At 40.2% G+C, this 57,671-nt stretch carries 51 protein-coding genes, 8 tRNA genes, 3 rRNA genes and 3 pseudogenes (1 of these 65 only partly in view); 53 read left to right on the top strand and 12 right to left on the bottom strand.

Features of this window, described 5'->3' with window-relative positions; genetic code table 11:
• The 14 genes and pseudogenes from RCG17_RS13995 to RCG17_RS14060 all read left to right on the top strand — a co-directional run.
• Nucleotides 1-156, top strand: the final stretch of a protein-coding gene (locus tag RCG17_RS13995) for an adenylate kinase (RefSeq protein ID WP_308175683.1). Its footprint begins 498 nt before the window's first position; only the last 156 of its 654 coding nucleotides appear in the window; its start codon lies beyond the left edge, outside the window; the stop codon is at nucleotides 154-156.
• A gap of 553 nt (nucleotides 157-709) precedes the next feature.
• Nucleotides 710-928: a translation initiation factor IF-1 gene (infA, locus tag RCG17_RS14000; RefSeq protein WP_007085268.1), complete on the top strand. Its 219-nt coding sequence runs from the start codon at nucleotides 710-712 to the stop codon at nucleotides 926-928.
• Between the two features lie 37 nt (nucleotides 929-965).
• Entirely contained in the window at nucleotides 966-1,079 is a 114-nt protein-coding gene (gene rpmJ / locus RCG17_RS14005; protein WP_000868344.1) for a 50S ribosomal protein L36, read from the top strand.
• A gap of 23 nt (nucleotides 1,080-1,102) precedes the next feature.
• Nucleotides 1,103-1,467 (top strand): annotated as a pseudogene (gene rpsM, locus RCG17_RS14010) (30S ribosomal protein S13).
• A gap of 24 nt (nucleotides 1,468-1,491) precedes the next feature.
• Entirely contained in the window at nucleotides 1,492-1,881 is a 390-nt protein-coding gene (gene rpsK / locus RCG17_RS14015) for a 30S ribosomal protein S11 (RefSeq protein WP_308175684.1), read from the top strand.
• A gap of 169 nt (nucleotides 1,882-2,050) precedes the next feature.
• On the top strand, nucleotides 2,051-2,995 hold the full coding sequence (locus RCG17_RS14020; protein WP_308175685.1) for a DNA-directed RNA polymerase subunit alpha: 945 nt from the start codon (nucleotides 2,051-2,053) through the stop codon (nucleotides 2,993-2,995).
• Nucleotides 2,996-3,071: 76 nt separating this feature from the next.
• Nucleotides 3,072-3,434 (top strand): 50S ribosomal protein L17, encoded by a 363-nt coding sequence (rplQ, locus tag RCG17_RS14025; RefSeq protein WP_308175686.1) that lies wholly within the window; start codon nucleotides 3,072-3,074, stop codon nucleotides 3,432-3,434.
• A gap of 356 nt (nucleotides 3,435-3,790) precedes the next feature.
• Nucleotides 3,791-4,630, top strand: coding sequence for an energy-coupling factor ABC transporter ATP-binding protein (locus RCG17_RS14030; protein WP_308175687.1), 840 nt, complete (start codon nucleotides 3,791-3,793; stop codon nucleotides 4,628-4,630).
• The gene (locus RCG17_RS14035; protein WP_308175688.1) at nucleotides 4,606-5,475 is read left to right on the top strand and encodes an energy-coupling factor ABC transporter ATP-binding protein; all 870 of its coding nucleotides are present in this window, start codon (nucleotides 4,606-4,608) and stop codon (nucleotides 5,473-5,475) included. The genes RCG17_RS14030 and RCG17_RS14035 overlap by 25 nt, the downstream gene beginning before the upstream one ends.
• The gene (locus RCG17_RS14040) at nucleotides 5,472-6,269 is read left to right on the top strand and encodes an energy-coupling factor transporter transmembrane component T family protein (protein ID WP_308175689.1); all 798 of its coding nucleotides are present in this window, start codon (nucleotides 5,472-5,474) and stop codon (nucleotides 6,267-6,269) included. The genes RCG17_RS14035 and RCG17_RS14040 overlap by 4 nt, the downstream gene beginning before the upstream one ends.
• Nucleotides 6,270-6,281: 12 nt before the next feature.
• Complete coding sequence (gene truA, locus RCG17_RS14045; protein ID WP_308175690.1) at nucleotides 6,282-7,022, top strand: tRNA pseudouridine(38-40) synthase TruA; 741 nt, start codon at nucleotides 6,282-6,284, stop codon at nucleotides 7,020-7,022.
• Nucleotides 7,023-7,273: 251 nt separating this feature from the next.
• Nucleotides 7,274-7,711 carry a 50S ribosomal protein L13 gene (gene rplM, locus RCG17_RS14050; RefSeq protein WP_308175691.1) on the top strand — a complete coding sequence of 146 codons (438 nt, stop codon included), beginning with the start codon at nucleotides 7,274-7,276 and terminating at the stop codon, nucleotides 7,709-7,711.
• Nucleotides 7,712-7,731: 20 nt separating this feature from the next.
• Nucleotides 7,732-8,124, top strand: coding sequence for a 30S ribosomal protein S9 (rpsI, locus tag RCG17_RS14055; RefSeq protein ID WP_308175692.1), 393 nt, complete (start codon nucleotides 7,732-7,734; stop codon nucleotides 8,122-8,124).
• Nucleotides 8,125-8,209: 85 nt separating this feature from the next.
• Complete coding sequence (locus RCG17_RS14060) at nucleotides 8,210-8,716, top strand: DUF5667 domain-containing protein (RefSeq protein WP_308175693.1); 507 nt, start codon at nucleotides 8,210-8,212, stop codon at nucleotides 8,714-8,716.
• Nucleotides 8,717-8,740: 24 nt separating this feature from the next.
• Here RCG17_RS14060 and RCG17_RS14065 read toward each other — a convergent pair whose 3' ends face one another.
• Nucleotides 8,741-8,974: a hypothetical protein gene (locus RCG17_RS14065; RefSeq protein ID WP_308175694.1), complete on the bottom strand. Its 234-nt coding sequence runs from the start codon at nucleotides 8,972-8,974 to the stop codon at nucleotides 8,741-8,743.
• 218 nt (nucleotides 8,975-9,192) lie between these two features.
• Entirely contained in the window at nucleotides 9,193-10,584 is a 1,392-nt protein-coding gene (locus RCG17_RS14070) for an amino acid permease (protein WP_308175695.1), read from the bottom strand.
• 165 nt (nucleotides 10,585-10,749) lie between these two features.
• On the opposite strand from RCG17_RS14070, the gene RCG17_RS14075 reads away from it, so the two are divergent.
• The 3 genes from RCG17_RS14075 (at nucleotide 10,750) to RCG17_RS14085 (ending at nucleotide 13,241) form a co-directional block, all read left to right on the top strand.
• Nucleotides 10,750-11,193 carry a YbaK family protein gene (locus RCG17_RS14075; RefSeq protein ID WP_308175696.1) on the top strand — a complete coding sequence of 148 codons (444 nt, stop codon included), beginning with the start codon at nucleotides 10,750-10,752 and terminating at the stop codon, nucleotides 11,191-11,193.
• 86 nt (nucleotides 11,194-11,279) lie between these two features.
• A complete protein-coding gene (gene cwlD, locus RCG17_RS14080; protein WP_308175697.1) occupies nucleotides 11,280-12,005 on the top strand; it encodes an N-acetylmuramoyl-L-alanine amidase CwlD in 726 nt (241 codons plus the stop codon).
• Between the two features lie 180 nt (nucleotides 12,006-12,185).
• The gene (locus RCG17_RS14085) at nucleotides 12,186-13,241 is read left to right on the top strand and encodes a P-loop NTPase (RefSeq protein WP_308175698.1); all 1,056 of its coding nucleotides are present in this window, start codon (nucleotides 12,186-12,188) and stop codon (nucleotides 13,239-13,241) included.
• Nucleotides 13,242-13,306: 65 nt separating this feature from the next.
• Here RCG17_RS14085 and gerD read toward each other — a convergent pair whose 3' ends face one another.
• Entirely contained in the window at nucleotides 13,307-13,933 is a 627-nt protein-coding gene (gene gerD / locus RCG17_RS14090) for a spore germination lipoprotein GerD (RefSeq protein ID WP_308175699.1), read from the bottom strand.
• A gap of 149 nt (nucleotides 13,934-14,082) precedes the next feature.
• Here gerD and RCG17_RS14095 point away from each other — a divergent pair, with 149 nt between their 5' ends.
• Nucleotides 14,083-14,757 (top strand): KinB-signaling pathway activation protein, encoded by a 675-nt coding sequence (locus RCG17_RS14095; protein WP_308175700.1) that lies wholly within the window; start codon nucleotides 14,083-14,085, stop codon nucleotides 14,755-14,757.
• Nucleotides 14,758-14,776: 19 nt separating this feature from the next.
• Here the strand turns inward: RCG17_RS14095 and pdaB are convergent, their stop codons facing one another.
• A complete protein-coding gene (gene pdaB / locus RCG17_RS14100) occupies nucleotides 14,777-15,526 on the bottom strand; it encodes a polysaccharide deacetylase family sporulation protein PdaB (RefSeq protein ID WP_308175701.1) in 750 nt (249 codons plus the stop codon).
• Between the two features lie 133 nt (nucleotides 15,527-15,659).
• Here pdaB and RCG17_RS14105 point away from each other — a divergent pair, with 133 nt between their 5' ends.
• The 19 genes and pseudogenes from RCG17_RS14105 to glmS all read left to right on the top strand — a co-directional run bounded on the left by RCG17_RS14105 (nucleotide 15,660) and on the right by glmS (nucleotide 30,253).
• Nucleotides 15,660-15,887, top strand: coding sequence for a hypothetical protein (locus tag RCG17_RS14105; RefSeq protein ID WP_308175702.1), 228 nt, complete (start codon nucleotides 15,660-15,662; stop codon nucleotides 15,885-15,887).
• A gap of 255 nt (nucleotides 15,888-16,142) precedes the next feature.
• Nucleotides 16,143-17,691 (top strand): 16S ribosomal RNA (locus tag RCG17_RS14110).
• A 196-nt stretch (nucleotides 17,692-17,887) separates the two neighbouring features.
• Nucleotides 17,888-20,823, top strand: a 23S ribosomal RNA gene (locus RCG17_RS14115).
• 127 nt (nucleotides 20,824-20,950) lie between these two features.
• A 5S ribosomal RNA gene (gene rrf / locus RCG17_RS14120) occupies nucleotides 20,951-21,067 on the top strand.
• The 16S, 23S and 5S rRNA genes sit together here with 8 tRNA genes alongside, the layout of an rRNA operon.
• Nucleotides 21,068-21,076: 9 nt before the next feature.
• A tRNA-Asn gene (locus tag RCG17_RS14125) sits at nucleotides 21,077-21,151 on the top strand.
• 47 nt (nucleotides 21,152-21,198) lie between these two features.
• A tRNA-Thr gene (locus RCG17_RS14130) sits at nucleotides 21,199-21,271 on the top strand.
• Between the two features lie 14 nt (nucleotides 21,272-21,285).
• Nucleotides 21,286-21,360: transfer RNA gene (locus RCG17_RS14135), tRNA-Glu, on the top strand.
• A gap of 3 nt (nucleotides 21,361-21,363) precedes the next feature.
• Nucleotides 21,364-21,439, top strand: a tRNA-Val gene (locus RCG17_RS14140).
• 16 nt (nucleotides 21,440-21,455) lie between these two features.
• Nucleotides 21,456-21,531, top strand: a tRNA-Thr gene (locus RCG17_RS14145).
• 9 nt (nucleotides 21,532-21,540) lie between these two features.
• Nucleotides 21,541-21,622: transfer RNA gene (locus RCG17_RS14150), tRNA-Tyr, on the top strand.
• Nucleotides 21,623-21,675: 53 nt separating this feature from the next.
• Nucleotides 21,676-21,750 (top strand) — tRNA-Gln (locus RCG17_RS14155).
• A gap of 1 nt (nucleotide 21,751) precedes the next feature.
• Nucleotides 21,752-21,824, top strand: a tRNA-Lys gene (locus RCG17_RS14160).
• Between the two features lie 383 nt (nucleotides 21,825-22,207).
• A pseudogene (gene rocF, locus RCG17_RS14165) lies at nucleotides 22,208-23,104 on the top strand (arginase).
• A 167-nt stretch (nucleotides 23,105-23,271) separates the two neighbouring features.
• Nucleotides 23,272-23,835, top strand: a complete 564-nt coding sequence (sigW, locus tag RCG17_RS14170) for an RNA polymerase sigma factor SigW (protein ID WP_308175703.1) — start codon at nucleotides 23,272-23,274, stop codon at nucleotides 23,833-23,835.
• A 15-nt stretch (nucleotides 23,836-23,850) separates the two neighbouring features.
• Nucleotides 23,851-24,543 carry an anti-sigma factor family protein gene (locus RCG17_RS14175; protein ID WP_308175704.1) on the top strand — a complete coding sequence of 231 codons (693 nt, stop codon included), beginning with the start codon at nucleotides 23,851-23,853 and terminating at the stop codon, nucleotides 24,541-24,543.
• 38 nt (nucleotides 24,544-24,581) lie between these two features.
• Nucleotides 24,582-25,403 (top strand): diadenylate cyclase CdaA, encoded by an 822-nt coding sequence (gene cdaA / locus RCG17_RS14180; RefSeq protein ID WP_308175705.1) that lies wholly within the window; start codon nucleotides 24,582-24,584, stop codon nucleotides 25,401-25,403.
• Nucleotides 25,396-26,622 (top strand): CdaR family protein, encoded by a 1,227-nt coding sequence (locus RCG17_RS14185; protein WP_308175706.1) that lies wholly within the window; start codon nucleotides 25,396-25,398, stop codon nucleotides 26,620-26,622. Before cdaA ends, RCG17_RS14185 begins: the two co-directional genes overlap by 8 nt.
• 37 nt (nucleotides 26,623-26,659) lie before the next feature.
• A complete protein-coding gene (gene glmM, locus RCG17_RS14190; protein ID WP_308175707.1) occupies nucleotides 26,660-28,009 on the top strand; it encodes a phosphoglucosamine mutase in 1,350 nt (449 codons plus the stop codon).
• Between the two features lie 441 nt (nucleotides 28,010-28,450).
• Nucleotides 28,451-30,253 carry a glutamine--fructose-6-phosphate transaminase (isomerizing) gene (gene glmS, locus RCG17_RS14195; RefSeq protein WP_308175708.1) on the top strand — a complete coding sequence of 601 codons (1,803 nt, stop codon included), beginning with the start codon at nucleotides 28,451-28,453 and terminating at the stop codon, nucleotides 30,251-30,253.
• A gap of 213 nt (nucleotides 30,254-30,466) precedes the next feature.
• Here the strand turns inward: glmS and RCG17_RS14200 are convergent, their stop codons facing one another.
• The 3 genes from RCG17_RS14200 to gabT form a co-directional block, all read right to left on the bottom strand.
• On the bottom strand, nucleotides 30,467-31,750 hold the full coding sequence (locus RCG17_RS14200; protein WP_308175709.1) for a Glu/Leu/Phe/Val family dehydrogenase: 1,284 nt from the start codon (nucleotides 31,748-31,750) through the stop codon (nucleotides 30,467-30,469).
• Between the two features lie 81 nt (nucleotides 31,751-31,831).
• Complete coding sequence (locus tag RCG17_RS14205; protein WP_308175710.1) at nucleotides 31,832-33,223, bottom strand: NAD-dependent succinate-semialdehyde dehydrogenase; 1,392 nt, start codon at nucleotides 33,221-33,223, stop codon at nucleotides 31,832-31,834.
• A gap of 15 nt (nucleotides 33,224-33,238) precedes the next feature.
• Nucleotides 33,239-34,549, bottom strand: coding sequence for a 4-aminobutyrate--2-oxoglutarate transaminase (gene gabT / locus RCG17_RS14210; RefSeq protein ID WP_308175711.1), 1,311 nt, complete (start codon nucleotides 34,547-34,549; stop codon nucleotides 33,239-33,241).
• A 111-nt stretch (nucleotides 34,550-34,660) separates the two neighbouring features.
• Here gabT and RCG17_RS14215 point away from each other — a divergent pair, with 111 nt between their 5' ends.
• From RCG17_RS14215 to RCG17_RS14230, 4 genes are all read left to right on the top strand, one after another.
• The gene (locus RCG17_RS14215) at nucleotides 34,661-36,070 is read left to right on the top strand and encodes a MocR-like transcriptional regulator GabR (protein WP_308175712.1); all 1,410 of its coding nucleotides are present in this window, start codon (nucleotides 34,661-34,663) and stop codon (nucleotides 36,068-36,070) included.
• Between the two features lie 278 nt (nucleotides 36,071-36,348).
• On the top strand, nucleotides 36,349-38,088 hold the full coding sequence (locus RCG17_RS14220) for a sigma-54 interaction domain-containing protein (protein WP_308175713.1): 1,740 nt from the start codon (nucleotides 36,349-36,351) through the stop codon (nucleotides 38,086-38,088).
• A gap of 451 nt (nucleotides 38,089-38,539) precedes the next feature.
• Nucleotides 38,540-39,892, top strand: a complete 1,353-nt coding sequence (locus RCG17_RS14225) for an APC family permease (RefSeq protein ID WP_308175714.1) — start codon at nucleotides 38,540-38,542, stop codon at nucleotides 39,890-39,892.
• A 67-nt stretch (nucleotides 39,893-39,959) separates the two neighbouring features.
• On the top strand, nucleotides 39,960-40,757 hold the full coding sequence (locus RCG17_RS14230) for a carbon-nitrogen hydrolase family protein (protein ID WP_308175715.1): 798 nt from the start codon (nucleotides 39,960-39,962) through the stop codon (nucleotides 40,755-40,757).
• A gap of 76 nt (nucleotides 40,758-40,833) precedes the next feature.
• Here the strand turns inward: RCG17_RS14230 and RCG17_RS14235 are convergent, their stop codons facing one another.
• Together RCG17_RS14235 and RCG17_RS14240 are read right to left on the bottom strand one after the other, a co-directional pair.
• Nucleotides 40,834-40,989: a hypothetical protein gene (locus RCG17_RS14235; protein ID WP_308175716.1), complete on the bottom strand. Its 156-nt coding sequence runs from the start codon at nucleotides 40,987-40,989 to the stop codon at nucleotides 40,834-40,836.
• A gap of 25 nt (nucleotides 40,990-41,014) precedes the next feature.
• Nucleotides 41,015-41,644 carry a histidine phosphatase family protein gene (locus RCG17_RS14240; protein ID WP_308175717.1) on the bottom strand — a complete coding sequence of 210 codons (630 nt, stop codon included), beginning with the start codon at nucleotides 41,642-41,644 and terminating at the stop codon, nucleotides 41,015-41,017.
• 134 nt (nucleotides 41,645-41,778) lie between these two features.
• On the opposite strand from RCG17_RS14240, the gene RCG17_RS14245 reads away from it, so the two are divergent.
• Together RCG17_RS14245 and RCG17_RS14250 are read left to right on the top strand one after the other, a co-directional pair.
• Nucleotides 41,779-42,468 (top strand): YjjG family noncanonical pyrimidine nucleotidase, encoded by a 690-nt coding sequence (locus RCG17_RS14245; RefSeq protein WP_308175718.1) that lies wholly within the window; start codon nucleotides 41,779-41,781, stop codon nucleotides 42,466-42,468.
• Nucleotides 42,469-42,515: 47 nt separating this feature from the next.
• Complete coding sequence (locus RCG17_RS14250; protein ID WP_308175719.1) at nucleotides 42,516-43,004, top strand: GNAT family N-acetyltransferase; 489 nt, start codon at nucleotides 42,516-42,518, stop codon at nucleotides 43,002-43,004.
• An 89-nt stretch (nucleotides 43,005-43,093) separates the two neighbouring features.
• Here RCG17_RS14250 and RCG17_RS14255 read toward each other — a convergent pair whose 3' ends face one another.
• Nucleotides 43,094-44,146 carry a pyruvate kinase gene (locus RCG17_RS14255; RefSeq protein WP_308175720.1) on the bottom strand — a complete coding sequence of 351 codons (1,053 nt, stop codon included), beginning with the start codon at nucleotides 44,144-44,146 and terminating at the stop codon, nucleotides 43,094-43,096.
• Nucleotides 44,147-44,336: 190 nt separating this feature from the next.
• Here RCG17_RS14255 and RCG17_RS28350 point away from each other — a divergent pair.
• The 3 genes and pseudogenes from RCG17_RS28350 to RCG17_RS14275 all read left to right on the top strand — a co-directional run bounded on the left by RCG17_RS28350 (nucleotide 44,337) and on the right by RCG17_RS14275 (nucleotide 47,840).
• Nucleotides 44,337-44,878, top strand: a pseudogene (locus RCG17_RS28350) (NADPH-dependent FMN reductase).
• Between the two features lie 158 nt (nucleotides 44,879-45,036).
• Nucleotides 45,037-45,588, top strand: coding sequence for a TetR/AcrR family transcriptional regulator (locus RCG17_RS14270; protein WP_308175847.1), 552 nt, complete (start codon nucleotides 45,037-45,039; stop codon nucleotides 45,586-45,588).
• Nucleotides 45,589-45,674: 86 nt separating this feature from the next.
• Nucleotides 45,675-47,840, top strand: a complete 2,166-nt coding sequence (locus RCG17_RS14275; RefSeq protein ID WP_308175723.1) for a YhgE/Pip domain-containing protein — start codon at nucleotides 45,675-45,677, stop codon at nucleotides 47,838-47,840.
• Between the two features lie 42 nt (nucleotides 47,841-47,882).
• On the opposite strand, the gene RCG17_RS14280 is transcribed toward RCG17_RS14275, so the two are convergent.
• Together RCG17_RS14280 and RCG17_RS14285 are read right to left on the bottom strand one after the other, a co-directional pair.
• Nucleotides 47,883-48,176, bottom strand: coding sequence for a hypothetical protein (locus tag RCG17_RS14280; RefSeq protein WP_308175724.1), 294 nt, complete (start codon nucleotides 48,174-48,176; stop codon nucleotides 47,883-47,885).
• A gap of 328 nt (nucleotides 48,177-48,504) precedes the next feature.
• The gene (locus RCG17_RS14285) at nucleotides 48,505-48,768 is read right to left on the bottom strand and encodes an alpha/beta-type small acid-soluble spore protein (protein ID WP_308175725.1); all 264 of its coding nucleotides are present in this window, start codon (nucleotides 48,766-48,768) and stop codon (nucleotides 48,505-48,507) included.
• Between the two features lie 131 nt (nucleotides 48,769-48,899).
• Between RCG17_RS14285 and RCG17_RS14290 the strand changes: the two genes are divergently transcribed.
• The 7 genes from RCG17_RS14290 (at nucleotide 48,900) to gntK (ending at nucleotide 57,279) form a co-directional block, all read left to right on the top strand.
• Nucleotides 48,900-49,355, top strand: coding sequence for a DinB family protein (locus RCG17_RS14290; RefSeq protein ID WP_308175726.1), 456 nt, complete (start codon nucleotides 48,900-48,902; stop codon nucleotides 49,353-49,355).
• A 373-nt stretch (nucleotides 49,356-49,728) separates the two neighbouring features.
• Nucleotides 49,729-51,651: a BglG family transcription antiterminator gene (locus RCG17_RS14295; RefSeq protein WP_308175727.1), complete on the top strand. Its 1,923-nt coding sequence runs from the start codon at nucleotides 49,729-49,731 to the stop codon at nucleotides 51,649-51,651.
• 260 nt (nucleotides 51,652-51,911) lie between these two features.
• Nucleotides 51,912-52,220, top strand: coding sequence for a PTS sugar transporter subunit IIB (locus tag RCG17_RS14300; protein ID WP_308170883.1), 309 nt, complete (start codon nucleotides 51,912-51,914; stop codon nucleotides 52,218-52,220).
• Nucleotides 52,221-52,238: 18 nt separating this feature from the next.
• A complete protein-coding gene (gene celB, locus RCG17_RS14305) occupies nucleotides 52,239-53,579 on the top strand; it encodes a PTS cellobiose transporter subunit IIC (RefSeq protein ID WP_308170884.1) in 1,341 nt (446 codons plus the stop codon).
• Nucleotides 53,580-53,655: 76 nt separating this feature from the next.
• Nucleotides 53,656-53,976, top strand: coding sequence for a PTS lactose/cellobiose transporter subunit IIA (locus RCG17_RS14310; RefSeq protein ID WP_308170885.1), 321 nt, complete (start codon nucleotides 53,656-53,658; stop codon nucleotides 53,974-53,976).
• Between the two features lie 216 nt (nucleotides 53,977-54,192).
• Nucleotides 54,193-55,686, top strand: coding sequence for a family 1 glycosylhydrolase (locus RCG17_RS14315; RefSeq protein WP_308170886.1), 1,494 nt, complete (start codon nucleotides 54,193-54,195; stop codon nucleotides 55,684-55,686).
• Between the two features lie 51 nt (nucleotides 55,687-55,737).
• Nucleotides 55,738-57,279, top strand: a complete 1,542-nt coding sequence (gntK, locus tag RCG17_RS14320) for a gluconokinase (protein WP_308170887.1) — start codon at nucleotides 55,738-55,740, stop codon at nucleotides 57,277-57,279.
• Nucleotides 57,280-57,671 lie beyond the last annotated feature (392 nt).

Raw genomic sequence — 57,671 nt, forward strand, 5'->3', positions numbered from 1 at the left:
ACAGTTCAAAATCGTTTAGAAGTTAATATTAAGCAAGCCCAACCTTTATTGGATTTTTATGAAGAAAAAGGCTATTTGCGTACATTGGATGGCCAGCGTGATATTTCTGTTGTTTTTGCGGAAATCAAGCAGTTACTTAGGGGATTAGCTGAATGATCGTTTGCAAGACCCATAAAGAAATCGAGATCACAGTGAAACTACTCTGCGAAGGCTTGAATGAAGTAAAACCAGGTGAACGTCTTTCAAAATCTCCCTTGCGATTCAAAGTATGTTGAGGCAAATGGTTTTTCGATTGTACGCGAGTATGTAGAACGTAGTCTTAGGGAAAGACTTACATGAAGAATCAAATATTCCTCATGTTAGTTCTTTGACAACGTTCCACTCAAAAGACCTGGATATTATTGGACTAAAACGATCATATTCCGCAAAAAGGACAATTTTGTAATAGTTACTAGCAGACGAGATGCAGGTCAGTATGATATAATTGTAAGGTTGCTGGATTATAAGTTATTATTTGTTGCAGACGGAGAAACTCGCAAGTTTGGTACAGCAAAGTAAAAATCCTCTACATCTTCAATTATTTGATCAAGTATCTCCTGAACTTCAGAATTGTACCTGAGGAAACGGACGTGTAACGACGTTAGACCTGCTTACACTTACTATGTTTTTGAATGAACGCAAATCTGTAAAGAGAAGGGAGACGATTTTGATGGCGAAAGATGATGTTATTGAAATTGAGGGTAAAGTCATTGAAACTTTGCCAAATGCCATGTTTAAGGTAGAATTAGAAAATGGTCATACTGTGTTGGCTCATGTCTCAGGAAAAATCCGCATGCATTTTATTCGAATTTTACCTGGTGACAAAGTGACTGTTGAGCTTTCTCCATATGACTTAACACGCGGACGTATTACGTATCGCTTTAAATAATCTACTTGCACTCCGAACTATTAAGGAGGTTAGGATAATGAAAGTAAGACCATCTGTAAAACCGATCTGCGAAAAGTGCAAAGTTATCCGTAGACGCGGAAAAGTTATGGTTATCTGTGAAAACCCTAAACATAAACAAAAACAAGGTTAATTTGAAGGAGGTGCGCAAATTTTATGGCACGTATTGCTGGTGTAGATATTCCACGTGAAAAACGTGTAGTAATCTCTTTAACTTACATCTATGGTATTGGTAAATCTACTGCACAAAAAGTTCTAGCAGAAGCTGGTGTTTCTGAAGAAACACGTGTACGTGATTTAACAGAAGAAGAATTAAATAAAATCCGTGATATTATTGATAAATTAAAGGTTGAAGGTGACCTTCGTCGTGAAATTTCTTTAAACATTAAACGTTTAATGGAAATCGGCAGCTATCGCGGTTTACGTCATCGCCGTGGTTTACCGCTTGCGGACAAAATACGAAAAACAATGCTCGTACACGCAAAGGTCCTCGTAAGACTGTAGCGAACAAGAAAAAATAATCGGTAAAGGAGGTACTCATTTAAATGGCTCGTAAAACAAACACACGTAAACGCCGTGTTAAAAAGAATATTGAAGCAGGTATTGCACATATCCGTTCAACATTTAATAACACAATCGTAACAATTACAGATATTCATGGTAATGCAATTTCTTGGTCTAGTGCAGGTGCACTTGGATTTAGGGGTTCTCGTAAATCCACTCCATTTGCAGCACAAATGGCAGCAGAAACTGCGGCTAAAACTTCTATGGAACATGGTATGAAAACACTAGAAGTTACTGTAAAAGGACCTGGTGCAGGCCGTGAAGCAGCAATTCGTGCTCTTCAAGCAGCAGGACTTGAAGTAACAGCAATTAAAGACGTTACGCCTGTTCCTCATAATGGCTGCCGCCCACCAAAACGTCGTCGTGTTTAATTTTTCTGTATAAAATTAGTATCCTTGTCAATAATGGGATATGTACTAATTTCCGTTCATACAGATTCATTATTCCAGTTGTTGTGCACAAAACGGGAACGTATACATGGGGGAATTTCGGTTAGAACAAACTAGCCGGGTTTTCGACGTTTTGAAGGAGGGTTATTTGATGATCGAAATAGAAAAACCAAAAATCGAAACGGTTGAGATCAGCGATGATGCCAAGTACGGTAAGTTCGTCGTAGAACCACTTGAGCGTGGATATGGTACCACTTTGGGTAACTCCTTACGTCGTATCCTATTATCCTCACTCCCTGGTGCCGCTGTTACATCGATTCAAGTCGATGGGGTACTTCATGAGTTCTCAACAATTGAAGGCGTCGTAGAGGATGTAACGTCCATCATCCTAAACATTAAGAAACTAGCGTTAAAAATCTACTCTGAAGAAGAGAAAACACTCGAAATTGATGTTCAAAGTGAAGGTCCTGTGAAAGCAGGCGACATTACTCATGATAGTGATGTTGAAGTCTTAAACCCTGATCTTCATATTGCAACTCTAGGTGCGAATGGCCATCTACGTATGCGTTTAACAGCCAAAAGAGGTCGTGGTTATACTCTTGCTGAACAAAATAAGCGTGAGGACCAGCCAATTGGTGTGATTCCAATTGATTCAATTTTTACACCAGTTTCACGAGTTTCTTATCAAGTAGAAAATACACGCGTAGGCCAAATGTCAAACTTTGATAAATTAACGTTAGACGTTTGGACAGATGGAAGCACGGGGCCGAAGGAAGCAATCGCACTAGGTTCTAAGATCTTGACAGAGCATTTAAATATTTTCGTTGGTTTAACTGACGAAGCTCAAAATGCAGAGATTATGATTGAAAAAGAAGAAGACCAAAAAGAAAAGGTTCTAGAAATGACAATTGAAGAACTTGATCTATCGGTTCGTTCTTATAACTGCTTAAAGCGTGCTGGAATTAACACTGTTCAGGAATTAGCGAATAAAACTGAAGAAGATATGATGAAGGTACGTAACTTAGGACGTAAATCACTTGAAGAAGTGAAGGCGAAACTAGAAGAGCTTGGATTAGGCTTGCGCAGAGACGACTAGTTAACATCCATTAACTAGCTGTTTTCTTGTTTACTTGCTAATCCGCTTAACAACTTCAAAAAGGAGGGAATCCTTCATGGGTTACAGAAAGTTAGGACGCACTAGCGCTCAACGTAAAGCGATGCTACGTGATTTAACTACAGATTTAATTATCAACGAACGTATTCAAACAACAGAAACTCGTGCGAAAGAGCTTCGTTCAACTGTTGAGAAAATGATCACTCTAGGCAAACGCGGTGATTTACATGCACGTCGTTTAGCTGCTGCATATGTACGTAACGAAGTAGCTGATGCTGAAAATGGTACAGACGCTTTGCAAAAACTTTTCTCTGATATTGCTCCTCGTTACCAAGAGCGTCAAGGTGGATACACTCGTATCATGAAACTTGGACCTCGTCGCGGCGACGCTGCTCCAATGGTTATCATTGAATTAGTTTAATACGCAAAACAAAACAACAAGGGCGCTGGACAGTTTTTTATATCAAACTTGTTCTTTGCCCTTTTTCTTCATACGAACCGAATAGTTTCGACCCAAGCCAAAAAGAGCGTTACGATGAGCGTAACTCGGGGCCATGTTCCCGAGAAAAAGTAAAGATATCCTTTTTTACTTGCAGTAGGGAGTTTTCCCTATTTTGCGTCTCGTCTAGCTCATGCACCTCCTCCCATTTCTTTATCGGAATTCCCTTTTCAATAACAAATTGATTTGATTTGTTTAGGGTTGAGGTGCAGGCTTTTTTTGCATTTTAAGGAAAAATTGCTCACGAGAATCTTGGTGACGTAAGGGATGAATACACATTGAAAAAGCCAATCGTATCACTAAATAACGTTTCCTTTCAGTATGATAATAGCCAAACACTCGCATTAAAGGACGTTTCCTTTGAGATATATGAAGGTGAATGGCTTGCAATAGTGGGTCATAATGGTTCAGGGAAGTCTACAATGGCAAAGCTGTTAAATGGACTTCAATTTCCTGGTCAGGGTGACATTACCGTAACAGGAACCAAACTTAGTGAAGCGACTGTTTGGGATATCCGCAAGCAAATTGGCATGGTTTTTCAGAATCCAGATAATCAGTTCGTCGGTACAACAGTTGAAGATGATGTGGCTTTTGGTTTAGAAAATAACGGTATCCCGAGAGATGAAATGGTCCAAAGAGTCTTGGATTCTTTAAAGAAAGTGAAAATGGATCAGTTTCTTAATCAAGAGCCTCACCATCTATCTGGTGGTCAAAAACAACGTGTTGCAATTGCCGGGGTTCTTGCATTAAGACCAGAGATTATTATATTGGATGAAGCAACTTCCATGCTTGACCCAAGAGGAAGAGAAGAAGTATTAGAAACAGTTCGTGAACTAAAGGGTGAAAAAAATTTAACTGTTATTTCGATTACTCACGATTTGGATGAAGCCGCTAAAGCCGACAGAATGATCGTAATGAATAAAGGTATGGTTTATCGTGAAGGTACACCAGAAGAAATTTTTTCAATGGAAGAAGAGCTAATCGAATTGGGACTAGATATTCCTTTTGCGGTAAAAATGAGCAATGCATTCAGGCAAAAGGGGTTCCCGTTATCGAAGCATTATTTATCGGAAGAAGAGTTGGTGACAGAGCTATGGACATATCGCTTAAGCAAGTAGAGTACCGGTATCAAGCAAATACTCCTTTCGAACATCTTGCTATTCAAGATGTATCTATTGATATTCCTTCGGGTACTTATATGGCCATTATCGGTCACACCGGGTCTGGAAAGTCAACGATTCTTCAGCACCTAAATGCGCTTTTGCAGCCTACAGAGGGAATGGTTGTTATTGGAAACAGAGAAATTAAAGCACATCAAAAAAATAAAAATTTAAAGGATGTGCGGCAAAAGGTAGGGATTGTTTTTCAATTTCCGGAGCATCAATTATTCGAAGAAACAGTTGAAAAAGATATCATTTTTGGACCGATGAATTTCGGTGTATCGGAGCAGGAAGCAAAGCGAAGAGCAAGAGCTGCGATTGTCCATGTGGGATTGACAGAAGAGATCTTGCAGAAGTCTCCATTTGATCTTTCAGGAGGTCAAATGCGACGTGTTGCTATTGCAGGTGTACTAGCAATGGATCCTGATGTTATCGTTCTGGATGAACCTACTGCCGGCTTAGACCCTCGTGGCCGTAAGGAAATCATGGATATGTTTTATCAACTGCACAAGGAAAGAAACCTTTCAACCATATTGGTCACACACAGTATGGAGGATGCCGCAAAGTATGCAGACCAAATCGTGATTATGCATCAAGGCAAAGTTGTTAAACAAGGTACAGCGGAACAGATTTTTTCATCTCCAGCTGAGCTGATCAAGCTAGGACTAGATGTTCCAGAAGTCGTTCGTTTCCAGCTTAAGCTTGAAGAAAGAATCGGCGCCAAAATGGATAAAGTCTTTTTATCCATTGAAGATTTATCTTCTGCTGTCGCTAAGTCTTATGCAAGGGGTGTTCAATCATGATGGAAAAAATGATCTTTGGCCGTTATGTTCCAGTTGATTCAGTTGTCCATCGGATGGACCCTCGTTCCAAACTTACCATTATATTTTTGTTTGTCTGTATAATTTTTCTTGCAAATAATTGGATCACCTACGCACTTATTGGTATTTATACATTTTTAATGCTGGGACTTTCAAGAATCCCATTTCGTTTTTTATACACAGGTCTAAAACCAATTCTGTGGATTGTTCTTTTTACTTTGGTGCTGCAATTATTTTTCACGAAAGAGGGACATTTATTGTTCCATCTGGGGCCGATTAAAATTTATGATGAAGGGGTCAGACAAGGGCTTTTTATTTCGCTGCGCTTTTTCTTTTTAATTTTGATGACGTCACTGTTAACGCTGACGACTTCTCCGATTGAAATAACAGATGGACTTGAAACCATCCTGAATCCCTTGAAGAAGGTTCGCTTTCCTGTCCATGAACTTGCTTTAATGATGTCGATTTCATTAAGGTTTATCCCAACCTTAATGAGCGAAACCGATAAAATCATGAAAGCACAAATGGCGCGGGGGGTAGAATTTTCTGGAGGTCCAATCAAAGAGCGGGTCAAGGCTGTTGTACCGCTTCTCATTCCATTGTTTGTAAGTTCATTTAAACGTGCAGAGGAATTGGCCATTGCGATGGAAGCACGGGGATATCGTGGCGGGGAAGGTAGAACGAAATACAGACTACTGTCCTGGAAGATTATGGATTCATTACAAATATTGCTGCTGATTATTTTAACGGTCCTTTTATATGTATTAAAGTCATAATGGAGAACTCAAATGCAACGGTTGAAATGTATTATCTCATATGATGGAACAAATTTTTCCGGATACCAGGTCCAGCCAAACAAGCGAACTGTACAAAGTGAATTTGAGGCATGCTTAGCCAAGCTTCATAAAGGGAAAGATGTAAAAATCTTTGCCTCTGGCCGTACGGATGCCGGGGTACATGCCAAGGGTCAGGTGATTCACTTTGACACCCCGCTTTCGATCCCTGAGGATAGATGGCCAATAGCCCTAAATTCACTCTTGCCAGATGATATTGCCGTACTTTCTGCTGAATATGCCATCCCGTCGTTCCATGCACGCTTTTGTGCGAGCGGGAAAGAGTATCGTTATGTTTTACGATTGTCTCCGAAGCGTGATCCATTGATGCGGAATTACGCCTATCATTACCCATACCCATTAAATCTTCAAGCAATGAAAGAAGGGGCCAGCTTTTTACTGGGCACTCATGACTTTACAAGCTTCTGCTCGGCGAAAACGGAAGTGGAAGATAAAATCCGTTCAATAAAAGGGATTGATTTTTCAAAGGATCATGAGCTGTTAACCCTTAAATTCACGGGGGATGGGTTTTTATATAATATGGTTAGAATTTTGGTTGGTACTTTATTGGAAATTGGTTCTGGTGAGAGAAAGCCGACGGAGATCCCAAAGATCTTAGAAGCAAAAGACCGCCGCCTCGCAGGGAAAACAGCCCCTGCAAACGGGCTTTATTTGTGGCAAGTATTTTACGAATAAAACAACTTTTCCTGGTGTAACATTTTCTTGACATTTTGGCGGTAAGGTATTATCATATCATATGTGCGTGTTTTAATCCCACGATAAAGCCCCGGAAAGTCTTCATCGTGATTGAAATATATGAACTTAAAACTTAGGCGTAAAAAAGGCATTGGATTTTCATTCTCGGAACAGTTTGAAATTCTTTGCTTCATGAAAACGCGGAAAAATATTGATCTTGAAATGGATTTAAATCTAGGAGGGAAAAAATCATGCGTACAACGTTTATGGCAAATGCTCAAAATATTGAACGTAAATGGTACGTGATTGATGCAGAAGGACAAACTTTAGGTCGTTTAGCTTCTGAAGTTGCATCAATTCTACGTGGTAAACATAAACCAACTTTTACACCACATGTTGACACTGGTGATCATGTAATCATTCTTAATGCTTCTAAAATTCACTTAACTGGTAAGAAGTTAACTGACAAGCTTTACATTCGTCACAGCTTACACCCAGGCGGTTTAAAAACAAGAACTGCGCTTGAAATGCGTAATAACTATCCTGAGAGAATGATCGAAACTGCTGTTCGCGGTATGCTTCCAAAGAATTCTCTTGGACGTCAAATATTTAAAAAATTACATGTTTATGCTGGCAGTGAACATCAACATCAAGCTCAAAAACCAGAAGTTTACGAACTTCGCGGATAATTTTTAAGGAGGTTATTAACTTGGCACAGGTTCAATATATTGGTACTGGCCGTCGTAAGAGCTCTGTCGCACGTGTGCGCTTAGTTCCAGGCAGCGGTAAAATTATTATTAATGATCGTGATATCGAAAACTATATTCCATTTGAAGCTTTACGTTCAGTTGTTAAACAACCATTAGTAGCTACAGAAACTCTAGGCAGCTATGATGTTCTTGTAAACGTAAGCGGTGGTGGCTACACTGGTCAAGCTGGCGCAATCCGTCATGGTATCGCTCGTGCGTTACTTCAAGCTGACCCAGAATTCCGTCCAACATTAAAGCGCGCAGGTTTATTAACTCGTGACCCTCGTATGAAAGAACGTAAAAAATACGGTCTTAAAGGTGCTCGTCGTGCGCCTCAGTTCTCAAAACGTTAATTATCAACGTTTCGAAGGCTCTCAACCGATTTGGTTGGGGGTCTTTTTTATTATATAAACATTTATTTGTCCAACTTGTATAGTATTGCTGCAACTAACTGTAATTTTTCTGTGGACCCTCATAAAGCTTGGCGAATCCTCGTACATTGTAGCGCTTACATTCGATCAAACGAAAGAAGCAAAGCTTTTAGCCAGCAATGCATCAGAAAGATTAGCTGAAGCACAGGCATTGTATGCTTCCGGCGATCAACAAAAAGCGGTTGATACCCTTAAATCAGCATTAGATGACATGAACAGTGCACAAAAAATTGTGGAGAAAGAAGACGAACAAACTGAGGATTCTGCCAAATCAACATCCTCTACCACCGAAGATTTATCTACAAATAAAGATTCATCGGCCACTAAAGAATCAGCTACTACTAAAGATTCATCGACCACTGAAGATTCACCAGAAATTAAAGATGTGAAAGACCAGCTTACGCAAAATATCAAGGCACTCCAAGCTGCATTAGAGAAGGGAATTAAAAGCGTAGCAGCGAAGAAAGCACTTGAAAAGAATATCATGAAATTTAAAGCGAAGTTCAGCCGGTAAAAATTCCGTTTCTACAAATGATAATCAATCAACGCAGTCAGTAACGAATACAGACCAGTCTGCATCTGATACAACATCAACCGATACAAATGCGACTGCTACCGATACGACATCAACAGGTTCCGTTACTAGTGACACAACAACACCAGCAACAGAAACCTCAAATACAAATTCAGAAGAAACAACTGTATCAGCACCTGCAGCAGCAACAACTGCATCCGTCACACCAGCTGCTGGCGGAACAACCACTCCTTCCAATCATGGAAAAGAAGTATCCCAAGTAGCCAAACAAGCAACAACACAAAATTACGGCCAAGTGGTATCCCAAGTTGCGAAATCAAACGCAGGAAAAGATAATAACGAAAAGGGTAAACATTAATAACACAAAACGTTTAAACCATTCAAATAAATGATAAATAGGCTCCTAAACCTGTTTTGGGAGCCTCTTTAAATAGTATTCCGCCTATAATTAGTTTCTAATGCTGAATAGGTTTTGGCTGTCTTCGCGACCAAATAAAATAAGCTATACTTATAACAGCAATAAAACTAAAGGCTGCATAAAAGCCCATCAGAAAATCATGGACCCGTAAACTCATGATAAATAACACCAAAATAGCAGCAATAGTGCTATATGCCCCTGGGCGGCCCCAAATTAGATTTGATTTAAACGTTTCGTTTTCTCGGCGTTTTTTTAGCCAAATCAGATAAGTAACAATATTAAGGGTCCAGTTTAGAAAAGTAAAATACGATGAAGCGGAAACTAAATAGTTATATAATGTGGATGGCAGTAAAAATGACATTCCCACTATGATTAAGGTTCCTGCAGCTACTGCAAGCCAAGCATTTCGATAAAATCCTCGTCTTGAATGTTGAAGAAACAGCCGTGGTCCTTTTTTGGCGACAGACAATGACACAATCAATTGAATGGAAGCATAGTAACTTGCAGCCATTACTGAAAATGCCGCAAGTAAAACAATGACGTTCAAGCCTGAGGCGGCCCAATTCATACCAATAACGTTAAAGGCATGTACAAACGGGGACTTACTGGTTGACACTGTGTTCCAGGAACTGATTGCCACTAATACCAACATTGAAAGGACATAAAGCCCAATTGAACCGAAGGTCATAAGTTTGGCTGCTTTTGGAATGTCCACTTTTGGCTTCGAGACTTCTGTAGAAGCCATGGCAAGAGCACTAATTCCTGAAAAGGAAAAAATGACAACAAGCATCGATTGAAGCAAGCCTGGTGCTCCTTTAGGGAAGAATCCTTGAACGGTAAAAGGATTTGATTTTGCGTAAAAGCCATGGGTCATCAGCGCATAGCCTCCAAGTACTATAAAGGCAATTAGTGCCAAGACCTTCACTGCGGCCATTCCAGATTCAATTCTGCCAAAGTTTTGCATATTCATGGCATTCAAGAGGATAATGATGACCATAAAGGTCATAGCAAACACGGGCAGCGGGATGTGCGGCAGCCAGTAATGGGCAAAAACCCCCATCGCTATCGCTTCTGAACCAACCCCTAGGATGCTGGAAATGAAAACAGCCCAGCCAATTAAAAAGCCTGCATAGGAACCTAGAAATTCCTCGACATAAACGCGAAATGAACCATGCTCAAGTCGGTTAACATTGACGCTGGTCATCGCCCCCAATACCTGCATCATAATAAGTCCTCCAATTAAAAACGCCAGTGAAACTGATGGCCCTGCTTGACGTACAGCTAAACCGGAGCCGAGGAAGAAACCAGCACCAATGACACCGCCAATTCCCAGCCCAGCTAAACTATATCCATTTAACCCGCCATGATGCACTTCAACTGGCTTTTCGCCGCGGGGGAGAATAATCCCAGTTTTTAAAGTTTTATACATGCTCAATACCCTCTTTCACTAATTCCTCAGTTACTATCATGCACCCAGCCTATAAAACGATTCGAGGAATAAAAAACCTTAGAAAAATTGGAAATGGAATTCGTACTATAAACTGCATGTCTTATCTGTGAATTATGAAGAATAGTTCTAAGAGGTGAAGAATGAGTGAATGTGATAACAACCTTTAAAGATAAACAACGTGAAAAACAAATCAAATATGAACGTTCCGTTTTAAAGGATCTTTCCATTAATAAATTAAAAGAACGAGTAAAGCAATACTTTGGTTCCTCAAGAATTGCTTCCAGTTTTGTTATGAATACAGGGATAGAGGAAGCATGCTATGATGTTGCATTGGAGGCCTATTTACTAGGAGCAAAATTTAGTAAATTTGGCTATTATGGAGAAGGTATCGAAGAAGTTAAAGACCGTTGCTATTTTGAAGAGAAACATTTAATCGACACCTTATATAACTTTTTACTTTATTGGGGAAATGGTGAGGAAGGGACAATGAGTGAATCGCTTTATTATATGTGTGAACAATATATCAATGTATGGTGGAGAGAGGGGTTTGAAAAAGGAGAAAGACGTCATAAATTACGCCTCCACTGAGTGCAAAACATACTTCCTGTTCTAAAATAAGTTCTTGTCCCATATAGATAAATTGAACTTGGACTAGGGCGGGAAGGAATGATTCGGTGGTTAAGAAAAGGATAAAATTAATCGGTTTTGCCGCAGGCCTTATTTTACTGTTTTTTATCCTACAGTACGAGTTTGCAGAACATAATTCTTGGAAGTCTTGGAATCTGCCTCTGACTGGGAAAATCATTTTGATCGATCCAGGCCATGGGGGACCAGATGGAGGAGCAGGAGATAAGAATACGCTAGAAAAAGATATCTCACTACCTGTTTCTTTAAAGATAAGAGATTATTTACAGGAACAAGGTGCGCTTGTTATTATGACACGGGATTCAGATAAGGATTTAGCAAATCCGGGCACAAAAGGTTATAGCAGACGTAAAGTTGAAGATTTAAAAGAAAGATTAAACATGATTAATCAAAACGATATTGACCTCTATGTGAGTATCCACTTAAATGCAATTCCATCAGAGAGATGGAGTGGGGCCCAAACATTTTACGCATCACAGTACATGGAAAATGCAAAAGCAGCCAAGTTTATTCAGGACGAGCTGCGGAAAAATTTGGGCAATACGAACAGGAACGCAAAACCATTAAACTCAGTCTACATTTTAAAAAATGCCAAGAAGCCAGGAGTTTTGGTCGAGATTGGTTTCCTTTCAAATCCAAGAGAGAAGACCCTATTAAAAACGAATACTTATCAGAATAAGGTGGCAGAATCAATATACAGAGGAGTTTCCCGTTACTTTACAAATGAAAAGGAACTTAAGCAAACGTGGGATTAATGAAAAGTGAAGCAGTTTTGACGTTTAGAAGGTGCTGAACCTTCTATTTTTGTGCAAGCTGGTATATATTTCTTGACTTTTTCCTATTAATAAGTGGAAAACCTGTGATGCAAATAACTGTTTCTACTTTTGGATGTGTTATACTATGTTTGGAAACGACTTCAAAAGGTGGGTGTATTGATGTTAACAGAAGCAAAAGTACGTGAATTAGTCGGAGGACTATTTGAACCATTTTTACATAAAACATTGGCAGAGCTTAATGCCATTGAAGAAATTAAAGTTAAAGAAGAGAAAAATCATGTCAGCGTAAAGGTGGATATTGCTAAAACTGGTACTGCCGAGCAGCTGCAGCTTCAAACACAAATCGTAAACCTTTTAAAAGAAGCAGGTGCTGAAACTGTCGGAATGCGTTTCGGTCAGCTTCCAGACGAAGTAGTGGAGAAATATCGTGACAGTGCAAGTGAGAACCAAGATAAAGGATTATTATCGCCAAACAGCAAAACAACATTTGTTGCCATTGCCAGCGGAAAAGGCGGAGTTGGAAAGTCAACCGTCTCCGTTAACCTTGCCGTATCATTAGCCCGTCTAGGCAAAAAAGTCGGTCTTGTCGATGCGGATATTTATGGATTCAGTGTTCCTGATATGATGGGAATTACGGATCGGCCTGTTGTTAGAGGCGAAAAAATTATCCCGGTTGATCGATTTGGAGTAAAAGTTATTTCCATGGGCTTCTTCGTGGAAGATAATGCACCGATTATTTGGCGAGGCCCTATGCTCGGAAAAATGTTAAATAGTTTCTTCAAGGAAGTGGAGTGGGGAGAGCTTGACTACTTACTTTTAGACTTACCTCCTGGAACTGGGGATATCGCTTTAGACGTCCATACGATGCTTCCATCATGTAAAGAAATTATTGTTACCACTCCACATGCAACTGCAGCATTTGTAGCGGCACGTGCAGGAGCAATGGCTTTAAAAACAGAGCATGAAGTTGTGGGTATAATCGAAAACATGTCTTATTTTGAGAGTAAAGTAACAGGAGAAAAAGAATATGTGTTTGGCAAAGGCGGCGGAGATAAATTAGCGGAAGAATTACGTACAGAAGTTCTTGGCCGACTGCCGTTGGCACAACCATATTGGGACGAAGAAGAATTTGCACCGTCCGTTTATCAAGAAGATCATATGCTTGGACAAATTTATTTAGAAATTGCTGAAAAAGTGGTAGATAAACTGAAATGAAAAAAGAGGAAGTCTTCTTAATAGAGAAGCTTCCTCTTTTTTCAGGTAACCAGCTACTGTGAGTTTTAAGCACCAGACGAACTTTGGGAGCCTCCTCCAGAGCCTCCTCCAGAGCTACCACCGCTGCTCCCGCTGCTGCTTGATTTTTTCGTCATATCATTCGCTGCTTTAATGACAATATCCTCTAATTTTGATTGAAACAAGGGAGTTTGCATGGTCTCAGTTATGACTGATTGTAAATGGGCTCGATAGTCTTTACTTTTTAGGGCATCTGTCATCTGTTTTTGAATTTCCGGCTCTTTAAAAACCTCAGTCATCATGGTCCGATATTCAGGATCATTCATCAAAGCTTTGAGAAGATTCTGGTTCTCTGCTTTCATATTTTTGGCAACAGATGTAGCGAATTTAGGATCACTAAAAGTCTTTTTCCAAAATTCTGTTGCTTTATCTGAAGTGAGTGTTTGCTCAATGGTATCTGCGACCACCTTTTGGTCCATGACCAGTTTTTCTTTCATTTTAGGGTCGGTCATTACATCTTGAATCGCTTTTTTACCATCATCGGTTTTTAAAATATCGACCACCATTTTTTTGGTCTGGTCATAATCCATTTGTCCTCCACTTGTATCATTAGAAGAACAGCTGGTAAGGCCTGCTAAGATCACTAGGAGGAGCAATGCTCTAATCATTATCATAAAAAGCTCCTTTCTCATATCAATCCATAATCTTAGAATGATGAAGTGTAGGGAAGATTATTCATTTTAGGATATGCAAATTGTAGATTTTTCAAACGTTGGTTTGATACAATCAAAAAAATGAAACTTATTTATTGGAGGCGAATAGTGTGACAAGCCGTAACTGGGTAAAATTATTTTTAACAACTTTAGCAATTGGTGGATTAACAACGGCTATAGTGGGTTTCATTGTTCGTTGGTCCGAGTTTCAACCATATTTTACTGATTTAAAAATTATCGATATTTTATCTACAACAATTTGGCTGATTGTAATGGGTTTTCTCTTTAGCGTTGTAAGCCAAATGGGCTTTTTTGCATACTTAACGGTCCATCGCTTTGGCCTTGGGATTTTTAAATCCGCTTGGTTATGGAATGGTGTACAACTGATCCTGACTGTATTTGTCTTGATTGATTTTGTTTATTTAAGGTATGTATCTTTTGCAAAGTCCGGTGACAGTCTCTTACCCTATATTGGACTAGCTCTTTTAATTTTAGTAATCAGTTTGGCAGTGGCTTTTTTTAAGATGAAGCAGACAAACAAAGGTGCATTTATACCTGCCCTATTTTTCATGATTGTTGCCACCATCGTGGAGTGGGTGCCTGTTTTAAGGGTAAATGAAAGAAGCTGGCTGTTTTTAATGATGTCCGCTTTACTTGCCTGTAATGCATACCAGCTTTTAATATTGCATAAATTGAATGCCAGATCAGAACAAGAGCGGAAAAAGTTCACCGACAATAATCCTCCAAAAAATAAAACAAGCAAAAAACCGTCCCTTAAGTCATAATGGACGGTTTTTATTTTTCCTATTTTATTTCTTCTGATTGTGCATTCCCATTAGCGATCATTTCAGAAACTGTTACCATTTTTAGACCTTTTGCTCTTATATCCCCAATAATTTGCGGCAGGGCTTTAACTGTTTGTTTGGCCGAATCGGAAGCGTGAAGAAGGATGATATCCCCTTTATCGGCGCCTTTTACATTTTTAACAATTTTTTCTACGCCAGGATTCGTCCAATCTTGGGAATCAATGCTCCAATGGACAACCGTATACCCATATCGTTCGGCAATTTTTAAGGTTCGTTGATCGAAATGTCCCGTTGGGGCTCGGAGAAGTTTAATATCTTTAATATTTAATTTTCCAAATGCAACTTGCGCATTTAAAATATCTTTTCTGATTTTACTGTCTTCCAGCTCGGTATAATCCAGATAGTTAAACCCTAGTATTCCAATTTCATAGCCGCTTTTATTAATTCTTTCTACAAGGTCAGGATGCCTCTCCGCCCATGAACCAGCCAGAAAGAATGTAGCAGACTTCACGTTTTCTTTCGTTAATTCATCCAGGATAGGTCCTGCTTTTTCATCGCCCCAGCCAATGTCAAATGTCAAAGCAATATCTTTTTCCCCTTTAAAAACTGCTTTTGGTCCATTACTCGTTGAAAACGCAGGGAGATTAACAATATTTTCCATATACAAAAGCCAAGCTGTAAAAAATGCTGCAATGACTACTAATGAGATCTGTTTAAGTAATTTACTGTTCAATACATAAAAATTCACCCTAACCACCTCGTCCAATTCATCCTTGTCACATTTCTATGAAAAATTATGAAAAATATGATTAAAGGATTAGAAACATAAAAATAATTAAATTAGAAAAGAATACAATTACGCACTATATAGGAGTGATTAGATGCTTGGATTTTTAGTTAATCAAAAAGAAGCAAGTGAAATGGAATACTTAATTAGACGGGAATTGGATGAACTATTATTTGATTTACGTGATGATCGATTTGACCAAGTTGTTAAGGGGGCAATGAGTGAACGATATTCTACATTGTTTACATTGTATAAGCGGGTAGCTCCTCCAAAAGAATGTTTAAAGTACATAAGGAAAAGGGGAAGTAAGAAGATCTTCTAATAAATAAAATCTTTTTTCAAAATTGGTTTGACATTTTGTTATTAACTTGGTATATTAATAAACGTCGCTGCGAACGTTAATTGAACATCTAAAAAAAGTTGTTGACATTAAAGTTCAAGGATGATATATTATTAAAGCCGCTTATTGAGCGGAATTGTTCTTTGAAAACTAAACAAACAAAAACGTCAACAATAAAAATATAGTGAAGCAAGTCTTCACTAGCCAACGTAACATTTATGAGCTAACTCATACTCTTTAATGGAGAGTTTGATCCTGGCTCAGGACGAACGCTGGCGGCGTGCCTAATACATGCAAGTCGAGCGAATCATTAGGAGCTTGCTCCTGATGGTTAGCGGCGGACGGGTGAGTAACACGTGGGCAACCTGCCTGTAAGACTGGGATAACACCGGAAGTCGGTGCTAATACCGGATAATTCTTCACCTCTCATGAGGTGAAGCTGAAAGTCGGTTTCGGCTGACACTTACAGATGGGCCCGCGGCGCATTAGCTAGTTGGTGAGGTAACGGCTCACCAAGGCGACGATGCGTAGCCGACCTGAGAGGGTGATCGGCCACACTGGGACTGAGACACGGCCCAGACTCCTACGGGAGGCAGCAGTAGGGAATCTTCCGCAATGGACGAAAGTCTGACGGAGCAACGCCGCGTGAGTGATGAAGGCCTTCGGGTCGTAAAACTCTGTTGTTAGGGAAGAACAAGTATCGGAGTAACTGCCGGTACCTTGACGGTACCTAACCAGAAAGCCACGGCTAACTACGTGCCAGCAGCCGCGGTAATACGTAGGTGGCAAGCGTTGTCCGGAATTATTGGGCGTAAAGCGCGCGCAGGCGGTCCTTTAAGTCTGATGTGAAAGCCCACGGCTCAACCGTGGAGGGTCATTGGAAACTGGGGGACTTGAGTGCAGAAGAGGAAAGCGGAATTCCACGTGTAGCGGTGAAATGCGTAGAGATGTGGAGGAACACCAGTGGCGAAGGCGGCTTTCTGGTCTGTAACTGACGCTGAGGCGCGAAAGCGTGGGGAGCAAACAGGATTAGATACCCTGGTAGTCCACGCCGTAAACGATGAGTGCTAAGTGTTAGAGGGTTTCCGCCCTTTAGTGCTGCAGCTAACGCATTAAGCACTCCGCCTGGGGAGTACGGCCGCAAGGCTGAAACTCAAAGGAATTGACGGGGGCCCGCACAAGCGGTGGAGCATGTGGTTTAATTCGAAGCAACGCGAAGAACCTTACCAGGTCTTGACATCCTCTGACACTCCTAGAGATAGGACGTTCCCCTTCGGGGGACAGAGTGACAGGTGGTGCATGGTTGTCGTCAGCTCGTGTCGTGAGATGTTGGGTTAAGTCCCGCAACGAGCGCAACCCTTGATCTTAGTTGCCAGCATTTAGTTGGGCACTCTAAGGTGACTGCCGGTGACAAGCCGGAGGAAGGTGGGGATGACGTCAAATCATCATGCCCCTTATGACCTGGGCTACACACGTGCTACAATGGATGGTACAAAGGGCAGCGAAGCCGCGAGGTGGAGCCAATCCCATAAAACCATTCTCAGTTCGGATTGTAGGCTGCAACTCGCCTACATGAAGCCGGAATCGCTAGTAATCGCGGATCAGCATGCCGCGGTGAATACGTTCCCGGGCCTTGTACACACCGCCCGTCACACCACGAGAGTTTGTAACACCCGAAGTCGGTGGGGTAACCGTAAGGAGCCAGCCGCCTAAGGTGGGACAGATGATTGGGGTGAAGTCGTAACAAGGTAGCCGTATCGGAAGGTGCGGCTGGATCACCTCCTTTCTAAGGAAAATGTCCTAACGGACATCACAGATTGTTTGACGGATTTTGTTTGTTTAGTTTTGAGGGAATAATTCTCTCAAAGTTTATTTTTGTTCCTTGAAAACTAGATAATCGTATAAGAAGAAGTCAAGAAAGAACCGAGTAATCGCCATTTTAGTTTTCTCTCTTATTTAATTAAGAAGAAAAAAACCTTTTAGGTTAAGTTAGAAAGGGCGCACGGTGGATGCCTTGGCACTAGGAGCCGATGAAGGACGGTACTAACACCGATATGCTTCGGGGAGCTGTAAGTAAGCTTTGATCCGGAGATTTCCGAATGGGGGAACCCACTGCTCGTAATGGAGCAGTATCTTTATCTGAATACATAGGATAATGAAGGCAGACCCGGGGAACTGAAACATCTAAGTACCCGGAGGAAGAGAAAGCAATTGCGATTCCCTAAGTAGCGGCGAGCGAAATGGGAACAGCCCAAACCGAAAGGCTTGCCTTTCGGGGTTGTAGGACACTCTACATGGAGTTACAAAGGAACGGGGTAAATGAAGCGATCTGGAAAGGTCCGTCATAGAAGGTAAAAACCCTGTAGTTGAAACTTCGTTCCCTCCTGAGTGGATCCTGAGTACGGCCGGACACGTGAAATCCGGTCGGAAGCTGGGAGGACCATCTCCCAAGGCTAAATACTCCCTAGTGACCGATAGTGAACCAGTACCGTGAGGGAAAGGTGAAAAGCACCCGGAAGGGGAGTGAAACAGTTCCTGAAACCGTGTGCCTACAAGTAGTCAAAGCCCTTTTATGGGTAATGGCGTGCCTTTTGTAGAATAACCGGCGAGTTACGATCCCATGCAAGGTTAAGTTGATGAAACGGAGCCGCAGCGAAAGCGAGTCTGAATAGGGCGATTTTAGTATGTGGTCGTAGACCCGAAACCAGGTGATCTACCCATGTCCAGGGTGAAGGTAGGGTAACACCTACTGGAGGCCCGAACCGACGCACGTTGAAAAGTGCGCGGATGAGGTGTGGGTAGCGGAGAAATTCCAATCGAACTTGGAGATAGCTGGTTCTCTCCGAAATAGCTTTAGGGCTAGCCTCACGTTGTAAGAGTCTTGGAGGTAGAGCACTGTTTGGACTAGGGGCCCTCATCGGGTTACCGAATTCAGACAAACTCCGAATGCCAAAGACTTATCCGTGGGAGTCAGACTGCGAGTGATAAGATCCGTAGTCAAAAGGGAAACAGCCCAGACCACCAGCTAAGGTCCCAAAGTATACGTTAAGTGGAAAAGGATGTGGAGTTGCTTAGACAACCAGGATGTTGGCTCAGAAGCAGCCACCATTTAAAGAGTGCGTAATAGCTCACTGGTCGAGTGACTCTGCGCCGAAAATGTACCGGGGCTAAACGTATCACCGAAGCTGTGGGTGGACACCATTAGGTGTCCGCGGTAGGAGAGCGTTCTAAGGGCGTTGAAGCTAGACCGTAAGGACTGGTGGAGCGCTTAGAAGTGAGAATGCCGGTATGAGTAGCGAAAGATGAGTGAGAATCTCATCCACCGAATGCCTAAGGTTTCCTGAGGAAGGCTCGTCCGCTCAGGGTTAGTCGGGACCTAAGCCGAGGCCGAAAGGCGTAGGCGATGGATAACAGGTTGATATTCCTGTACCACCTCTTTATCGTTTGAGCAACGGGGGGACGCAGGAGGATAGGGTAAGCGCACTGCTGGATATGTGCGTGTAAGCAGTTAGGCTGGTGAATAGGAAAATCCGTTCACCGTAAAGGCTGAGCTGTGATGCCGAGGGAAATATAGTACCGAAGTTCCTGATTCCACACTGCCAAGAAAAGCCTCTAGCGAGATAAAAGGTGCCCGTACCGCAAACCGACACAGGTAGGCGAGGAGAGAATCCTAAGGTGAGCGAGAGAACTCTCGTTAAGGAACTCGGCAAAATGACCCCGTAACTTCGGGAGAAGGGGTGCTCTTTGGGGTTAATCGCCCTGAAGAGCCGCAGTGAATAGGTCCAGGCGACTGTTTAGCAAAAACACAGGTCTCTGCGAAGCCGCAAGGCGAAGTATAGGGGCTGACGCCTGCCCGGTGCTGGAAGGTTAAGAGGAGGGGTTAGCGCAAGCGAAGCTCTGAATCGAAGCCCCAGTAAACGGCGGCCGTAACTATAACGGTCCTAAGGTAGCGAAATTCCTTGTCGGGTAAGTTCCGACCCGCACGAAAGGCGTAACGATCTGGACACTGTCTCAACGAGAGACTCGGTGAAATTATAGTACCTGTGAAGATGCAGGTTACCCGCGACAGGACGGAAAGACCCCATGGAGCTTTACTGTAGCCTGATATTGAATTTTGGTACAGCTTGTACAGGATAGGTAGGAGCCTTTGAAGCCGGAGCGCCAGCTTCGGTGGAGGCATTGGTGGGATACTACCCTGGCTGTATTGAAATTCTAACCCGCACCCCTTATCGGGGTGGGAGACAGTGTCAGGTGGGCAGTTTGACTGGGGCGGTCGCCTCCTAAAGAGTAACGGAGGCGCCCAAAGGTTCCCTCAGAATGGTTGGAAATCATTCGCAGAGTGTAAAGGCACAAGGGAGCTTGACTGCGAGACCTACAAGTCGAGCAGGGACGAAAGTCGGGCTTAGTGATCCGGTGGTTCCGCATGGAAGGGCCATCGCTCAACGGATAAAAGCTACCCTGGGGATAACAGGCTTATCTCCCCCAAGAGTCCACATCGACGGGGAGGTTTGGCACCTCGATGTCGGCTCATCGCATCCTGGGGCTGTAGTCGGTCCCAAGGGTTGGGCTGTTCGCCCATTAAAGCGGTACGCGAGCTGGGTTCAGAACGTCGTGAGACAGTTCGGTCCCTATCCGTCGTGGGCGCAGGAAATTTGAGAGGAGCTGTCCTTAGTACGAGAGGACCGGGATGGACGCACCGCTGGTGTACCAGTTGTCTTGCCAAAGGCATCGCTGGGTAGCTATGTGCGGACGGGATAAGTGCTGAAAGCATCTAAGCATGAAGCCCCCCTCGAGATGAGATTTCCCATAGCGTCAAGCTAGTAAGATCCCTGAAAGATGATCAGGTTGATAGGTCAGAGGTGGAAGCGCGGTGACGTGTGGAGCTGACTGATACTAATCGAATCGAGGACTTAACCAATAGTAATGATTATTCGTTCTTTACACTTCTTCTGATTATCTAGTTTTGAGGGAATAAAAAAATATTTTTTCCTCTTGAAAAAATTAAAAAAGGCATTATAATAATAAATGTCTTTGATGAAAACTAGTCTGGTAATAATGGCGAGAAGGTCACACCCGTTCCCATACCGAACACGGAAGTTAAGCTTCTCAGCGCCGATGGTAGTTGGGACGAAAGTCCCTGTGAGAGTAGGACGTTGCCAGGCTAGGATTATTCCGCAGTAGCTCAGTGGTAGAGCTATCGGCTGTTAACCGATCGGTCGTAGGTTCGAGTCCTACCTGCGGAGCCATTTTAATATAATTGCTTTATTTTTTTTTGCAGACAAGCGGTAGATATGCTTCCATAGCTCAGTAGGTAGAGCACTTCCATGGTAAGGAAGAGGTCAGCGGTTCGAGCCCGCTTGGGAGCTTAAAAATATTTTATGGCCCCTTGGTCAAGTGGTTAAGACACCTCCCTTTCACGGAGGTAACACGAGTTCGAATCTCGTAGGGGTCACCATTTGGAGGATTAGCTCAGCTGGGAGAGCATCTGCCTTACAAGCAGAGGGTCGGCGGTTCGATCCCGTCATCCTCCACCATTTATATATTTGTTATGCCGGCCTAGCTCAATTGGTAGAGCAACTGACTTGTAATCAGTAGGTTGGGGGTTCAAGTCCTCTGGCCGGCACCATTTTTTTATGGAGGGGTAGCGAAGTGGCTAAACGCGGCGGACTGTAAATCCGCTCCCTCCGGGTTCGGCGGTTCGAATCCGTCCCCCTCCATTTATATATTTTTTAAAAATGGGTATACTACTAGTACACCGCTTTTAATATATTGGGCTATAGCCAAGCGGTAAGGCATCGCACTTTGACTGCGACATGCGTTGGTTCAAATCCAGCTAGCCCAGCCATGAGCCATTAGCTCAGTCGGTAGAGCATCTGACTTTTAATCAGAGGGTCGAAGGTTCGAGTCCTTCATGGCTCATACAATAAATGAAAAAGACTCAGGGAAATTCTCCTTGGGTCTTTTTTTATGTGAAAAAGAAAGTAAGCAATAAAGACCGTCTATGTGACCGTTGAGAAGTAATGAGAAGAGAAATCGTCACATAGGAAGGCTCTATGTGACCTTAAGAGAGTGAAAAGAAGAGCAAAAGTCATAAAGAAGTCTCCTATGTGACTGCGTAAGAGTAAAAAGAGGTTGAACTGTTAAATAGATCGATCCAACAACAAAAAGAGAGTGGAAAAATGACTATTAAATTCCAATTTAAATCTTATGAATGTTTGTATAATTATTCGCAATTTTGTCGAGTTGAGTCATTGGAATGAAGACGGTTACAATGGAGGGGAGAGAGAACTAGGGGGAGAATCGTGAAAAAGTTATCCATTATTGGAATGCCTATGGATTTAGGGCAATTAAGGCGTGGAGTAGATATGGGACCAAGTGCCATAAGGTACGCGGGGATCAACGAACGGTTAAAACTACTTTTTGATGATATTCATGATATGGGGGATATTCCGATTGGGCGACCAGAAGTTGTTGTCGATCCTGGAATCAAGGCTAAGGAACTTGGAATTGGTTGCAGAAAAAAGTGTCTTATTAGCTGAAAAGGTAAATGAAATAGTTCAATCAGGTTCATTTCCACTCGTACTTGGCGGCGATCATAGCACTGCAATTGGCACATTGGCTGGCATTTCTCATCATTATCAAAATCTTGGAGTCATCTGGTATGATGCGCACGGTGATCTAAATACTGCGGAAACATCTCCATCTGGCAATATACACGGAATGCCCTTGGCTGTCAGTTTAGGTATGGGCCATAAATCCTTAACTGAGATTGCAGGATACTCACCAAAAATTAAATCGGAAAATGTGGTAATTATTGGAGCGAGATCACTCGACACAGGTGAAAAAGCATTAATCAAGGAAAAAGGTATAAAGGTATTTACGATGCATGAAATTGACCGTATCGGGATGACAAAGGTTATCGAAGATACGATTGCCTATCTTAAAGAAAAAACGGATGGTGTTCATTTGTCATTCGACTTAGACGGATTAGACCCAATGGAAGCACCTGGTGTCGGGACCCGGTCCATGGCGGCATCACTTTTAGAGAAAGCTGTTTAGCAATGGAAATGCTTGCGGAGTCCCTGCTTATTACATCAGCGGAGTTTGTTGAGGTAAATCCAATCTTGGATGAAAGAAATAAAACTGCTCGACTGGCAGTAAGTTTAATGGGCTCACTTTTTGGAGAAAAACTTTTATAGAATAAAACTGGCTGACCAGTTATGGTCAGTCTTTTATATTGTTAATACAGCGGTTACCCCTAATTTTTGTTAAAATAGGAAGTATTGAAAAGTTTTTTTGTAAATGAAACTTTTTCGCTATCGATTCGTAATATCGTATAGCCGCATACTCGCGCGGAGGTAAAGGAATGGAAGCCATCGTCAAAAAGAGGATCAAACAGGTCAAAAAAGGCGATCAGAATGCTTTTGGTGAAATTGTTGAGATATATAAAAATAAGGTCTATCAAATATGTTTCAGGATGCTCGGTAATCGTCATGAGTCAGAAGATGTTGCTCAGGAGACCTTTATTAGGGCGTATGTAAATATAGATACCTTTAAAACTGAACTCAAATTTTCAACCTGGCTTTTTCGGATTGCTACGAATCTGTGTATTGACCGAATACGGAAAAAGAAACCCGATTACTATTTAGATGCAGAAGTGTTCGGCACAGAGGGATTAACGTTATATTCTCAAATTCCATCTGATGTTGAGTCGCCAGATGTAGAGGTTGAAAGCTTGGAATTACAAGAAACGATTCAAAAAGAAATTCTAAAGTTGCCTGAAAAATACCGATCTGTCATTATCTTAAAATATATTGAGGAATTATCTTTAAATGAAATTAGTGAAATTCTTGATTTACCTTTAGGCACGGTGAAAACAAGGCTCCACCGCGGACGAGAAGCCTTAAGACAACAGTTGAGACATGTATGATGAGAGGTGAGAAAGTTGAAATGTCCTGAAGAAATTATAGAAATGATGCACGAGTTTTTAGATGACGAGCTTGATAAGGAAAAAGAGATACAATTAAGAGTGCACCTTCAAAAGTGTCAGGAGTGTACATCATTATTTAATGAACTAAAAAAGACAGTTGCACTTGTCCAAAGCACTTCAAATATACAAGCACCTGATGATTTTACAGCAAGAATTATGGCGCACCTGCCAAAAGAAAAGAAAAAGCTTACGATTCAGCGATGGCTGCAAAGACATCCCTTTATTGCTGCGGCTTCCTTATTTATCATCTTAATGATGGGAAGCTTTCTATCGACATGGAGCGAAAATCGAGAATTTTCAGTTTCAAACCAACATAATCTCATTGTGAAAAATCATACCGTTATTGTTCCAAAAGGGAAGGTAGTGAAAGGGGACGTAGTAGTCAAAAATGGGAAGTTGAAAATAGAAGGAGAAGTTCAGGGGAATGTAACGGTCATTAATGGAGAAAAGTATATGGCGTCGGCTGGCCATGTAACGGGTGACATTGAAGAGATCAATGAAGTGTTTGATTGGATTTGGTATTATATCAAAAAACCGGTAAGGATGTGGTCCGCATCATTAGGGGTTAAACGGATGAAAATCACCTTTTGGGTGATTTCTTTTTTTACATATCCACAAATATTAGCTATGGAGAAATTTATGATATAATATACTGGTTACTTTAGTAAACTTACGGAGGAAGAACAATGCCGTTTGCAGATTTCACGTTTATGAAATATTTAGCTAGTGTTGTTGATATTCTCCTTGTTTGGTATGTGATATATAAATTGATAATGGTGATAAGGGGTACAAAGGCCGTCCAATTATTGAAGGGGATCTTTGTCATTCTTATTGTTCGCGTTATCAGTGACTTTTTTGGCTTAAAAACTTTGAGCTGGATTATGGAACAGGCCATAACTTGGGGATTCTTAACGATCATAATCATTTTTCAACCTGAGCTCCGCAGAGCCCTTGAACAATTAGGAAGGGGTAAATTCTTTTCGAGAAGCTCAAGCCAGGAAGATGATGACCCAGAGAAAACAGTTAATGCGATTATTAAAGCGACAGATTATATGGCAAAACGCAGAATTGGGGCATTAATTTCAATTGAAAGAGAAACAGGAATGAGTGATTACATAGAAACAGGTATACCCTTGAATTCTAAAATCTCTGCTGAATTGCTCATAAATATTTTTATACCAAACACCCCGCTTCATGATGGGGCTGTCATTATTCAAAAAACCTCTGTAGCAGCAGCGGCATGCTATCTGCCATTATCAGAAAGTCCGTTTATTTCAAAGGAACTTGGTACAAGGCATAGGGCAGCCTTAGGGATTAGTGAGGTAACAGACAGTGTAACAGTAGTGGTTTCAGAGGAGACAGGTGGTATTTCGTTAACAAAAAACGGTGAGCTTCACCGTGATTTAAGTGCGGATGTATTTAAGGAACTGCTTTCTAATGAATTATTAAATCCAAGCAAACAAGCTTCCTCAGCACGTTGGAATTGGAGGGGGAAGAAAAATGGATAAACTCATGGATAATCCTTGGTTTATAAAGGTCATTGCCTTATTGCTTGCTCTACTTCTTTATTCTTCTGTGCCGCCACAGTCTGGAAGCAAGCTTAGTGTAGATGTTCCTGGTGATCAAACAGAGGCTACAATTACGGGTATTCCTGTAAAGGCCTACTATGATACGAGTAATTTAGTTGTATCAGGTCTTCCTACTAATGTAAGTGTTACAGTTGATGGTCCGCTCAGTCTTGTCCAATCAGCTAAGGCACTTAAAAACTTTGAAGTATACGTAGACCTCACCAAAGCAAAGATTGGGAACCAAACGGTAAAGCTAAAAGTGAGGAATATGTCTGATAAATTAAAGGTATCTATAAAACCTTCTTATGCGAATGTATCTGTGCAGGAGAAAGTAACAAAAGTATTTAAGGTTACAGCTGAATTTAACAAAGGCAATATTGCAGATGGATATACTGCTGGGGCTCCTACTGTTGAGCCAAATAAGGTTACTATTTCTGGTGCCAAAAATGTAATTGACCGAATTACTTACGTCAAAGCTACACTGGGCTTAGGGCAATCTGCAAATGCAACTGTAACAGATGATGCCCCGGTAAGGGTTCTGGACAAAGATTTAAATAAATTAGATGTCGTCGTAGAACCACAATCAGTAAAAGTAACATTGCCAATCAAAAATACCAGTAAGACGGTACCTATTAATGTGGTTCAAAAGGGAACTCCACCGGGTGGGGTTACAATAAGTTCGATTGATCTTGATACATCCCAAGCAACGATTACAGGAGATGAGACTGTTCTTAAGGATACTGATCATGTACGGGTCGAGGTGGACGTCAGCAAAATTACTGATAATACAACCCTTACACTTCCAGTTATCATTCCGAACGGTATTACAAAGGTTACGCCAGAGCTGGTAAAGGCTACAGTAAAAGTTGGCGCAAATGGTGCAAAAAAAATATCGGGAATTCCAATAGGCACACGTGGTTTAACATCGCAGTATAAAGCAGTTTTTACAGACCCGTTAGGACAGACTGTCAACCTATCGGTGAATGGACCGAGTGACCAAGTAAATGCAGTGGCGGTTGGGGATTTTAACGCATATGTTGACCTAACCAATTTAACTGAAGGAGACCATGACGTACAAATTCAGGTGGATGGTCCTTTGGGTTTGAGTTGGAATCTTGATAATCCTACAGCCAAAATTACGATATCAAAAGCAGTATAAAATGGAGCAATATATTTGATAAGGAGCGATTTTTAAAATGGGTAAATATTTCGGCACCGATGGGGTTCGCGGAATTGCAAATAGTGAATTAACTCCTGAATTTGCATTCAAATTAGGCCGGTTTGGCGGTTTTGTTTTAACAAAAGATAAGGAACGTCCTAAAGTCCTTATAGGTAGGGATACACGCATATCCGGTCATATGCTTGAAGGAGCACTTGTAGCAGGTTTACTCTCTATAGGAGCAGAGGTAATGAGGCTTGGAGTGATATCTACCCCTGGCGTTTCTTATTTGACAAAAGCAATGGGAGCACAGGCTGGAGTCATGATTTCTGCATCACATAATCCAGTACAAGATAATGGAATTAAATTTTTTGGTCCTGATGGTTTCAAGCTATCCGATGAACAGGAATTAGAAATTGAGGAATTGATTGATTTACCTGTTGACGAATTGCCACGACCTATCGGTGCTGACCTTGGTCAAGAAATGGATTATTTTGAAGGCGGGCAAAAGTATCTTCAGTATTTAAAAAATACTGTGGATGAGGACTTTTCAGGAATACACATTGCTTTAGACTGTGCACATGGCTCAACTTCAGCGCTTGCCACTCATTTATTTGCAGACCTTGATGCTGACCTTTCAACGATGGGAGCTTCACCCAATGGCTTGAATATTAATGCTGGTGTAGGGTCAACACATCCGGAAACACTTGCCTCTTTCTTACTCGAAAAAGGTGCGGATGTAGGGCTTTCATTTGATGGTGATGGTGATCGTTTGATTGCTATTGATGAAAAAGGAAATATCGTTGATGGCGACCAAATTATGTATATCTGTGCGAAGTATTTAAAGGAACAGGGCCGCTTGAAGCATGGAACCGTTGTTTCGACTGTTATGAGTAACTTAGGTTTCTATAAAGGGCTAGAAAGTCTTGGAATTCATAGTGCCCAAACCGCAGTAGGCGACCGCTATGTTGTTGAAGAAATGAAAAAAGGCGGATATAATCTAGGCGGAGAACAATCAGGCCACATTATTTTCTTAGACTACAATACTACTGGTGACGGTCTTTTAACTGGCCTTCAATTGGTTAACATCTTGAAGATTACGAAAAAGCCATTATCGGAACTAGCCGCGGAGATGAAAAAGTTCCCGCAAAAACTTGTCAATGTAAGAGTGACAGATAAATATCATGTAACGGACAACCAAAAGGTCAAAGAGATTATTGAAATAGTTGAAAATGAAATGAATGGGGATGGACGGATTCTTGTTCGCCCATCTGGAACCGAACCACTTGTACGTGTCATGGCAGAGGCACCAAGCGAAGAACTATGTGAACAATACGTTAATCGAATTGTGGCTGTTGTAAAAGCTGAAATGGGATTAGCCGAATAATATTAAGGATACGATATGCATAAGGGAACCGTTGGCAGCCCTTATGCATATTTTATTTTATAGTTAATTTCTATGAGAAATTACTTCCATTATCCTATTTCTTTGTCGAAGCTATTGACGGAAATTAACAATTTCATGTATGCTAAGTTTGCTTTGTATTACACAAAGCGTATTTTTTTAAAGAAAGGTGGGCCGTGGTGTTTATTTTTTAAAAAGCGCCTGAACTAGCCGTACGTGATTGGACTAGTTGACGAGGAGGAGGAGTATCGAAAGTTCGGCGGATACCTCCCGGTTGAAACGCACAACCGAAAATCCTGCTTTAAAACATTAAGGCAACTTAATGCACAAAGAGGGGATATTGCGTATATTCATACAACAAAAAAGACAAGGGGGCAAGTATCGCCCCATGCTATCTTGCCCCCCTCTCAGGGAGGAAACAAAATGTGCGGAATCGTTGGTTTCATTGGAAATAAAGATTCAAAAGAAGTTTTATTAAAGGGTCTTGAAAAGCTTGAATATAGAGGATATGACTCTGCAGGTATTGCAATTGTGAACGAAAACGGAGTAACGATTTTTAAAGAAAAAGGAAGAATTGCAGACCTTCGCAGAATCGTTGATGAGCGAGTTTCAGCTAATACTGGAATTGGTCATACACGTTGGGCAACGCATGGCGTTCCAAGTAAAACCAATGCCCATCCACATCAAAGTACTAATGGCCGCTTTACCCTTGTTCATAACGGTGTGATTGAAAACTTTGATCTTTTGAAGCGAGAGTATTTAAAAGATGTTTCATTTGTAAGTGATACGGATACGGAAGTAATTGTACAGTTAATCGAGTTATTTGTTAAAGAAGGTCTTGAGGTTCTTGAATCATTCCGCAAAACGCTCTCTTTATTGCGCGGATCATATGCGATAGCCTTTTTAGATGAGCGAGATAAAGATACTATCTATGTAGCTAAAAACAAGAGCCCGCTTTTAGTAGGTCTTGGGACTGGATTTAATGTTATTGCAAGTGATGCTATGGCCATGCTTCAAGTAACAGACCAATTTGTTGAACTTATGGACAAAGAGATTGTGATTATCACAAAAGATAAAGTTACAATTCAAAATCTGCAGGGTGAAACCATCAGCAGGAACCCATATACAGCAGAACTTGATGCTAGTGACATTGAAAAGGGAACATACCCTCACTATATGCTAAAAGAAGTTGATGAACAGCCGTTAGTGATGCGTAAAATTATCCAAAAGTATCAAGGGAAAAATGGTGAGTTGACGATTGACTCAAAAATTATCGATGCAATGAAACAATCTGATCGCATTTATATTATTGCAGCAGGGACTTCCTATCATGCTGGTTTGGTTGGTAAGCAGTTTATTGAAAAAATGGCGAAAATTCCAGTTGAAGTACATGTTTCGAGTGAATTTGTTTATAACATGCCGCTTTTATCTGAAAAGCCATTGTTTATTTTCATTTCTCAAAGCGGAGAAACTGCTGACAGCCGTGCAGTACTAGTATCAGTAAAAGAGTTAGGTCATCCTGCTTTAACGATTACAAATGTGCCAGGATCAACACTTTCTCGTGAGGCAGATTATACACTGCTCTTGCACGCAGGACCGGAAATTGCTGTTGCATCAACGAAAGCCTATACAGCACAGTTGGCAGTTCTGGCAATCTTGGCAGAGGTTACAGCGAAAAGCCGTGAGTTAGAGGTTGGTTTTGATCTTGTTCGTGAACTCGGAATTATCGCAAATGCCATGGAGGTTCTTTGTGATTCCAAAGAGATCATTGAACAAGTTGCAAGGGAGTTTTTAACGGTTACACGCAATTGCTTCTTTATCGGCCGTTCTCTTGACTTTTATGTTGGCTTAGAAGGGGCCTTAAAGTTAAAAGAGATCTCCTATATTCAAGCAGAAGGTTTTGCAGGCGGTGAATTAAAGCACGGGACGATTGCTTTAATTGAGGAAGGAACTCCTGTTATTGCCCTTGCAACCCAAGAGGGTGTTAATTTAAGTATTCGTGGTAATGTAAAAGAGGTAGTTGCCCGCGGAGCAAACCCTTGTATTATTTCCATGAAAGGTTTGGAAATGGACGAAGACAGCTTCGTTATTCCACAAGTTCATGAGTTACTAACACCACTTGTCTCTGTTATTCCATTGCAATTACTTGCTTACTACGCAGCCTTACACCGTGATTGTGACGTTGATAAACCGCGTAATCTGGCAAAATCAGTTACGGTGGAATAGGAGTTTGCTTGGGGTGAAAGAATCGAGAAGCGTACTGTTGGTACGCCCTCTCGGTTCTTTTTTATTTGATCAAACGTTTGATTAAAAGCGGGAAAAGCTTGATAAACTTTGAAGTTGTACTTATATTGTAGAGCTCTTAATTTACTAAAAACCCTTCAAAAAATAAAAAGTGCCACAGTGTAAGGATACTGTGGCATTGGTAAATGATTTAACTTATACCCATCCTCTGAAGGAGGAGGCTTCTGCAAGTTTGCGGATACCTACCATATAGGCAGCTAAACGCATGTTAACTTTATGATTTTTTGCTACTTTGTAGACATTTTCGAACGAATCAACCATGATCTTTTTGAGCTTTTGTTCGACTTCTTCATCAGTCCAGTAGTAGCCTTGGTTGTTTTGCACCCACTCGAAGTAAGAAACGGTGACACCACCGGCGTTGGAGAGAATATCCGGTACAAGGAAAATGCCGCGTTCATCCAAAATTTCCGTTGCCTCCATAGTGGTTGGTCCATTTGCTGCTTCGACAACGATCGATGCTTTAATATCATAAGCATTTTTCTCAGTAATTTGGTTCGAAATAGCAGCAGGTACCAAAATATCACAATCAAGTTCAAAGAGTTCTTTATTGGTAATCGTATTAGTAAATAGTTTAGAAAACGTTCCAAAGCTGTCTCTGCGGTCGAGTAAATAGTCAATATCCACGCCATTTGGATCAGCAATGGCACCATAGACATCGGAAACGCCGACTACTTTTGCTCCAGCATCATGCATGAATTTTGCCAGGTAGCTTCCGGCATTACCGAAGCCTTGAATCACAACACGAGCACCTTTAATATCGATACCTTTTTTTCTTGCAGCTTCTTCAATAACGATCGCAACACCGCGGGCTGTCGCTGTTTCACGGCCTTGTGAACCGCCTAAAACGATCGGCTTGCCGGTAATGAATCCAGGTGAGTCAAATTCGCGTAAGTGGCTGTATTCATCCATCATCCATGCCATGATTTGTGCATTGGTATATACGTCTGGTGCTGGAATATCTTTATTTGGGCCGACAATCTGGCTGATGGCGCGAACATAGGCACGGCTCATTCTTTCCAACTCTCCAAGCGACATTTGCCGCGGCTCACAAATGATTCCGCCCTTACCGCCTCCAAACGGCAGGTTGGTAATACCGCATTTTAAACTCATCCAAACGGACAGTGATTTAACTTCTGCTTCATCTACTTCAGGATGGTAGCGAATTCCGCCTTTTGTTGGACCGACAGAATCATTATGCTGTGAACGATAGCCGGTAAATACTTTAACAGAGCCGTCATCCATTCTTACTGGGAAGCGGACCGTTAATAATCGTAATGGCTCTTTTAAGAGTTCATACATTGCTTCGCCGTATCCTAATTTTCTTAAGGCTTCATGAATGACTGCCTGTGTAGAATGGTACATATTTAATGATTCAGACTCTTCCGCTTGCTGCTCCAAAATCTCTTCCTTGACAGACATGTTTGACACCTCTATAGGTTTTTATCGTATATTTATAGACAAACTTATTAGCCTAATACCTTTTAACCCAGATTTGCTTTTTTAGAGATTGCCAATCGATAAATATTTTGTTTCTAAATAAGGCTCAATTCCTTCGATGCTTCCTTCACGGCCTAGACCGCTTTCTTTCATGCCGCCAAATGGGACATGCGCACCCGAAGGAGCACCATCATTCCAGCCGATAATACCAAAATCCAAGTTGTCATGGATGTAGGTTCCCGTTTTGTAATCATTTGTGAAGAAATATGCTGCTAGCCCGTATGGTGTACTATTCGCAATTTCGATAGCTTCCTCCAGTGTTTTAAAGGAAACGATTGGGGCTACAGGGCCAAATGTTTCTTCTTGCATAATAACCATATCAGCACTAACATTTTTTAATACAGTAGGGTAAACAAAGTAGTAGCCTTGATCCTTGTTGACATCGTATTGATTTCCGGCTAAAACCTCTGCACCTTTATCGATCGCATCCTCAATTTGGGAGACAATTTTCTCATAGCCCTTTTCATTGATAATTGGTCCAATTTGGGTATCAGAATCAAGCCCGTTGCCCACTTTTAATTTTTTAACCTCTTCAGCTAATTTTTCTGCGAATTGGTCAACAATATTTTCATGGACAATAATCCGATTGGCGCAGACACATGTTTGCCCGGCATTTCTGTATTTCGTGATAAGTGTTTGCTGGACGGCAAGATCTAGGTCTGCATCCTCCGCAATGATGAGCGGGGCATGGCCGCCTAATTCCATGGTCATATGTTTAACCGTATCAGCACTGTTTTTAATTAATTGTTTCCCGATAGGAGTAGAACCGGTAAATGATATTTTCCGAACATATTCACTTTGTGTAAAAAGATCACCAACAACTGAACCTCTTCCATTCACATACTGAATCACATCTGTTGGGATCCCTGCTTCATGTGCGAGTTCAACTAGTCTCATTGTTGTCAAAGGAGTTTCCACTGCTGGTTTTACGATAAATGGACACCCTGCAGCCAGCGCAGGTGCTGCTTTCCTCGTCATCATCGCAGCCGGGAAATTCCATGGCGTAATGGCTGCCACTAACCCAATCGGCTGCCGACTGACAATGATTCTTTTCGATTCAGTGCTTGCCGGAATGGTACGTCCGTAAATCCGCTTTGCTTCTTCAGCATACCAATCAATGTAACTGGTTGCATAATCAACTTCACCCAACGACTCTTTTAATGGCTTGCCATTTTCAAGCGTCATAATTTTTGCAATTTCTTCTTTATGCTCCTGCACAAGTTGCGACCATCTTTGCAAAAGCCGTGAGCGTTCATGTGCATTTACTTTGCGCCATCTTTTAAAGCTATCATGGCCATTTTTAAGTGCTTGGTTGATTTCTTCTTCCGAATGGATCTTTACTTCCTGAATTAATTCACCCGTAGCAGGATTGTTTACTCTTAATACATTTGCCATTTAGGTTCCCCCTTATTATGAAAAAGCCTTTTCTAAGATTGCCAAGCCTTTAGCTAATTCTTCATCCGTAATGACCAGTGGAGTTAAAAAGCGAATGATATTGCCTTTAATTCCAGCGGAGAGGAGAAGAAGTCCATTTTCATTTGCGTATTTGGTAATTTCAGCTGTTTTTGCTTTGTTAGGCTTTTTCGAAGAACGATCTTCAACAATTTCACAACCTACCATTGCACCAAGGCGGCGAATATCGCCAATATATTCATGCTTTTCTGCCAACTCTTTTAGTTTTGCTTCTAGCTTTTGCCCGAGTAATTCGGATTTTTCCAATAGATTTTCTTCTTCAAAAATATCGATAACCGCTAAGGCTGCAGCACATCCTACCGGACTTCCGCCATAAGTGCCTCCCAGTTCGCCAGGACCAGTTACCTCCATGATCTCTTTTCTGCCAACGACGCCGCTTAATGGTAAACCGGCAGCTAATGATTTTGAAACCGTGACTAAATCCGGCACAACATCGAAATGTTCAATCGCAAACATTTTCCCTGTACGGCCAAAACCTGTTTGAATTTCATCTGAAACAAAGACAATGCCATTTTCCTTACAGAATTCGCTGACAGCCTGAACAAATTTTTTCGGAGGAATGACAAACCCGCCTTCTCCTTGAATCGGCTCCATTACGACACAGGCAACCATTTCAGGAGCTACTGTAGCAAGAAAGAAATCTTTAAATTCCTGAATAACTTGGTCAACGTATTCTTCTTCTGTCATTCCAGCTGTTTTACGATAGACATATGGATATGGAGCTTGATAGATTTCAGGCGCAAATGGTCCAAATCCAAATTTATATGGTTTTACTTTACTTGTCATTCCCATTGTTAGGTTTGTTCTTCCATGATAACCGCGAACAAAAGAAACAACAGCAGGCCTTCCTGTATAGCGGCGAGCGATTTTAATAGCGTTTTCAACAGCCTCCGCACCTGAATTTAATAAAATAGCTTGTTTATCAAAATCTCCAGGGGTAATTTCACATAATTTTTTAGCCAAACGAATATATCCTTCATACATCATGACGTTAAAACCAGGATGTAAAAATCTCTCAACTTGGTCTTTAACAGCTTCAGTTACTTTTGGGTGTGTATGGCCAACATTTAATGTACCAATCGCGCCAGCAAAATCAATCCACTCCTTGCCATCTATGTCAACTACTGTAGCCCCATGAGCATATTTCGCAATGTTTAGATTTCCATTGCTTACGCCTTTTGCTACATATTTTTGTCTCATTTCCTGAAGTTCTTTAGTTGATACTTCTTCATAGGTAGTTATCATCATCCATCACCCTTTTGTATAGTTTTATTTTTATTCATTATGTCATATTCTGATATAATGAATAGTACCAATAATCGAAAAATTATGGTACCAGATTACTGAGGGTGGTTGATCATGCTATTAACAATTGATAAGAACAAAGACGCCAACTTTCTTTACCATCAGCTTTATGAGAGATTAAAAGAAATTATCTTGGAAGGGCAGCTCAAAGCGAATGAGAAATTACCTTCAAAAAGAATACTAGCTGAACAATTGGATATTAGTTTAAATTCGGTTACCAATGCCTATGAACAGCTGCTTGCTGAGGGGTATATATATACGATTGAAAGAAAAGGGTACTTCGTAGAGACGATTACCAAGTTTATTGAAAACAATAACCTAACACACAATAATCTACCAAGTGATTTAAAAGAAACATTTACGGACAAAAATGGGTGGCTTTCCTTGTCACATATGACCTCGGATATCTCCACTTTTCCGTTCAAGAAATGGTTGAAGTGTGAGCAAACAGCGATCGAATCCTATCAAAGTAATTTATCGGATATGATGCATCCCCAAGGTCCCTATATTTTACGGAAAACGATTTGCCAAATGATCGGTTTTACGCGGGGCGTTGTATGTGAGCCGGAACAAATAGTTATCAGTGCAGGAACCCAACTATTAGTGCAGCAGCTAATGATGCTGCAAACATATGGCACTGTATTTGCCATGGAAAACCCCGGATATGCAAGAATTCATAATTTAGTGAGAAAGATGAAATTTGAAGTGCTGCCCATTTCTTTAGATGAACAGGGAATTAATATGGAGGAAATTAAAGCTTCCAGGGCTAATTTTGTGTATGTTACACCCTCACACCAATTTCCCACTGGAAGAATCATGCCGATATCAAGGCGAATCGAGCTTTTGAATTGGGCAGCGCAGGGTGATGATAGATATATTATCGAGGATGATTACGATAGTGAATTTAAATATGAAACAGGAAGTATTCCGTCTTTACAAAGTTTAGATCGGAACCACCGTGTCATTTATATGGGGACCTTTTCCAAAACGATGCTGCCAGGATTACGGATCAGTTATATGGTGCTGCCACCCGAACTATTAAGAGAGTATCTTAGTGTTCATGCTGATTCGATGCAGAGTGGAAATTCTACCATGTTATATAGCTTACATTATTTTATTAAGAGCGGTGAATATGCAAAGCATGTAAAAATGATGAATCATAAATATGAATCAAAAAGAAAAATCTTAATCAAGGAACTTACAAATCGGTTCCAGGATCGGATTCGGATTCCAGACATACCCGCCGGCCTTCATTTTCTCGCTCACTTTCAAACCGATATAAGCTATCAGGAAATCGAAGAACTGGTTGCCAAGCAAAAGCTGGAGATTTATACCTTGAGACGTTTTATGTTAAAAAAGGATGTGGACGAATCAAATCAAAAGGATTTGGTTATTGGATTTGCTAATTTAAAAGAAGAAAACATATCGGAGGCCGTTGAGCGGCTATACCGAGTTTTTCATTAAAAAATTTCAGGACAAAACTGAACAATCGCTCAATTGAATTTTCTAATTCACGTACATTACCAGGCCGAAAATATTAAAATAATACTTTCGCAACGCAACTGAGAAGCATTTCTTTACAATGGTATATACGGAATAAAGGGAAAATAAACGATATTGTAAAAATTCAAACTTTAAATCGCTTATATATCGTTATATGATAATTAAAAGATATTAATATTTTTCTATAATAAAAATAAATGAGAGAAAAAGTCGACTTTTTAAATATGGGAGTGGGAGAAATGCCTTTAAACCTTCATAAAACCTTCGTCGTCATTGATGAAATCACGGTTGTAAAGGATGCAATCGAGCGTGTGATTCAAGTGCAAGGGCAAATCCTAATTGTAAAGGCAGGAGATAGGATTGTCGGTATTTGTGACAGCCAATCACTTCTGATGCAGGCTGGGAAACTAAACCAAGCAGTAGACTATAGGACTGATTTTATTCTTTTACAAGAAAAGGAGATTCCTGATTCGCTATCCACGGACTACGCTTATTTGATTGTGGTCGATGCAAAAGGCATGATTGCAGGATGGCTTGATCGGAAGTCTGTAGAAATCAATTTCCTCAAACAAGCCTATTCTGAAGATGTAAGGGCCATAACGACAGATTTGGAAGCCATTGTTGATTCGATTTATGATGAAGTCCTTGTTGTCGATGCGAATGGAACGATCCTCAGGGTTTCCAACCGAAGCATCCACAATCTCTGGGGGGTCGAACCTTCATCAGTGATTGGTGAAAATATTCTGGAACTTGAGAAAAAGGGCTGGTTTAAACCATCTGTGTCTAGAAAAGTGATCGAGGAAAAAAAGAAAACTTCGATTGTCCAGTATAACCGTTTTGGGCGGAGGATATTGGCTGTCGGCAATCCTATTTTTAACAAAAAGCAAGAGCTGGAGCGAATTGTGATTGCCTCCCGGGATATTACCGAAGTGACCAAATTGGAAGAACAGCTTGAGGAAGCGCAAAACCTGAAAGAGCAATATCGGAAAGAAGTTGATATCTTAAAAAAGGTACACCAGGGGAAAGACAAAACGATCATTTATCAGTCAGAGCGGATGAAGGAATTAATGTTTTCCGTTGAACAGGTGGCAAAGGTTGATTCAACTGTGACGATTTACGGGGATTCCGGCGTCGGAAAGGAATTAATTTCCTTTGCGATTCACCAGCTGAGTGCTCGGGCTGAGAAGCCATTTATCAAAATAAATTGCGGTTCCATTCCAGAAAGTTTATTGGAAAGCGAGTTGTTTGGCTATGAGAATGGTGCCTTTACCGGAGCACTCAGCCAGGGGAAAAAAGGGTTATTTGAATTAGCCAATGAGGGGACATTATTTCTTGATGAAATTGGCGAGATGCCGCTGAATTTGCAAGTAAAGCTGCTGAGGGCACTCCAGGAACGGGAAATTTTGAAAGTTGGCGGTTCAAGAGCAATTCCGATTAATATCCGAGTGATCACCGCAACAAATAAAAACCTGGAGGAAATGGTCGCTGATGGATCATTTCGTGAAGATTTATTTTACCGGATTCATGTCATTCCGTTATTTGTACCGTCGCTCAGTGAGCGGACGGAGGATATTGAACCACTTGTGTATCATTTTCTTGAGTATTATAACAAACAGTTTTCCACGAAAAAGCACTTTTCCGAGGATGCCTTGGAAATACTCCGCTCCTATCCATGGCCGGGTAATATAAGGCAATTGCAAAATATTATTGAACGAGCGATGGTGGTTTCAAGAAATCAGGTGATAACCGCTAATGACCTTGCATCCATTTTAGAAACACGGAAAGTGCAGCAAAGGCCGGTTGAGGTCCATTCAATTGTTCCGCTAAATCAGGCCATTCAATATACGGAACAGCAGTTAATTCGGATGGCGTTAAAAAAATACAAGACACTGACAAAAGTGGCTGAAGTCCTGGAGGTAAGCCAGCCGACGATCAGCAGGCACTACAACAACCTCCGCCAGATTATTGGGATGGACTAGAAAAGGGAAAAGCGCCCTAAGTAAGGGATGTCGGCTAAAATCTGCCGTCGTCCCGTTCATTGAAGCTGGGTAATTCTTAAAGGTACATTACCGTTCATTCATAATTGAATAATCGTTATTCAATTATGAATGAACTTGTCTTGATGAACTTTAGAAAACCTGCATTTCCTCTCATAATAACAAGTTGGCACGAAACTTGCATTAAAATATTTTACTAGATTAAATGCTTTATTCTTTTATGTAAAAAGTAAGTATTTCCGAGGGAGGAATGAACTGAACAAGGGGGAAAAGGGCACAGATTGGGAAATTACGAGCTAAAAATTCGGACTATTTGAATTTAAAAGACATATTGAACAAACTGTGAAAGATTCATGTAATAGCTTCACGACTTACACAGATATGTAAGCGGTATCATTATGGTTATTTTTTTTATTCACAAGGGGGATCTATTATGAACAATCGGGAAGTTAAGTTAGAACGTTCACTTACATTGCCACACCTGGTTTTATTTGGACTGGCCTATTTGGCGCCAATGATCGTATTTGGAATTTATGGCACAATTTCTACAGAAACACATGCAACTGAGGCGAGTGCCTATCTTGTCGCATTAGTTGCCATGTTTTTTACCGCTTTGAGCTATACACAGATGGTAAGAGCATTTCCAGTTGCAGGTTCAGCATATACCTATACACGGAAATCACTGAATCCCCATTTGGGATTTATGGTCGGCTGGGCAACCCTATTGGATTATGTATTTATTCCAATGGCCATTTGGCTGATTGGGGCCGCCTATTTTAATGCTGCATTTCCGCAAGTGCCGCAATGGCTTTGGGTGTTATTATTTATAGTAATCACAACAGGAATTAATATATTAGGGATTAAATTAGGAACAAAAGTAAACTTTCTCATGATGGTCTTCCAATTCCTCGTCATTGCACTGTTTATCATTTTAGATGTTAAGACTGTGTTAACGGGACATGGAAGTGGTAGTCTGCTTTCTGTCAACCCGTTTGTACACAACGGTACTTCCTTTTCATTTGTACTTGCTGGTGCTTCTATTGCCTGTTATTCATTCTTGGGATTTGATGCAATTACAACGTTTACGGAAGAGGCATTCAAGCCGGAAAAAAATATTCCAAGAGCTATTATTTTAACAACTGTAATTGGCGGGGTTATCTTTATTGCTTCCTCCTATTTTACCCATTTGGTCCATCCAGGCTTTCAATATAAAAGTGTCGATTCTGCTGGTTTTGAAATTGCCAAGCAGATTGGCGGCAATTTGTTTAGTGCAATTTTCCTTGCTGGTATTATTATTGCCCAGTTTGCATCGGGAATTTCAGCCCAGGCAAGTGCATCAAGGCTTCTGTATGCAATGGGCCGCGATTCAGTACTTCCAAAGAAGTTCTTTGGTTATCTTCATCCAAAATTTAAAACGCCTGTTCTCAATATTCTGCTCGTCGCGGTTATTGGGATGCTTGCCTTAAGGCTGAGCGTATCGACCTCTACTTCTTTTATTAACTTTGGTGCCTTTATTGCGTTTACGTTAGTGAACGTTTCGGTTATTTCTCACTTCTATGTAAAAGGCAAGCATCGAGGCTCCAAAGCCAATGTTTTCTACTTAGTCTTCCCGCTGATTGGGACTCTGTTTGACTTATGGCTATTAGTCAATCTCGACCGCAATGCGTTAATTTTAGGGGGAAGCTGGGCTGTGGCCGGTTTTGTTTATTTACTTGTTTTGACTAGAATGTTTAAACGCCAACCGCCAGAAATGAAATTTGACGGTTTGGAAGAAGAATCAGCATAATTTCTTTATAAAGGCAGAGGCTCCATTTGGTTTGGGGTCTCTTCTTAAGTGGGAGGACGATACAATCATGAGGGACACTAAAATTGCCATTGCCCAGCTGGCCATTGTTGATGGTGATAAAAATGCAAATCTGAAAAAAATGAAAGACGCCATAAAGGAAGCCTGTGAAAAGAGTGTGAAAATAATTGTATTTCCCGAATTAATGCTTACGGGCCTTGTGGAAAAAGACGAAATAAAGGCATTGGCCGAGATTCGTGACGGCCAATCTTTTAAACAGATTCAAACGATGATAAAAGAGCATCCCATTTCAGTTGTCTATTCTTTTTTGGAACTAGGCGCTGGAGGGGAAATCTATATTACGACCTGTTTGATTGATCACAACGGCGAGGCTCTGGGGTATTACCGTAAAACGCACTTGTTTGGTGATGAAAAACAGCTCTTTAATCGTGGTGATGATTGGACGGTTGTGGAGCAGGAAGATTTCAGGATTGGGCTGCTTACTTGTTACGATATTGAACTTCCGGAACCTGCCAGAGCGTTGGCATTACAGGGAGTAAATCTATTGATCGTTAATTCTGCTAATATGGCTCCATACGAATATATCCACCGATTGTCGATTCAAATGAGGGCGTTGGAAAATCAGATTTTTGTCGTGTATTGTAATCGACTTGGGGCAAATAAATGGTTTGAGTATCGTGGACAAAGTGCTGCTATTGGACCGGATGGTTTAATCATTGCAGATGCGGGTTTAGAAAATGAAGTGGTACAAGTAATTGATTTGCCAATCGAAAAGTTCCATGGTTCTCCGGCTGAATTTAACTATCTAGCCGACCGCAGACCTGAGCTTTATCAAAAACTTTGTTAAGTTAAGGGATATCCCTTAGCCAAAAATACAATCTCAATCACTTGTAGATGTGTTCAAGCTAGGCGGCATTATTCGGTTACAGTGAGTCAGCATACGAAACTTTCTTCACGTTCGTTGTTCGGTTATTATTCGTATTGATATTAGGCGGTGCAGCAATCGGAATGATCGTATCATCTAAGGAAGCTGAATAAGGATTATTAGAAACAGAGGGTGTGCAGTATGAAAACTGCACCCCTCTTTTTTAATCAAACGTTTGATTAAACCGATGTTGTCTTTTTTATATGGAGAGTGTCACCAATCATCTTTACTTGAAAGGTACCTTCGTCATATTGAGCCAATGTAAGACTAGTACCTTCGATAAAAGGGCCCTCCCACCATTTTTCGGTAGGAATATTCATTAAATAAGACAAAATTGCTCTAATAGTAACACCGTGAGTAACGATCAATATATTCCCTTCCTTGTTGTCAGCAATAATTCTGTTTATTACATTTTCTACACGACTTTTTAAAGCTGCGAAGCTTTCGCCATTATGCATCTCATGGTTATACAGGTGCGGAGCATTCCAAAAGTTAAAGAACTCCTGCTTGGAGGTCTGTTCGATTTCTTCTTTCACTTTGCCTTCCCAATCGCCTAAATTAATTTCCTTTAGACCGTCCTCAAATAGAATAGGTATATTTCTATCCGAACAAACGAGACTGGCGGTTTTTACTGCTCTATCAATCGGGCTGGTGTAGATGGTATTAAAATTGATTTGATACAATCTTTCCCCCAACGCCACAGCATTTCTTTTTCCGTTATCCGTTAGTTCTGAATCCTTCCAGCCTTGTAATCGGTTCTCACTATTCCATTGGGTTTCCCCGTGCCGGGTAATATAAATATTTAACACAATCATTCCTCCATGTATTTCAATTAACTTTTTGGAAGTTAGTGGATGTAATCAGTTTAACACCAAAAATATCGTATCTTCATCTATAATTTAGTTATAAAACTTTAATACTCGTAAGAAAGTGAAGGATTACATTGAAAAAGTACAAGACTTTATTTTTTGATGCAGATGATACACTGTTGGATTTTGGCGCAGCGGAAAGCCTTGCGTTAAGATTATTATTTAGGGAACAAAAGATTAATTTAACGGCTGAACTCGAAGCCCATTATAAAGAAATCAATCAAGGACTTTGGCGAGCTCACGAAGAGGGAAAAATCGAACGTGATGAATTACTTAATACCAGATTTTCGCTCCTTTTTAAGGAGTACGACAAAGAGGTTGATGGAGTTTTATTGGAAGAGAACTATCGTATGTATTTAGAAGAGGGTCACCAGCTTGTTAATGGTGCTTTGGAGTTAATGAACGAACTGCAAAAAAAGTATGACCTATACATTGTTACGAATGGTGTTTCAAAAACGCAGGACAGACGTTTACGTGATTCAGGTTTACATCCATTCTTTAAAGATGTTTTTGTTTCGGAGGACACAGGTTACCAGAAACCAATGAAGGAATATTTTGATTATGTCTTCGCACGAATTCCTAATTTTTCTTTGGAACATGGATTAATTATTGGTGATTCCTTAAGTTCTGATATCAAAGGTGGCATGTTAGCAGGACTTGATACTTGCTGGTTCAATCCAAAAGTGAAGCCAAACAACACGGAAATCCAGCCAACCTATCAAATCCAAACACTTGAAGAGTTGTTTCAGATATTAAACGATTAAAATGAATATTTTGCGCTGTTCTTTATTAGAATTTGGGGGAGTTATGCGTGTTGAAAATAAGAAATGTTCAATTGGCCGATTTGCCTGAACTCGCATCTATAGAAAATTCTTGCTTTACAAAAGAAGAGGCTGCGACAGAAGAAGCGTTTAAAAAGCGGATCCAATTTATTTCGGATAGTTTTTTTGTAGCTGAAGAAGAAGGCGTGATTAAAGGTTTAGTCAATGGACCTGTTATTGAAAATGAATTTATAACCGATGATTTATTTGATGAAATAAAAGAGAATCCAGCTTCTGGCGGTCATCAAAGTATATTAGGATTAGCGGTGAAGCCTGGTTATCAAGGGGAAGGTATAGCGTCCATGCTGCTTGCTCATTTAAAAAACGAGGCAAGATTAAAAGAACGTATGTCCATTACACTTACTTGCAAAGAGGAATTAATTTCCTTTTATGAAAGAGCTGGTTACTTGAATGCTGGTATGTCAGATTCCCAGCATGGCGGGGTAGTTTGGTACAACATGATCAAAAAATTGCAATGACTGTTTGAACCGAGGATTCGTACCAATGGTATGATCCTCGGTTTTTTATTAATCAAACGTTTGATTAATAAAATTTTTGAATATAGAGACTAATGGTGGCCGCTAATTAAATGCAAAATATCCGCAAAATCAAATGGCTCTTCCTGTTTCATTTTTTCAGCAAAATCGGAAACACGTGTAAGGGTTTCAACACTTTCTATCGGATGCTGACCAGCTGCACTTTCTGCAGAGAGCATAACTGCATTTGCCCCATCAAGTACAGCTTGAAAAACATCGGTTACCTCCGCACGAGTTGGAATCGCACTTTCAACCATGGATTGCAACATCTGTGTTGCGACGATTACATATGTATTTGTTCGCCTGCACTCATGAATCATCGCTTTTTGTAATAATGGAATCCAATGGTAGGGCACTTCAACACCAAGGTCTCCTCTGGCAATCATAATTCCATTTGCCTCCTGACAAATGGCTGGGAAGTTTGTAATTGCTTCAACTGTTTCAACCTTGGCAATAATGCTAGGAGAATGAGAAGACCGCTCCTTAATATAGGCATGAATTTCTTTTAAATGGTTAGGTTTTCGGATGAATGAACAAGCCATATAATCTACTTTTTCTTCTAATAGAAATTCAATATCCTTTTTATCTTTTTCTGTTATTGCAGGCAAGTGAACCTCAGTGCCTGGAACATTTACTCCTTTATGAGAGGAAATCGGCCCTTCGGTTTTCACGGTCGTTTGTATTTTATCAGAATCAACATTTTCAACAGTCAACACTACTTGACCGTCATTTATTAGAATTTGGCTTCCTGCTTTTACATCCCGACTCAGCCCTGAATAATCAACAGATGCTTCATTTTGATTTCCTTTCATGGGTTTTACGGAAAGTGTAAATGCAGCTCCTTTTTGGAGATTGATTTCTTTCTCCTCTATTTCGCCCAGTCTGATTTTAGGACCTTGAAGGTCTCCTAAGATTTTAACAGAGCGGTCAATGGAACGGACTAATTCTATAATTTCCTTATGACTTTCATGTGTCCCATGGGACATATTTAGGCGAATGATATTCATGCCATTTGAGATTAATTTTGGCAGAATATCCTTGCTGCTGCTAGCTGGCCCAATTGTACAAACACGGTCGATTTTCAACAGTACTCATCCTTTCTGAACAATCTGGCAGAAAAATAATTATAGTTATATTGTCTCTATTCAAATAAGGAACCATCCTGCTTATTATCTAAAAATAAATTTAGTAAGTCGAAATAATTGCAATCATGAATGAAATTCCCCTAAACTTTAAAAAGTAAATATAAAAGTAAATGATGAAGGGGATTTTCTAATGAAAATAGTAGCGATTGTCGGTAGTAACCGCAAAGAATCTTTTAATAAAAAACTAACCTTATTTATTCAAAAAAGGTACAAGGATCAGGCAGAAATTGAACTTTTGCCAATTGAAAAGCTGCCTATGTATAACCAGAACGATGAGTTAACACCTCCGTCCATCGTAACCGAAATCAAAACTAAGGTTCTCCAAAGTGATGCCATTTTGATTGCTACACCAGAATACAATCATTCCATTCCTGGTTTTTTAAAAAATGCGCTTGATTGGTTTTCACGTGTGGATAAAGTAATGGTGGAAAAACCTGTTATGATTGTGGGAGCAACACCGGGGTACTAGGAACTGTCCGTGCACAGGTCCATCTTCGTCAAATATTAAATTCTCCAGGAATAGGGGCCTTGACCTTACCTGGAAATGAAGTATTTATCGGAAATATTAATGAAAAATTAGATGCATCAGGGGAATTAACACACGAACCAACGATTCAATTTTTAGACTCGGTGATGAATAATTTTATTGGCTGGGCAGAGAAAGTAAAATAAAATACCATGAAAATGCGATTCCTATTTTTGAGAATCGCATTTTTCAATGGAATAAAGCTGTTGAACAGGAAAAACAATTATGATATATTAATTTATGTTTCAAGTGACCAAAAAACTAAATTGGTCAATTAGGAGGAGTTTTTGTGGATCGACGGGGGATGATCATCGAGGCAGCGGCAAAATCCTTTTCGTTATTTGGTTATAAGGCAACCACTATGGACCAAGTTGCGCGGCTCGCTAATGTTGGCAAAGGAACCATCTATACATTCTTTAAAAATAAAGAAGAATTATTTAACGAAATTGTATCTTCCTTAGTGAAGGAAATGATTGCTGAAGCGGAAGCAGTCATTGTGCCGGGGTTACCGTTTGCTGAGAATGTACACCATGCCCTGTATCGATTGTTGGAATTCCGTTCTAAGCACCAATTAATGATTAAACTGGTCCAAGAAGAAAAGGAAATGGGGACACTTGCTGTTTCAGAAATGTTAGTACATGTGGAAGAGGAGATTATTGGCTACCTTAAGAAAAAAATGGATATTGCTGTTGCAAAGGGAGCGATTCCTCCCACTAATACAGAGCTTACCAGTTTCCTACTGTTGAAATTATATATTTCACTTGTTTCAGATTGGGAACGAAAGCACGAGCCTTTAAATTCAGAGCAGATCGCCGATGTCATGAAGATTTTTTTATTAAAAGGATTATCGGAATGATGATTCTTTTTTGATTAAAAATGACCAAATGAGGAAAGCGGTCAGGTTGGTTTTCGTCTAAAGTTAAACATGAGAGGGGAATAAAAATGGGGATTTTTACATCACTTAAAAATGAACTATTAGGAATTCTCCATAATCGTAAACTTCTCATTGCGGTTATTGGGGTAATGACAGTTCCGTTATTATACAGCGGCACATACCTTTGGGCTTTTTGGGATCCTTACGGTCATCTCGACCGATTGCCGGTTGCAGTAGTAAATAATGACCAAGGAGCCGTCTATGATGGCTCAAAACTGGAAATTGGCAAGGACTTAGTAAAAGAGCTGAAGAAAAAGGAAAGCTTTCAATGGAAATTTGTAAGTGAAAAAGAAGCGGATAAGGGTCTCAAAAATCAAAACTACTATATAAAGATAGAAATTCCAAAGGATTTTTCCGAAGATGCTACAACATTGCAAAGTGAAAACCCTAAGAAATTAACGCTTATCTACACACCAAATGAAGGATATAATTACCTATCCTCCAAAATTGGGGATTCCGCAATTGAAAAGATAAAAGAAGAGGTCTCGAGTTCGGTGACCAAAACCTATGCTAAGTCTATGTTACAAAACATAAAGGATGTTGCGAATGGCTTGGCAAAAGCCGGTGACGGTGCAGCAAGTTTGAACGATGGAACAGTTCAAGTTGATTCAGGTGCAAAAAAACTGGAGGAAAACTTAAAAACACTCGCAACGAAATCAGTTGCCTTTTCAGAAGGTACGGTGTCAGCACAAACAGGGTCAAAACAGCTTCAAGATGGACTCAATCAATTTGGGACTGGCCTAGGACAAATGAAAGATGGCACTTCCGAGTTGCTAACAGGGGCACAGAAGTCAAAAGAAGGTGCAACGCAGCTATCCAATGGACTTGCCGATGCAGAAGCCAAAATGCCTGACCTACAAAACGGGTCAAAACAGCTGACAGATGGTACAGCTCAGCTCACTTCGGGAATGGAGCAATGGAAGCAAGGTGCTGCTGTGACGAAGAGCGGGGCAGAAAGCTTAAACCAAGGTTTACAGCAAACGGCTGATCAAGTAAGCCAAATGGCTGCAGCTACAACAGATGAAACTCAAAAGGCACAACTTGAAGCTTTACAAAAAACATTAGACAGGCTTACTACAGGAAGTAAAGCTGTAGCAGATGGCGTAGGGAAATTATCAGGAACTGCAGATGTATTAGAGCAGTCCTCTGAAAAACTTTCCGCAGGTGCTAGCCAATTGAATGCAGGTCAGGACCAGTTAGCTGGTGGCATTAATCAACTAGCTAGTGGTGCAAAAGATCTTGCAGTGGGACAGACTAAGCTTACAACAGGCCTATCAACGTTAAATGACAAGATTGGTTTAGCGATGAATGGCTTTAGCGGGATCACAAGTGGAAGCAGCAGCTTAACTTCTGGATTAAATCAATTGGCAGCAGGTTCTGCACAATTTCAAAGTGGAACGAGTCAGCTTGCTAATGGGTCAAGCGATTTAGAGAGTGGAGTCAATAAGTTGTCAGCAGGTTCAATGGAATTAAAGGATCAGCTGCAAAGCGGGGCTAAGGATGCAAGTGGTGTTAAAGCCAACAATAGCGTTTATGATATGTTCTCAAAACCAGTCAGCCTAAAAACATCACGTCTTAACCAGGTCCCTGATTATGGAACAGGATTTGCTCCATACTTCTTATCATTGAGCTTATTTGTCGGTGCTCTGGTTCTTTCCGTTATTTTTCCAATGTTTGTACCTGCTGGGGAACCAAAAAGCAGCTTTGGCTGGTTTGCAGGAAAATTGGGGGTTATTCTGATAGTTGGATTGGCTCAAGCACTTCTGGCCGATGTTATTCTGTTAAAAGTATTAGGATTAGAAGTAAAAAGTGTTCCGTTTTTTATTATGTTGAGCATTTTTACAAGCTGGACATTTTTCGCAATCATTCAGTTCCTGGTGACTGTCTTGGAGAATCCCGGCCGCTTCTTAGCCATCATTATTTTAGTGTTGCAGCTAACAAGTAGTGCAGGCACATATCCAATTGAATTGTCACCAAGCCTTTTACAGACGATAAATCATTTCATGCCTATGACTTACGCTGTTGCAGGCTTCCGTGCAATTATTTCAACAGGTGACTTTAACTTTATGTGGAGAAACATCGGCTTTGAATCAATTTTCTTTATTGGTTTCTTAGTTTTAACGCTAACATTCTTCCTGACAAGGTTTAAAAAGAAAGTTCAGCCACAGTTTTAACAAAAGAGGATAACCTTCGCTGGTTATCCTCTTTTTATGAGTTTAATAAAAATAACTCCGCTTTTCTAAAAAGTAATATAGGTTTTCACTGGAGGGGGATGTATTATTCCCTTTACTTTTATCTGCAGTTTCATCCATAAGATTCATGCACATTCCAAACCCAAAGGTGAACATCGAAGCGACCATAATGCCTAATCCGATAAAGGAAAGAATAAAATTGTTGTTAAAGCCGCTTTCAAAAATACTGAATAAAAAAATTGCTAACCCGATGCACATCCCGAGATAGGTAGTTTTCTTAAAAATGTACAAATCATAAGTATGTTTTTTATGCAACATTATAACCCCTCCTTATACAGAATATTCTAACAATTGCCACAAAATTGTCAAATTTATTTTTGTGATAAATTTCGACTAAAAAGTCAGGGGTCTGTTTATACTGGTCCCTGACTGATTGTAGGAAAAGTATTTAGTTTGTAATCTGATCTTCGGACATAAGAGTGTAAAATTGGCCCGACTCTGTCCGAAGTCAGGGCGTATTCGGACAGAGGAAAGCAAAATTATCAAAGGTCTGTCCGAAGTAAGGTCATCTTCGGACAGAAGTAAACAAAATTACCGCAGTTGTGTCCGAACCTGTAAATCGACTATCTGATGGGGGCCAGAAAATTTACTGGTCCCTGCTGTTGCTTTTTAGATTTTCCTGCGCCATTTTCACCAGTTCGCGTACCATACTTCCACCTAAACGGCCGCCGACTTTTCCTGCTTCATGTGATGTAAGCCGACCGTTATAGCCCTGCTTAAGTGGAACGCCGACCTCTTCTGCTGCTTCAAATTTTGCTTGTTCAGGATTTGGGGAATTCACAACCTTGGCTTTCAACTGATCTAACTGACTTCTTGCCTCCGGTACAAGGATCCTTCTTCTTCGGGCCATACTCAAAACCTCCTTTTAAAAATAGGATTTCCTAAACAAGAAAAGCGAAATCATCGAATTAAAAAGTTGATTTAACCTGGTCGTTAATACTAAAATTAATCTTAACTAAAATATTTTTAGGGGGCCGAAATATGAGTGAAGTATTCTATAAGCAGTTTGATATGGCAAGGAGCAGATTCATTAAAAGGGTCCAAGACCTTAATCCTGAAATCGTAGAAATTCAACCTAAAGGATTTAATAACAATATTCATTGGCAGGTTGGTCACGTCTTAACGGTTGCAGAACAATTCTTCTTTGGCTATCCAACAAAATCAACGAACATTCCCGCAAACTATAAAGAATTCTTTGGCGGTGGCACGAAGCCTCAGGATTGGACCGATGATGTTCCATCCTATTCCGTTTTAGTCAAGCAGTTAGAGGAGCAATTCGAGCGAGTCACCAAAATTCCTCCAAGCCAACTCGCTGAAAAATTAGAAAAACCTTTTTTAGGATGCGATACCTTCGGCGAACTTGCCGCCTTTGGCATTTTTCATGAAGCCATGCATTTAGGACAAATCCAAACACTAGCACGCCTAATCCAAGCCTAAAACCAACAAAACGTTTCTCCACAAGGATAAAGATTTACATTTTCGGGCGCTTTCTTAATTAAAAAACACAAGAATTGACGTATGGAATTGGCATACGTCTTTTTCTTTTTTTATCAAGGTCTCTAAGAAACTTCATTAACTTTAACAAAGCAATTGACATCATTATTATGATGGACAATAAGTATTGTACAATTAAAAAAGAGAGTCAAGATTCTATCATTTGTTTAAGAGTTTTTGGCTTTGTATATTATTTCATTTGTCTGGGGGTAATAACTAAAAAGTCCCCTTGACCTTTACGGAACTTCCCTTGTGAAGAAAAAATAAAGCAGGATAAATCAATTATGAAAAGTGCATAAAAAGGGAGGATAGAAAAGTGGTTTCGAAACGACAAAAAGACATCATCTTGTCCTTAATGAATGCAAAAGAACCTGTTACAGCGGAATGGATGGCAAGAGAACTTGGGGTCAGCGATAGAACCATTCGCAACGAGATTAAAGAGCTTCAATCACAATGCTCTTCTTTAGGAGTCATCATTGAGTCGGTTCGAGGAAAAGGTTATCTATTAGAAATAAAGGATTATGAAGTGTTTGAAAAGGAGTATAGTTCTAATTTGAATGAAGCGATAGATAAAAGTAAATCTGATTTTTCCGAACAGGAAAATCGGGTCTTGTATATATTAAAACGATTTTTATTAGAAAAGGAACCAATCAAAATAGAAAGTCTTGAGGAGGAGCTATTCGTTTCCAAACCCAAGGTTCAAAATGACTTAAAAATTGTCCGTGAAATATTGGAAAGTTATAAATTGAAGTTAGTTACTAGACCCCATTATGGTACGCAAGTTGAAGGCGAAGAATATATGAAACGGCTATGTTTATCAAATTATATTTTAAGTCGTAATAGCAACTTAATTATTGAAAGTAATTCCTTTCAAGTTTTGGATAAAAAACTGTTTGAAAAGATTAAAGAAATCATCATAAAAAAAGTGAACGAATACAAAGTTGAGATATCAGACATTGCACTCGAAAATTTGGCGACGCATATTACAATTGGATGTAAGAGAATCGAGGAAGGCTTTGTCATTGAGAACCTCGAGCATGATTTAACAGGAAAATACCCCTTTGAAAGAATAGTTGCGAATGAAATTGTAAAAAGAGTTGAGGTGCTTATCGGCTTAAAATTCCCCCAATCTGAAACCAATTATATTATTGTCCATTTACTGGGGACAAAATTAATACACAAGAGTACATTGAAAGAATTTAGTGAATTTGATGAAGTAAACAACATCATTCAATGCATGATGGAAAGATTGAAATCCGAATTAAATTGGGATTTTCATGGGGACCAAGAATTCATTCAAGCGATGACTTTGCATATTCGGCCAGCAATGAATCGGTTGCGCTATAACATGAACATTCGCAATCCATTATTAAACGATATTAAAAGGAAATACCCTAGTGCCTTTGAAGGAGCTGCTATTGCGAGCAAGTGCATAGAAGAATATTTGGAGGTTGAAGTAGGAGAACACGAAATTGCTTATATAGCTTTACATATAGGCGTAGCATTAGAAAGAATAAAGACAATAAAGAAAAAGCCAAAACGGGTGATTGTGGTGTGTGCTTCTGGTGTTGGGAGTGCAAGGCTATTGTTTTACCGTCTGAAAAATGTATTTAAAGATGAAATGGAGATCGTGACTTCAACTAATTATTATCAGTTAAAAGAATACGACCTATCTTCTATTGATTTTATTATTAGTACAATTCCAATAAAAGAAGAAATAGGCGTTCCAGTACAAGTGGTCAACACATTTTTAGGAGAAGAAGATATTGAAAATATCAGGGAAGGTTTATCACCTGTAAAAAAGAATGAGGAACATAGCTATTTAGATGAATCAAGAGTTTTTATTCATAAGGACTTTGAGGATAAAGAAAGCGTTATCCGTTTTTTATGTGAAGAATTATTTAAACAAAAGCTTGTTTCAAAGGATTACGTAAATTTAGTGTTGGAAAGGGAGGCGCTCGCTCCAACTAGCTTTGGTAATCTCGTGGCCATCCCCCATCCACTTTCACCGGTAACAGAGGAAACATTTTGGACTATGTGCACGTTAAAGAAGCCCGTTGAATGGACTGATAAACATTTGGTTCAATTTATCTGTTTGTTAAATATAAGAAAAGTACCTGAGGATGATCTGGAAAGAATGTATCAAAGGCTTATTGCTTTAATTGAAAACAGTGCAACGGTCAAAAAACTACTAAAGAGCGAAACAGCTGAAGAAATGATTAAGATTTTAAATGGATGAGGGTATTCCAAAATGGATACCCTCTTTTACGTTCCGGGAATACTATCAGAGAATAATTCATTTACCTAACTATTTGTTCCCAAACTTATTTCCGTTGCGTAACGGAAAAATCCTTTCTCCAAAATGAAGCGTTTTCAATATACGATGTAAATATGAAGTGATGATTACACTTTTAAAAAGGTTGCCAAAATAAATCATTTAGATTATTGGCTAATTATTTTTAAAAAATAACATTTATTGTTAATAGGAGGAATAGATCGATGAATATTTTATTATGTTGTGCAGCAGGGATGAGTACAAGTTTGTTGGTGACAAAAATGGAAAAAGCCGCAAAAGAGCAAGGTGTAGAAGGAAAAATCTGGGCTGTTCCAGCCAATACAGTCAATCAACACATTGACAATGCTGATGTCGTTCTTTTAGGACCGCAGGTAAGATTTCTACTTTCAAATATGAAAAAGTTAGGTGAAGAGAAAGGTATTCCAGTGGAAATGATCAATCCAGTCCACTACGGTATGTGTAATGGTCCAGAAGTTTTAAAATCAGCTATCAATCTAGTAAATAACAAATAAAAAAAGGGGAAAAAGATAATGAGTAAATTCAACGGCTTTCTAGAAGAGAAAGTAATGCCTGTTGCAGCAAAAATTGGTGCTCAAAGACACTTATTGGCTCTTCGTGATGGTATCATAGCGACTATGCCATTCATTGTTATTGGTTCATTTTTCATGATACTAGCAAACTTGCCAATTCCAGGTTACGCAGATTGGATGACGTCTATTTTTGGCCCAAACTGGGCTGCAAAATTAAGCTATCCTGTTGATGCAACTTTCAATATCATGTCACTTATCGCTGCTTTCGCGGTGGCTTATCGATTAGCAGAAACCTATAAGCTTGACGCAATGAGTGCGGGTACTATTTCAGTCGCAGCGTTCATGTTATCAACACCATTTAGTTTTCAATTTATGCCAGTGGGAGCTAAGGCAGGAATTTTGGTAACTGGTGCGATTTCAAAAGCTTTCTTAAGTAGTAAAGGTTTATTCATTGCGTTGCTAATTGGTATATTAGCAACAGAAATATACCGCTGGGTTGTCAAAAAGAATATTGTTATTAAATTACCATCAAGCGTACCGCCAAGTGTTGGTAAATCCTTTGCAGCTTTAATTCCAGGATTTCTTGTTATATTTGTAGTATGGGTAATTCGTCTACTTGTTGAATTAACACCATATGGAAGCATTAACAACATGTTCATGACGATCTTAGGTGAACCGCTAAAATTAGTCGGTCTTACCCTTGGAGGAACGATTGTTGCTGAATTATTTGTAACGGTCCTATGGGCATGCGGGTTACACGGAACAAACATTGTTAAAGGTGTAATGGAACCAATTTGGGTAGGGGCTATGGGTGATAATATGACAGCCTATCAAGCACATCAACCACTACCACACATTGTTACACAACAATTCTTTGATAACTTCATCCACATTGGTGGTACGGGAGTAACATTTGGTTTAGTTCTTGCAATGGTATTATTCGCTAAATCCCAACAAATGAAACAACTTGGTCGATTGGCATTGGCTCCTGGAATCTTTAACATTAATGAGCCAGTCATCTTTGGTTTACCAATCGTGTTAAATCCAATTATGATCATCCCATTCATCCTTACATCAATCGTTACGGTGATTGTAACTTTCCTTGGAATGGATATGGGATTGGTTGCAAAACCTGTAGGTATTGCAGTACCTTGGACAATGCCGCCAATTATCTCAGGATATCTTGCTTCTGGCGGACATATTTCAGGTGCAGTCATGAATATCGTTAACATTGTGATTTCATTCGTCATTTATCTTCCATTCTTCAAAATCTATGATAAAGCGAAGAAGAGAGAAGAAGATGAAATGAATGTTGGTGAAAAAAAAGAATTAATAGTGTAAGAAAATGACCGAGAATTAGTTTGGCTAGTGCCAGTCTCTTTACATTTCCTAGAAAATCAATGAAAGGCTGTTTACGATGAATAAAGAAGAACTATACAATCTTGCATTTCAATTAATCCTTCATGCAGGGAATGCAAAAAGCTTTGCGATGGAAGCTATTTATGCAGCTAAAGAAGGTAAGTTTGATGAGGCAGAAGCAAAACTTACCGAATCAGATTCTGCTTTTAATGAAGCACATCATTTTCAAACCGATGTAATTCAAAAGGAAGCAGGCGGAACAGAATTTGATCTTCCACTCATTATGGTTCATGCACAGGACCACTTGATGACTTCCATGACGTTTAAAGAATTGGCTAGAGAGATCATCGATTTGCACAAACTGATCAAAAAAGCTTAAAGCAAAGCTAAACCAGGCAAAACGCATGGCTAATAAAGCAAATTCAGCATTGGTTGAATTATATTTCAAGGGGTTTGTTGGAAGTCATCAAAAATGTAATTGAAAAGGTTATTGTCATTATAAAAAAGCCCAACCTACTTTGGGCTTTTTTTAATCAAAGGAAATATAAACTGTGTATTATATACGATTTATTAGATTAGAAAGGAATGAAATTTCATGAAAAAAACATTCCCAGAAAATTTTTTATGGGGTGGAGCTACAGCTGCAAACCAATATGAAGGTGGATACAGTGAAGGCGGAAGAGGTCTGGCAACAAGCGATTTCATAACAAATGGTTCCGCTGACCGTCCAAGGAAAATTACAATCAAGTTAGCAGATGGCACAAAAACCAAGGTAAACCGACGTCCTGTTGGGGATCCCAAAATTGATACCATACCAGAAGGTGCAACAGGCTATATTGATGAAACTGTTTATTATCCAAGTCATAAAGCGGTTGATTTTTACCACCACTACAAAGAAGATATTGCCCTTTTTGGAGAAATGGGTTTGAAGTGTTTTCGTCTATCGCTTAGTTGGTCCCGCATTTTCCCAAAAGGTGGGATTGAAGGGGAACAGCCGAATGAGGAAGGGTTAAAATTTTACGAAGATGTTTTTAAAGAGTGCAAAAAATATAATATCGAACCATTAGTTACTCTCTATCATTTCGAAACTCCTGCCTATTTGGCTGAACATTATAATGGCTGGGGCGGCCGTCAGACGATTGATTGTTTTTTAAGAATGTGCAAAGAGGTATTTGCGAGATATAGAGATTTGGTAAAATATTGGATTACTATTAACGAAATTAATGTATTAAATGGTTACGCTTTTATGGGAACCAGAGAGGCTTCCGCACAGGTACGTTATCAAGCAAAGCATCATATGTTTGTTGCGAGTGCCCTTGCCAATAAACTTTGTCATGAGATCATTCCAGATGCAAAGATTGGCTGTATGGTTGCGTTAAGCTGCATTTACCCGAAAGATTGTAAGCCGGAAAATGTATTTGGGGCTCTGGATTATCGAAGAGCAGCTTTGCTTTATTCAGATATTATGATGAGGGGATATTATCCATCTTACTCCGGCCGCTTTTTTGAAGAGATGGGGGTAACAATAAAAAAAGAATCGGGGGATGACGAAATAATCAAGGCGAATCCATCGGATTTTTTATCCTTTAGTTATTACCGCAGCAGTGTATATCATACTGAAATCGTTCAGAATACCGATACCGGGGGACAAATGGGGGATGTAAATCCCTTCCTAGAAAAAACAGAGTGGGGCTGGGCGATTGACCCTATTGGGTTAAGATACACCTTATCTGAACTTTATGACCGCTATCAAAAACCTCTCTTTATAGTTGAAAACGGAATGGGAAGCATTGATAAACCGGATGGAAATGGTCCTGTAGAGGATGATTATCGGATCCGATATTTTCGGGATCATATTGCAGAAATGAAAAAGGCGGTTACTTTAGATGGTGTTGACTTAATGGGCTATACACCATGGGGTTGCATTGATTTAGTTTCAGCAGGAACTGGAGAGATGAAAAAACGTTATGGCTTTATTCATGTAGATATGGACGACGAAGGAAATGGAACATTAAAAAGAACAAAGAAAAAGTCATTTGATTGGTACAAGAAAGTGATAGCGACTAATGGAGAAGACCTAAGTTTTTAGATTTTATATAGTAATAGAAAATGAGGGAAACCTCTGAAAGCAGGCGATTAAATGGGACAGAGCCACTATTTAGGAGTAGATATTGGCACAACAAGTACAAAAGCGGTTCTATTTAAAAAGGATGGAACCGTGGTGAGTATGCATCATGTAGGATATTCGCTCAATAGTCCCTCTCCTACAGTAGCAGAACAAAATCCGGACGAAATAGTAGCTGCTGTGGTAGAAACAATGAAAGTTGCAATGCAAAAAGGCGGGATTACATCTGGAGATCTCGCACTTGTCTCATTTAGTTCAGCTATGCATAGTGTTATTGCTGTTGATGAAAGCGGCAAACCGCTAACTCAATGTATTACTTGGGCTGACACCAGGGCTACAGAATGGGCAGAGAAGATAAAAAATGAAATGAATGGACTGGAAATCTATAGGAGGACAGGGACCCCTATCCATCCTATGTCACCACTGGCGAAAATGGCCTGGCTACGGACAGAACATCCTGATGTGTTCAATCGAGCTAGTAGATTTATAGGTATAAAGGAATATATTTTCCATAAATTCTTTGGCCAATATGTAGTCGACCACTCTATAGCCTCAGCGATGGGGATGTTCAATTTGAAGAATCTGACATGGGACGAAGAAGCATTAAGGGTAGCGGGGATCTCAAATGAACAACTATCTGAACCCGTTCCAACCACCTTTTACTTAAAGGGAATAAAAGAAGAGTATGCTGTTGAAATGGGGATTTCAACAGAAATACCATTTGTTGTAGGAGCGAGTGACGGGGTGTTATCGAACCTTGGGGTTAATGCAATTGATCCCGGTGTTGTCGCTGTCACGATTGGGACAAGCGGTGCAATTCGAACAGTTACGGATAAACCGGTTACGGACCCTAGGGGCAGGATCTTCTGTTATGCATTGACAGAAAAGCATTGGGTTATTGGCGGACCTGTCAATAATGGGGGCATGACCTTTAGGTGGATACGGGATGAACTTGCCTCTGCCGAAGTGGAGACAGCAAGGCGCCTCGGAGTCGATCCATATGAATTATTGACGAAAATCGCCTCCCGTGTCTCACCTGGTGCTGATGGCCTGATTTTCCATCCTTATCTTGCCGGAGAGCGGGCGCCGCTTTGGAATGCCAACGCCAGAGGTTCATTCTTCGGTCTTGGACTCCATCACAAACGGGAACATCTGATTAGGGCTGTATTAGAAGGAGTAATCTTAAATCTTTATACCGTTTTTCTTGCCTTGCAAGAAATGATTGGCGTACCGACGAAGATTCAAGCAACAGGAGGATTTGCAAGGTCGGAACTTTGGCGCCAAATGATGGCAGATATTTTTAACCAAAAAGTGATTGTACCTGAGAGTTTTGAAAGCTCTTGTCTGGGTGCCGTGGTATTGGGAATGTATGCACTCGGGGAAATTGGAGACTTCTCAATCATGTCTAAATTAGTGGGTTCTACTTTTGAGCATGAGCCCATTGACGAGAATATTGAAATTTATCAGGATCTTGTCAACATTTATATCCGTGTTTCAAGATCATTGGAAAAAGAGTATGAGAAAATGTCTGACTTTCAGAAAAAATGGGTTAAATAAAATATACGGCTGAACGTCAAACAATTGATTATGATGAAGTCGAGAAAAGAGCCAATTCTTTGAAAACGTCAAAGATTTATAACCAAACAGTCACCATTATCTCCTTTAGAAAAATCTAATTTAGATACGATAGGGTGAACCGTATCACAAGCAAGTGAGGTCTTATATAGAAAAGTAAAACTTGCCAACTCCTATGGCGAGTTTTACTTTTTTATATACCAATAACGATGCCAATACGGCTGTCATTTCGGCACGTTTTTTAAGAAAGGCAGCTCGAAACGGAACCGTTTACCACAAGGGAGAAGCGTTTTACTTATTTTTAAAAAGCAACCTATGTAGAAATACCAATTTCAGAAGAGGTTAAAATATAATAGGTATGGTAAAATACTCTA

The sequence above is a fragment of the Neobacillus sp. PS3-12 genome (genome assembly GCF_030915385.1).
Taxonomy (GTDB): domain Bacteria; phylum Bacillota; class Bacilli; order Bacillales; family Cytobacillaceae; genus JAEVLT01.

Bases quoted from the DNA above. Each gene is read 5' to 3' on its own strand.
- RCG17_RS14105 (WP_308175702.1), top strand. From the start codon at position 15,660: ATGCTTGGATTTTTAGTTAATCAAAAAGAAGCAAGTGAAATGGAATAC.
- RCG17_RS14205 (WP_308175710.1), bottom strand. From the start codon at position 33,223: ATGGCAAATGTATTAAGAGTAAACAATCCTGCTACGGGTGAATTAATT.
- RCG17_RS14185 (WP_308175706.1), top strand. From the start codon at position 25,396: ATGGATAAACTCATGGATAATCCTTGGTTTATAAAGGTCATTGCCTTA.
- glmS (WP_308175708.1), top strand. From the start codon at position 28,451: ATGTGCGGAATCGTTGGTTTCATTGGAAATAAAGATTCAAAAGAAGTT.
- cdaA (WP_308175705.1), top strand. From the start codon at position 24,582: ATGCCGTTTGCAGATTTCACGTTTATGAAATATTTAGCTAGTGTTGTT.
- RCG17_RS14280 (WP_308175724.1), bottom strand. From the start codon at position 48,176: ATGTTGCATAAAAAACATACTTATGATTTGTACATTTTTAAGAAAACT.
- RCG17_RS14220 (WP_308175713.1), top strand. From the start codon at position 36,349: ATGCCTTTAAACCTTCATAAAACCTTCGTCGTCATTGATGAAATCACG.
- sigW (WP_308175703.1), top strand. From the start codon at position 23,272: ATGGAAGCCATCGTCAAAAAGAGGATCAAACAGGTCAAAAAAGGCGAT.
- glmM (WP_308175707.1), top strand. From the start codon at position 26,660: ATGGGTAAATATTTCGGCACCGATGGGGTTCGCGGAATTGCAAATAGT.
- rplQ (WP_308175686.1), top strand. From the start codon at position 3,072: ATGGGTTACAGAAAGTTAGGACGCACTAGCGCTCAACGTAAAGCGATG.
- RCG17_RS14020 (WP_308175685.1), top strand. From the start codon at position 2,051: ATGATCGAAATAGAAAAACCAAAAATCGAAACGGTTGAGATCAGCGAT.
- RCG17_RS14270 (WP_308175847.1), top strand. From the start codon at position 45,037: ATGATCATCGAGGCAGCGGCAAAATCCTTTTCGTTATTTGGTTATAAG.
- RCG17_RS14315 (WP_308170886.1), top strand. From the start codon at position 54,193: ATGAAAAAAACATTCCCAGAAAATTTTTTATGGGGTGGAGCTACAGCT.
- celB (WP_308170884.1), top strand. From the start codon at position 52,239: ATGAGTAAATTCAACGGCTTTCTAGAAGAGAAAGTAATGCCTGTTGCA.
- RCG17_RS14215 (WP_308175712.1), top strand. From the start codon at position 34,661: ATGCTATTAACAATTGATAAGAACAAAGACGCCAACTTTCTTTACCAT.
- rpsK (WP_308175684.1), top strand. From the start codon at position 1,492: ATGGCTCGTAAAACAAACACACGTAAACGCCGTGTTAAAAAGAATATT.
- infA (WP_007085268.1), top strand. From the start codon at position 710: ATGGCGAAAGATGATGTTATTGAAATTGAGGGTAAAGTCATTGAAACT.
- RCG17_RS14310 (WP_308170885.1), top strand. From the start codon at position 53,656: ATGAATAAAGAAGAACTATACAATCTTGCATTTCAATTAATCCTTCAT.
- RCG17_RS14300 (WP_308170883.1), top strand. From the start codon at position 51,912: ATGAATATTTTATTATGTTGTGCAGCAGGGATGAGTACAAGTTTGTTG.
- gabT (WP_308175711.1), bottom strand. From the start codon at position 34,549: ATGATGATAACTACCTATGAAGAAGTATCAACTAAAGAACTTCAGGAA.
- gntK (WP_308170887.1), top strand. From the start codon at position 55,738: ATGGGACAGAGCCACTATTTAGGAGTAGATATTGGCACAACAAGTACA.
- rpmJ (WP_000868344.1), top strand. From the start codon at position 966: ATGAAAGTAAGACCATCTGTAAAACCGATCTGCGAAAAGTGCAAAGTT.
- RCG17_RS14035 (WP_308175688.1), top strand. From the start codon at position 4,606: ATGGACATATCGCTTAAGCAAGTAGAGTACCGGTATCAAGCAAATACT.
- RCG17_RS14225 (WP_308175714.1), top strand. From the start codon at position 38,540: ATGAACAATCGGGAAGTTAAGTTAGAACGTTCACTTACATTGCCACAC.
- RCG17_RS14085 (WP_308175698.1), top strand. From the start codon at position 12,186: ATGTTAACAGAAGCAAAAGTACGTGAATTAGTCGGAGGACTATTTGAA.
- truA (WP_308175690.1), top strand. From the start codon at position 6,282: ATGCAACGGTTGAAATGTATTATCTCATATGATGGAACAAATTTTTCC.
- gerD (WP_308175699.1), bottom strand. From the start codon at position 13,933: ATGATAATGATTAGAGCATTGCTCCTCCTAGTGATCTTAGCAGGCCTT.
- RCG17_RS14285 (WP_308175725.1), bottom strand. From the start codon at position 48,768: ATGGCCCGAAGAAGAAGGATCCTTGTACCGGAGGCAAGAAGTCAGTTA.
- RCG17_RS14275 (WP_308175723.1), top strand. From the start codon at position 45,675: ATGGGGATTTTTACATCACTTAAAAATGAACTATTAGGAATTCTCCAT.
- rplM (WP_308175691.1), top strand. From the start codon at position 7,274: ATGCGTACAACGTTTATGGCAAATGCTCAAAATATTGAACGTAAATGG.
- RCG17_RS14070 (WP_308175695.1), bottom strand. From the start codon at position 10,584: ATGTATAAAACTTTAAAAACTGGGATTATTCTCCCCCGCGGCGAAAAG.
- RCG17_RS14200 (WP_308175709.1), bottom strand. From the start codon at position 31,750: ATGTCTGTCAAGGAAGAGATTTTGGAGCAGCAAGCGGAAGAGTCTGAA.
- RCG17_RS14230 (WP_308175715.1), top strand. From the start codon at position 39,960: ATGAGGGACACTAAAATTGCCATTGCCCAGCTGGCCATTGTTGATGGT.
- RCG17_RS14290 (WP_308175726.1), top strand. From the start codon at position 48,900: ATGAGTGAAGTATTCTATAAGCAGTTTGATATGGCAAGGAGCAGATTC.
- RCG17_RS14040 (WP_308175689.1), top strand. From the start codon at position 5,472: ATGATGGAAAAAATGATCTTTGGCCGTTATGTTCCAGTTGATTCAGTT.